General features: G+C 57.7%; 62 protein-coding genes (1 of these 62 only partly in view). 43 read left to right on the forward strand and 19 right to left on the reverse strand.

The window, feature by feature from the left end; translation table 11 throughout:
- The 5 genes from GNX18_RS00005 (at window position 1) to GNX18_RS00030 (ending at window position 5,241) form a co-directional block, all read left to right on the forward strand.
- A complete protein-coding gene (locus tag GNX18_RS00005) occupies window positions 1-639 on the forward strand; it encodes an RpiB/LacA/LacB family sugar-phosphate isomerase (protein WP_138236015.1) in 639 nt (212 codons plus the stop codon).
- Between the two features lie 185 nt (window positions 640-824).
- Window positions 825-1,832: an LLM class flavin-dependent oxidoreductase gene (locus tag GNX18_RS00010; protein ID WP_166214659.1), complete on the forward strand. Its 1,008-nt coding sequence runs from the start codon at window positions 825-827 to the stop codon at window positions 1,830-1,832.
- A gap of 308 nt (window positions 1,833-2,140) precedes the next feature.
- The gene (locus GNX18_RS00020) at window positions 2,141-3,103 is read left to right on the forward strand and encodes a hypothetical protein (RefSeq protein WP_166214661.1); all 963 of its coding nucleotides are present in this window, start codon (window positions 2,141-2,143) and stop codon (window positions 3,101-3,103) included.
- Between the two features lie 506 nt (window positions 3,104-3,609).
- Window positions 3,610-3,819, forward strand: a complete 210-nt coding sequence (locus GNX18_RS00025; protein ID WP_166214663.1) for a hypothetical protein — start codon at window positions 3,610-3,612, stop codon at window positions 3,817-3,819.
- A gap of 474 nt (window positions 3,820-4,293) precedes the next feature.
- Window positions 4,294-5,241, forward strand: a complete 948-nt coding sequence (locus tag GNX18_RS00030) for a HEPN domain-containing protein (RefSeq protein WP_166214665.1) — start codon at window positions 4,294-4,296, stop codon at window positions 5,239-5,241.
- 240 nt (window positions 5,242-5,481) lie between these two features.
- On the opposite strand, the gene GNX18_RS00035 is transcribed toward GNX18_RS00030, so the two are convergent.
- Window positions 5,482-6,528: a transposase gene (locus GNX18_RS00035; protein WP_166214667.1), complete on the reverse strand. Its 1,047-nt coding sequence runs from the start codon at window positions 6,526-6,528 to the stop codon at window positions 5,482-5,484.
- Between the two features lies 1 nt (window position 6,529).
- Window positions 6,530-7,429 carry a site-specific integrase gene (locus GNX18_RS00040; RefSeq protein WP_166214670.1) on the reverse strand — a complete coding sequence of 300 codons (900 nt, stop codon included), beginning with the start codon at window positions 7,427-7,429 and terminating at the stop codon, window positions 6,530-6,532.
- A gap of 838 nt (window positions 7,430-8,267) precedes the next feature.
- Between GNX18_RS00040 and ltrA the strand changes: the two genes are divergently transcribed.
- The 10 genes from ltrA (at window position 8,268) to GNX18_RS00090 (ending at window position 14,971) form a co-directional block, all read left to right on the forward strand.
- The gene (gene ltrA / locus GNX18_RS00045) at window positions 8,268-9,812 is read left to right on the forward strand and encodes a group II intron reverse transcriptase/maturase (protein WP_205828015.1); all 1,545 of its coding nucleotides are present in this window, start codon (window positions 8,268-8,270) and stop codon (window positions 9,810-9,812) included.
- A gap of 162 nt (window positions 9,813-9,974) precedes the next feature.
- Window positions 9,975-10,442: a GNAT family N-acetyltransferase gene (locus tag GNX18_RS00050; RefSeq protein WP_166214674.1), complete on the forward strand. Its 468-nt coding sequence runs from the start codon at window positions 9,975-9,977 to the stop codon at window positions 10,440-10,442.
- Window positions 10,443-10,557: 115 nt separating this feature from the next.
- Window positions 10,558-10,881 carry a hypothetical protein gene (locus GNX18_RS00055; protein WP_166214676.1) on the forward strand — a complete coding sequence of 108 codons (324 nt, stop codon included), beginning with the start codon at window positions 10,558-10,560 and terminating at the stop codon, window positions 10,879-10,881.
- 58 nt (window positions 10,882-10,939) lie between these two features.
- Window positions 10,940-11,308: a hypothetical protein gene (locus tag GNX18_RS00060; RefSeq protein WP_166214678.1), complete on the forward strand. Its 369-nt coding sequence runs from the start codon at window positions 10,940-10,942 to the stop codon at window positions 11,306-11,308.
- Window positions 11,309-11,464: 156 nt separating this feature from the next.
- Entirely contained in the window at window positions 11,465-11,935 is a 471-nt protein-coding gene (locus tag GNX18_RS00065; RefSeq protein WP_166214680.1) for a hypothetical protein, read from the forward strand.
- Between the two features lie 180 nt (window positions 11,936-12,115).
- A complete protein-coding gene (locus GNX18_RS00070) occupies window positions 12,116-12,382 on the forward strand; it encodes a CopG family ribbon-helix-helix protein (protein WP_166214682.1) in 267 nt (88 codons plus the stop codon).
- Window positions 12,379-12,552 carry a type II toxin-antitoxin system RelE/ParE family toxin gene (locus GNX18_RS00075; protein ID WP_166214684.1) on the forward strand — a complete coding sequence of 58 codons (174 nt, stop codon included), beginning with the start codon at window positions 12,379-12,381 and terminating at the stop codon, window positions 12,550-12,552. Before GNX18_RS00070 ends, GNX18_RS00075 begins: the two co-directional genes overlap by 4 nt.
- Window positions 12,553-12,583: 31 nt before the next feature.
- Entirely contained in the window at window positions 12,584-12,886 is a 303-nt protein-coding gene (locus GNX18_RS00080; RefSeq protein WP_136783862.1) for an IS66 family insertion sequence element accessory protein TnpB, read from the forward strand.
- Window positions 12,886-13,254, forward strand: a complete 369-nt coding sequence (gene tnpB, locus GNX18_RS00085) for an IS66 family insertion sequence element accessory protein TnpB (protein ID WP_136783863.1) — start codon at window positions 12,886-12,888, stop codon at window positions 13,252-13,254. Before GNX18_RS00080 ends, tnpB begins: the two co-directional genes overlap by 1 nt.
- Before the next feature lie 46 nt (window positions 13,255-13,300).
- Window positions 13,301-14,971 (forward strand): IS66 family transposase, encoded by a 1,671-nt coding sequence (locus GNX18_RS00090; protein ID WP_166214686.1) that lies wholly within the window; start codon window positions 13,301-13,303, stop codon window positions 14,969-14,971.
- Between the two features lie 15 nt (window positions 14,972-14,986).
- Here GNX18_RS00090 and GNX18_RS00095 read toward each other — a convergent pair whose 3' ends face one another.
- Window positions 14,987-15,283 (reverse strand): hypothetical protein, encoded by a 297-nt coding sequence (locus tag GNX18_RS00095; RefSeq protein WP_166214687.1) that lies wholly within the window; start codon window positions 15,281-15,283, stop codon window positions 14,987-14,989.
- 77 nt (window positions 15,284-15,360) lie between these two features.
- On the opposite strand from GNX18_RS00095, the gene GNX18_RS19480 reads away from it, so the two are divergent.
- The 9 genes from GNX18_RS19480 (at window position 15,361) to GNX18_RS00140 (ending at window position 23,667) form a co-directional block, all read left to right on the forward strand.
- The gene (locus tag GNX18_RS19480; RefSeq protein ID WP_166214689.1) at window positions 15,361-16,017 is read left to right on the forward strand and encodes a phosphoribosyltransferase; all 657 of its coding nucleotides are present in this window, start codon (window positions 15,361-15,363) and stop codon (window positions 16,015-16,017) included.
- 31 nt (window positions 16,018-16,048) lie between these two features.
- On the forward strand, window positions 16,049-16,711 hold the full coding sequence (locus GNX18_RS19485) for a dienelactone hydrolase family protein (protein WP_240914115.1): 663 nt from the start codon (window positions 16,049-16,051) through the stop codon (window positions 16,709-16,711).
- Between the two features lie 3 nt (window positions 16,712-16,714).
- On the forward strand, window positions 16,715-17,680 hold the full coding sequence (locus tag GNX18_RS00110; RefSeq protein ID WP_166214691.1) for a ribose-phosphate pyrophosphokinase: 966 nt from the start codon (window positions 16,715-16,717) through the stop codon (window positions 17,678-17,680).
- Window position 17,681: 1 nt separating this feature from the next.
- Window positions 17,682-19,496 (forward strand): adenosylcobalamin-dependent ribonucleoside-diphosphate reductase, encoded by a 1,815-nt coding sequence (locus GNX18_RS00115; protein ID WP_166220210.1) that lies wholly within the window; start codon window positions 17,682-17,684, stop codon window positions 19,494-19,496.
- Between the two features lie 123 nt (window positions 19,497-19,619).
- The gene (locus tag GNX18_RS00120) at window positions 19,620-20,300 is read left to right on the forward strand and encodes an HAD family phosphatase (protein ID WP_166214693.1); all 681 of its coding nucleotides are present in this window, start codon (window positions 19,620-19,622) and stop codon (window positions 20,298-20,300) included.
- 153 nt (window positions 20,301-20,453) lie between these two features.
- Window positions 20,454-20,825: a GFA family protein gene (locus GNX18_RS00125; protein ID WP_256367395.1), complete on the forward strand. Its 372-nt coding sequence runs from the start codon at window positions 20,454-20,456 to the stop codon at window positions 20,823-20,825.
- Window positions 20,826-20,916: 91 nt separating this feature from the next.
- On the forward strand, window positions 20,917-21,288 hold the full coding sequence (locus tag GNX18_RS00130) for a VOC family protein (protein ID WP_166214697.1): 372 nt from the start codon (window positions 20,917-20,919) through the stop codon (window positions 21,286-21,288).
- A gap of 478 nt (window positions 21,289-21,766) precedes the next feature.
- Window positions 21,767-22,090, forward strand: a complete 324-nt coding sequence (locus tag GNX18_RS00135) for a hypothetical protein (RefSeq protein ID WP_138235786.1) — start codon at window positions 21,767-21,769, stop codon at window positions 22,088-22,090.
- Between the two features lie 188 nt (window positions 22,091-22,278).
- On the forward strand, window positions 22,279-23,667 hold the full coding sequence (locus GNX18_RS00140) for a glutamine synthetase family protein (protein WP_138235787.1): 1,389 nt from the start codon (window positions 22,279-22,281) through the stop codon (window positions 23,665-23,667).
- Between the two features lie 85 nt (window positions 23,668-23,752).
- Here the strand turns inward: GNX18_RS00140 and GNX18_RS00145 are convergent, their stop codons facing one another.
- Window positions 23,753-25,021 carry a 6-phosphofructokinase gene (locus tag GNX18_RS00145; RefSeq protein ID WP_166214699.1) on the reverse strand — a complete coding sequence of 423 codons (1,269 nt, stop codon included), beginning with the start codon at window positions 25,019-25,021 and terminating at the stop codon, window positions 23,753-23,755.
- Window positions 25,022-25,385: 364 nt separating this feature from the next.
- Here GNX18_RS00145 and mpl point away from each other — a divergent pair, with 364 nt between their 5' ends.
- From mpl to GNX18_RS00170, 5 genes are all read left to right on the forward strand, one after another.
- Window positions 25,386-26,783 (forward strand): UDP-N-acetylmuramate:L-alanyl-gamma-D-glutamyl-meso-diaminopimelate ligase, encoded by a 1,398-nt coding sequence (gene mpl / locus GNX18_RS00150; protein WP_166214701.1) that lies wholly within the window; start codon window positions 25,386-25,388, stop codon window positions 26,781-26,783.
- A gap of 31 nt (window positions 26,784-26,814) precedes the next feature.
- Window positions 26,815-27,441 (forward strand): flavin prenyltransferase UbiX, encoded by a 627-nt coding sequence (locus tag GNX18_RS00155; protein ID WP_166214703.1) that lies wholly within the window; start codon window positions 26,815-26,817, stop codon window positions 27,439-27,441.
- Window positions 27,442-27,457: 16 nt separating this feature from the next.
- On the forward strand, window positions 27,458-27,730 hold the full coding sequence (locus tag GNX18_RS00160; protein WP_138235791.1) for a SelT/SelW/SelH family protein: 273 nt from the start codon (window positions 27,458-27,460) through the stop codon (window positions 27,728-27,730).
- Between the two features lie 66 nt (window positions 27,731-27,796).
- Window positions 27,797-30,445 carry an RND family transporter gene (locus tag GNX18_RS00165; RefSeq protein ID WP_166214705.1) on the forward strand — a complete coding sequence of 883 codons (2,649 nt, stop codon included), beginning with the start codon at window positions 27,797-27,799 and terminating at the stop codon, window positions 30,443-30,445.
- Between the two features lie 60 nt (window positions 30,446-30,505).
- On the forward strand, window positions 30,506-31,153 hold the full coding sequence (locus GNX18_RS00170; protein WP_166214706.1) for a lipase: 648 nt from the start codon (window positions 30,506-30,508) through the stop codon (window positions 31,151-31,153).
- Here GNX18_RS00170 and yjgA read toward each other — a convergent pair.
- From yjgA to GNX18_RS00230, 12 genes are all read right to left on the reverse strand, one after another.
- Complete coding sequence (yjgA, locus tag GNX18_RS00175; RefSeq protein ID WP_138235793.1) at window positions 31,120-31,650, reverse strand: ribosome biogenesis factor YjgA; 531 nt, start codon at window positions 31,648-31,650, stop codon at window positions 31,120-31,122. The genes GNX18_RS00170 and yjgA overlap by 34 nt on opposite strands.
- Window positions 31,651-31,687: 37 nt before the next feature.
- Window positions 31,688-33,055, reverse strand: coding sequence for a magnesium transporter (gene mgtE, locus GNX18_RS00180; protein ID WP_138235794.1), 1,368 nt, complete (start codon window positions 33,053-33,055; stop codon window positions 31,688-31,690).
- Between the two features lie 73 nt (window positions 33,056-33,128).
- Window positions 33,129-33,398 carry an HPr family phosphocarrier protein gene (locus tag GNX18_RS00185; RefSeq protein ID WP_138235795.1) on the reverse strand — a complete coding sequence of 90 codons (270 nt, stop codon included), beginning with the start codon at window positions 33,396-33,398 and terminating at the stop codon, window positions 33,129-33,131.
- Between the two features lie 68 nt (window positions 33,399-33,466).
- Window positions 33,467-34,327, reverse strand: coding sequence for an RNase adapter RapZ (gene rapZ / locus GNX18_RS00190; RefSeq protein ID WP_138235796.1), 861 nt, complete (start codon window positions 34,325-34,327; stop codon window positions 33,467-33,469).
- 117 nt (window positions 34,328-34,444) lie between these two features.
- Window positions 34,445-34,906 (reverse strand): PTS IIA-like nitrogen regulatory protein PtsN, encoded by a 462-nt coding sequence (gene ptsN, locus GNX18_RS00195; protein WP_166214707.1) that lies wholly within the window; start codon window positions 34,904-34,906, stop codon window positions 34,445-34,447.
- Between the two features lie 51 nt (window positions 34,907-34,957).
- The gene (hpf, locus tag GNX18_RS00200; protein WP_105101695.1) at window positions 34,958-35,251 is read right to left on the reverse strand and encodes a ribosome hibernation-promoting factor, HPF/YfiA family; all 294 of its coding nucleotides are present in this window, start codon (window positions 35,249-35,251) and stop codon (window positions 34,958-34,960) included.
- 181 nt (window positions 35,252-35,432) lie between these two features.
- Entirely contained in the window at window positions 35,433-36,911 is a 1,479-nt protein-coding gene (locus GNX18_RS00205) for an RNA polymerase factor sigma-54 (protein WP_166214708.1), read from the reverse strand.
- Between the two features lie 241 nt (window positions 36,912-37,152).
- Complete coding sequence (lptB, locus tag GNX18_RS00210; RefSeq protein ID WP_138235799.1) at window positions 37,153-37,878, reverse strand: LPS export ABC transporter ATP-binding protein; 726 nt, start codon at window positions 37,876-37,878, stop codon at window positions 37,153-37,155.
- Between the two features lie 69 nt (window positions 37,879-37,947).
- Window positions 37,948-38,511, reverse strand: a complete 564-nt coding sequence (gene lptA / locus GNX18_RS00215) for a lipopolysaccharide transport periplasmic protein LptA (RefSeq protein ID WP_138235800.1) — start codon at window positions 38,509-38,511, stop codon at window positions 37,948-37,950.
- Entirely contained in the window at window positions 38,498-39,061 is a 564-nt protein-coding gene (lptC, locus tag GNX18_RS00220) for an LPS export ABC transporter periplasmic protein LptC (protein ID WP_138235801.1), read from the reverse strand. The genes lptA and lptC overlap by 14 nt, the downstream gene beginning before the upstream one ends.
- Window positions 39,062-39,139: 78 nt before the next feature.
- Window positions 39,140-39,670, reverse strand: coding sequence for an HAD family hydrolase (locus GNX18_RS00225; protein WP_171018971.1), 531 nt, complete (start codon window positions 39,668-39,670; stop codon window positions 39,140-39,142).
- Between the two features lie 81 nt (window positions 39,671-39,751).
- Entirely contained in the window at window positions 39,752-40,723 is a 972-nt protein-coding gene (locus GNX18_RS00230; protein WP_166214710.1) for a KpsF/GutQ family sugar-phosphate isomerase, read from the reverse strand.
- 459 nt (window positions 40,724-41,182) lie between these two features.
- On the opposite strand from GNX18_RS00230, the gene GNX18_RS00235 reads away from it, so the two are divergent.
- The 5 genes from GNX18_RS00235 to hisD all read left to right on the forward strand — a co-directional run bounded on the left by GNX18_RS00235 (window position 41,183) and on the right by hisD (window position 45,697).
- On the forward strand, window positions 41,183-41,854 hold the full coding sequence (locus tag GNX18_RS00235; RefSeq protein ID WP_240914119.1) for a phospholipid-binding protein MlaC: 672 nt from the start codon (window positions 41,183-41,185) through the stop codon (window positions 41,852-41,854).
- A 116-nt stretch (window positions 41,855-41,970) separates the two neighbouring features.
- Window positions 41,971-42,207: a BolA family protein gene (locus GNX18_RS00240; RefSeq protein ID WP_138235804.1), complete on the forward strand. Its 237-nt coding sequence runs from the start codon at window positions 41,971-41,973 to the stop codon at window positions 42,205-42,207.
- Window positions 42,208-42,273: 66 nt separating this feature from the next.
- Window positions 42,274-43,536, forward strand: coding sequence for a UDP-N-acetylglucosamine 1-carboxyvinyltransferase (gene murA, locus GNX18_RS00245; RefSeq protein WP_166214712.1), 1,263 nt, complete (start codon window positions 42,274-42,276; stop codon window positions 43,534-43,536).
- A gap of 133 nt (window positions 43,537-43,669) precedes the next feature.
- Window positions 43,670-44,308 (forward strand): ATP phosphoribosyltransferase, encoded by a 639-nt coding sequence (gene hisG / locus GNX18_RS00250; protein ID WP_166214714.1) that lies wholly within the window; start codon window positions 43,670-43,672, stop codon window positions 44,306-44,308.
- A gap of 72 nt (window positions 44,309-44,380) precedes the next feature.
- Window positions 44,381-45,697 (forward strand): histidinol dehydrogenase, encoded by a 1,317-nt coding sequence (gene hisD, locus GNX18_RS00255; RefSeq protein WP_166214716.1) that lies wholly within the window; start codon window positions 44,381-44,383, stop codon window positions 45,695-45,697.
- Between the two features lie 110 nt (window positions 45,698-45,807).
- Here the strand turns inward: hisD and GNX18_RS00260 are convergent, their stop codons facing one another.
- Window positions 45,808-46,950 carry a S1C family serine protease gene (locus GNX18_RS00260; protein WP_205828018.1) on the reverse strand — a complete coding sequence of 381 codons (1,143 nt, stop codon included), beginning with the start codon at window positions 46,948-46,950 and terminating at the stop codon, window positions 45,808-45,810.
- A 170-nt stretch (window positions 46,951-47,120) separates the two neighbouring features.
- Here GNX18_RS00260 and sat point away from each other — a divergent pair, with 170 nt between their 5' ends.
- On the forward strand, window positions 47,121-48,311 hold the full coding sequence (gene sat, locus GNX18_RS00265; protein WP_205828019.1) for a sulfate adenylyltransferase: 1,191 nt from the start codon (window positions 47,121-47,123) through the stop codon (window positions 48,309-48,311).
- Window positions 48,312-48,417: 106 nt separating this feature from the next.
- Here sat and GNX18_RS00270 read toward each other — a convergent pair whose 3' ends face one another.
- Entirely contained in the window at window positions 48,418-48,870 is a 453-nt protein-coding gene (locus tag GNX18_RS00270; RefSeq protein WP_166214718.1) for a YhcB family protein, read from the reverse strand.
- Window positions 48,871-49,125: 255 nt separating this feature from the next.
- Between GNX18_RS00270 and zapE the strand changes: the two genes are divergently transcribed.
- The 3 genes from zapE (at window position 49,126) to rpsI (ending at window position 51,236) form a co-directional block, all read left to right on the forward strand.
- Window positions 49,126-50,265 carry a cell division protein ZapE gene (zapE, locus tag GNX18_RS00275; protein ID WP_166220215.1) on the forward strand — a complete coding sequence of 380 codons (1,140 nt, stop codon included), beginning with the start codon at window positions 49,126-49,128 and terminating at the stop codon, window positions 50,263-50,265.
- A 134-nt stretch (window positions 50,266-50,399) separates the two neighbouring features.
- Complete coding sequence (rplM, locus tag GNX18_RS00280; RefSeq protein WP_138235811.1) at window positions 50,400-50,828, forward strand: 50S ribosomal protein L13; 429 nt, start codon at window positions 50,400-50,402, stop codon at window positions 50,826-50,828.
- Between the two features lie 15 nt (window positions 50,829-50,843).
- A complete protein-coding gene (gene rpsI, locus GNX18_RS00285; RefSeq protein WP_138235812.1) occupies window positions 50,844-51,236 on the forward strand; it encodes a 30S ribosomal protein S9 in 393 nt (130 codons plus the stop codon).
- Here the strand turns inward: rpsI and GNX18_RS00290 are convergent.
- Window positions 51,233-51,451, reverse strand: coding sequence for a hypothetical protein (locus GNX18_RS00290; protein ID WP_166214720.1), 219 nt, complete (start codon window positions 51,449-51,451; stop codon window positions 51,233-51,235). The genes rpsI and GNX18_RS00290 overlap by 4 nt on opposite strands.
- A gap of 299 nt (window positions 51,452-51,750) precedes the next feature.
- Here GNX18_RS00290 and petA point away from each other — a divergent pair, with 299 nt between their 5' ends.
- The 5 genes from petA to GNX18_RS00315 all read left to right on the forward strand — a co-directional run.
- Window positions 51,751-52,350: a ubiquinol-cytochrome c reductase iron-sulfur subunit gene (gene petA / locus GNX18_RS00295; protein ID WP_138235813.1), complete on the forward strand. Its 600-nt coding sequence runs from the start codon at window positions 51,751-51,753 to the stop codon at window positions 52,348-52,350.
- A complete protein-coding gene (locus GNX18_RS00300; protein ID WP_166214722.1) occupies window positions 52,347-54,548 on the forward strand; it encodes a ubiquinol-cytochrome c reductase in 2,202 nt (733 codons plus the stop codon). Before petA ends, GNX18_RS00300 begins: the two co-directional genes overlap by 4 nt.
- A 122-nt stretch (window positions 54,549-54,670) precedes the next feature.
- A complete protein-coding gene (locus GNX18_RS00305) occupies window positions 54,671-55,300 on the forward strand; it encodes a glutathione S-transferase N-terminal domain-containing protein (RefSeq protein WP_138235815.1) in 630 nt (209 codons plus the stop codon).
- A 23-nt stretch (window positions 55,301-55,323) separates the two neighbouring features.
- Window positions 55,324-55,716 (forward strand): ClpXP protease specificity-enhancing factor, encoded by a 393-nt coding sequence (locus GNX18_RS00310; protein ID WP_138235985.1) that lies wholly within the window; start codon window positions 55,324-55,326, stop codon window positions 55,714-55,716.
- 198 nt (window positions 55,717-55,914) lie between these two features.
- Window positions 55,915-55,971, forward strand: the 5' portion of a protein-coding gene (locus tag GNX18_RS00315) for a Yip1 family protein (protein ID WP_138235816.1). Its footprint extends 558 nt past the window's final position; 57 of the gene's 615 nt are visible here — the first part of the coding sequence; its start codon is at window positions 55,915-55,917; its stop codon lies off the right edge, out of view.

Here is a 55,971-nt window from a genome sequence, read left to right on the forward strand (position 1 = left end):
ATGAAGATCGCACTGATGAACGAATTCAGCCAGGCGTCCAAGAACGCTGTGGTGCTGAAAGAGCTGCAGGACGTGGCCGGCGCACTGGGCCACACCGTGTACAACACCGGCATGAGTGACGACAACGACCACCGTCTCACCTACATCCACTTGGGCATCATGGGCAGCCTGCTGCTTAACGCAAAGGCGGTGGATTTTGTGGTGAGCGGCTGCGGCACCGGCCAGGGCGCTCTGATGTCTTTGAACGCCTACCCGGGCGTCAACTGCGGCTACTGCATCGACCCCGCGGACGCCTACCTGTTCGCCCAGATCAATAACGGCAACGCGCTATCCATCCCCTTCGCCAAGGGTTTCGGGTGGGGTGCGGAACTGAACATCCGCTACATGTTTGAAAAAGCCTTCACCGGGGTGAAAGGCCAGGGGTACCCGCCGGAGCGCAAAGAGTCCCAAGTGGCCAATGCCGGTATCCTGAACCACATCAAGGAAGCGACCTCCAAGTCTTACCTGGATGGCCTCCAAGCCATCGACCCGGAACTGGTGAAAACCGCCGTGGGTGGCGAGCGCTTCCAGGCCTGTTTCTTCGAGAACAGTCAGGACCAGGCGCTGACCGATTTCGTGCGCGCGGCACTGGATTCCTGATCCGCCCCTGACCGCTCCAATCGCTCCGGGGTGCCCGGGGCGATTCTTTTTTTCAGTTCTTCTCCAGTCCCTCGCGCTTGTGTTTCCGCTGCCTTCCCTCCAAAGGCCCCAATCCGTAGGTATTCCATTCCGGCTGCGCTAGGATTGGCACAGTTTTACCGCCTGAAATTCGTCAAGGAGTCACCGTGCGCGCATTTTCCCTGCTGGATCTCTCGTTAATCACCGATGTTGGCGATGCGCGCCAGGCGCTGATGCAATCGCTGGAGGTCGCACAGCAAGCGGAAAATCTTGGCTACAAGCGTTTCTGGATGGCAGAGCACCACAACATGACCGGCGTGGCCAGCGCCGCGACCGCCGTGGCGCTGGGATATATTGCCGCCGGTACGCGCAGGATCCGCGTTGCCGCCGGGGGCGTGATGCTGCCCAATCATGCGCCGCTGGTGGTGGCTGAACAGTTCGGTACCTTGGCCGCGCTGTACCCGGACCGTGTAGACCTGGGCCTTGGGCGCGCACCGGGTACCGACGGCGCCACTATGACCGCACTGCGCCGCGATCCACTGCACGCGGCGGATCACTTCGCCGAAGACGTACAGGAGCTGCTGCACTATTTCGCGCCAGAGAAACCGGGGCAGCGGGTGCGCGCCGTACCCGGGGTCGGTTTGCAGGTACCGGTGTGGCTGCTCGGCTCCAGCCTGTATTCCGCACAACTGGCCGCGGCGCTGGGGTTGCCATTTGCCTTTGCCTCACACTTCGCGCCGGCCATGCTGGACCAGGCGCTGCACCTGTACCGCAGCAAGTTCCAGCCTTCGCAGTATCTCGATGCGCCATATGCCGCGGCGGCGATCAACGTATTCGCAGCGGATTCCGATGAGGAGGGGCGCAAGCTGATGACCTCCATCGAACAGCAGTTCGTCGCCCTGCGACGCGGCACGCCCGGCCGCCTCAAACCGCCGGTGGACGATCCCACTTCCATCGCCTCTGCCTCCGAGCGAATGCAGGTGGCGCAGGCATTGGCGGAATCCGCCGTGGGGAACCGGGATTCCGTCACCAGCTGGATCGACCGTTTCCTCGCGCGTACACGGGTCGATGAACTGATTGTCACCGGCCCCATTTACGACCACGCCGCGCGTCTCAAATCCTTTGAGATCACCGCCGAGGTGCTGAATGGGCGCGTGGAAGCGTGCTGTGAATGATATGCGGGAAGAACTGCATATTCGCGAAGCCGAGGCCGCAGATTTCGCCTCAGCTGGCCAAGGCGCTGGGCTACCGGGCCATGCAGTTCAGCGTTGTGGCCTCCTCCAACGCCGGCGCGGTGCGGTTGTAGCAGCGACAAGGATTCGATATCGTCGGGCGACTGCCGCGCGCATTCATTCATCCATCCATCCATTTCTGGGGGATGTGGATGCGCTGGTGATGTACAAATGGCTCGCTGACTAAAACTATAGCTATACCGATACAAGCCCCCGTATATGCAGAGAGACCGTAAAAGGGAGATTTACGGATGTCACATCCCCAAGCACCGTACAGCGCGAAGCTGCACTGTTGTGTTTGCAGTGAACCCATTTCCGCCTTGTGGCAACGGCAGCAGGCGGCGACTGAGTTCCCTCATTGTCAATCGTTTGATTGCTCCCGTTTTATCGAGCAGCGCCGCAACCTGCCGGAAAACCTGTTTCGTGCTCAGCTGGAATCCGTAAGCGCGCAGTATCGCGAACGGAAAGCCGCACAGCTGGAGCGGGAAGAAAAAATCCGCGCGCGCGTGGAAGCCGAAGAACAGGAAAATCAGCAACTGCTCGATGCACTGCTGAAAACATGCCCCGAGCTCGCCGAGCAAGACATCCACCGGACAGTCATTCCCTCAGGGCGCAAGCGTATCGCACCGGTGACTCCGCAGAGAATGGAGAGCTATCGCGCGCACCTGCAGAAAACCGTGGCGGCAGCGGAGAATTTCGTCTCCGCTGCCGAGATTGTCGAAGATCAGAACCTCCACTACGTGGCGGACTCCCATCGCAATAACAACTGCTTTCATCGCACCCCCGCGTTACAGTCCGTGAGCGACCGGTTGTGCACCATGTGCCGCGGCGCCTGCTGCTCGTCCGGCGGCGATCACGCCTACCTGTCACCACTGATCCTGCGCAGAATCCTCGATAGCAACCCGAAACTGAGCGGCGACGACATCGTCGTCAGGTATACCTCCAGCGTCGCCGCGGAAACCATCGAAGGTTCCTGCATCAACCAGACCGCCAGCGGCTGCAGCCTCCCGCGCGAACTGCGTTCGGACACCTGCAACGCCTACTACTGTGACGCCATCCTGAACTACCACCGCGACTGCAATGATGCCGGAGAAGCCCGCAACGTATTCGCCATCCAGCGGGAGGCGACCTTCGCAGGCACTATTGACCCCGATACCCCCAATGGCGTGCTTGCCACAGCGCTAGTGACAGAAGATGGGGTGGAAAAACTTTGAGGGAAAGTGGTTGAGGCGCACTGGTAAGTGGTGAATACAGCTGGCCGGATCGTAAGATGGAGCGGCTGATGGTGACGTGTTCAGTGAGCTTTCTGTGCTTGTAATTGCGTGTAATGGAAGCCGCAAATATTTGCGTGACCGCGGCAAAGTTCTGTGGCTATATATGGACATCGGTGTGCATATATAGTCACTCGCGTGCATATATGTAGCCACCCGTGTGTATATGTGGACACTTATGTGTGTATCTGCGCGAGTGTCTATATATGACCACGCCATTGAATAAAATGTTAACGTAGGGAATCAAAAAAATGAAAGTGGTTAACCTGCAAGAAAAATGAAGGAATCCTGTAGCGGGTCTTTTTTGGCTCCGGAAGTCAGAACCAGGTAGCGAAGTTTCCGGTAGCTGATTTTGTGCAGTCTGAAAGTCTGCTTAAGGTAAAGATCGTGCTGCATCGAGCACGGATTCATGAATCAAAGCCATTTTTGTTGCTGGGGTTAAGAAAAGAATGAGATTTTCAAAATGCGTAGAAGAACTCAATCGTTTTAAGAGCAGCCAATTAGGCCAAAGTTGGTTCTTGGTTTTGCGCGCTTCGGTGGTAGAAACCGAGGTTCACGTTAACAAGGCGCTGCAGGCGACGGCCAACTTTGTGCACTTTATGCGCGGTCGCTGCGCTCCCATTATCGCGCATAAAGCGCCCAAAATTGTCCGCGCCTGAGCGCGGCGTTAGCGTTTTTTTCGTGTGTCGCCGCCTTTCAAAATATTGCGGCGGTCAAATTTTAGAGGCGGGCATTGAGGCCTCTAAAAAGTGGTAGCAGGGTGCTCGGGCTTAAAGTGGTCTTTCTCAATTGCAGTGGCATCCATTCTATGGGCTGTTGCAAGAGGCGGCTCTGAAGGTCGGTGCCAAGTTCAGAAATCGGTAAAGTGGTGGCGGAAAGATTTTAGTTATCGGGAAGTCCGCCGCTTCTTTGTATTGGGTTCAGTGGTAGCGGTAAGCTCGCGCGTAGTAGTGTTTTTTGGAGTTTCTTCACAGCGCTAACAATGCCAGGCAGTTCGCTCCGGGCCTTCGGCCCTCCGCGGGACGTCCAACGCTGTGCACATATTGTGCGGGTCGCTGCGCTCCCATTTTCGCACAATATGTGCACAGCATTGGCCGCCCCTGCTGGCGGCGTTATAGCTCAGAGAGTTACAAATGGAGTTCTTAGGGTTACTCGGAAATGTTGATCATTCCATTCTTGAGGTCGATTTTGGCCGAGGGTTTATTGTAGAGGCCATGAATATGAGTGAGTTTGCTCATATTTGTGAAGAAGATTTTGGCATCGCGGACGTATGGATTAAATTAGATTATGATTGGGGTTGCTGCTCTCAAGATGCATTTAAAAGACCAGAGCATGTTTATTTAATTCGAAAAACTTTACATGATTATCCAGAGTATAGCGGTGAAAGCGATGATGCTAAATCAAGAGTGGTCTATTGGGATTTAGAGCACGCATATCAAAATAAGATAATTGAGTATCTTCAAGATAAAATTCGTAAGCTAAGATTGCTAAAGGAAGGATCAATTCGATTAAGTATAGAGATATTTTTTAGGATTGAAGATGATATCTGGGAAATGGACAGTTCAAGAGAGTCTACATTGGCGTGCGAAAATAGACTGTTTCACCTTACAAAGAGTGAGCTTCGCGAAGCGAATGATTATTTGTCGGATGGTCTAATTGATTCTAAGCATAAATACCTCCAGTTTGCTGTCGAAAACTTTGAACTATCCTATTCGATTTCCCAGTACCAACTGGAGTTTCTGTCACTCATGATATCGCTTGAAGCCCTTCTAAATGATGCAAATTCCGAGCTTAGATTTCGCGTCTCTCGTGGTTGTGCAGTTCTACTAGGTAAAACTAAATCTGAATCAAATGCAGTGCTTAAGATAGTTAAGGATCTGTATGACAAAAGATCAGTTCTAGTCCATACGGGAAATCAAAATAAAATTACTAAAGCCGATGTTTTGCAGCTAAAGGATATAGTCAGAAGAGCTTTAAGGGCCTCGTTAGCACTGAACCTCCCTAAAGCGGAGTTGTCGACGTTATTAATGGAAAAAGGGTTTGGTGTTGCAAGCAAAATCCGCAAGAGCTATAACAAATAAGGATATGTTGCGCTTGCCGCAACATATCTGGTTGTTGAACGAGCCCGGCCAGCTCTATTCATGTAAATAAGTCGAAGGAGGATGGGCGGGGAAGGCCAACGTTAACCGCTAGCCTTTTCTACGGGCGAGCAAGACCCTCGCCCGGAAGGCGATAAAAAATTCGTTGTTACATCGTGTATTCGCTCCTTTAAGTTAGGCCCGTTAATCCTCGTGTTGGTAGCATCCGTGCTCTATCCGTTTTTATCCGGGCTGGGCTTTGCGAGGATAGATACCGGTCACCCGCATAGGGCTTCGGCAGTGAGGGCAAGGCAAACTCGCGGTTTTCTTCGTCGGTGGTGCAGGCCTCTGCACCTTCAGTACCCACTGTAGAATGTGCATAACCGCCTTCGCGTTGCCGTGTAAGTACCCATAATCTCGGGCACGGCGAAAGCCCTTTGGCAGGCAGTGTTGCAGGATTAGTACGATGAACTGCTCACCGGTAACGGTACGGGTTTTCCATTGGTGGGTATTGGCGTCACGGTAGCGAAAGGTCACGTTGCAACCGTCATCGGACAAGATGTTGGTATTGCTAATGACACCGCGATACAGATAGCGCGCAAGATAGCGCAGCGCTTCCGTGCCTTTGCCGACACGTTTACATTGCGCCACCCATTTCTTTGGCGTTCTGCCGGGGGTTATCCCGGCCTGAAAGAGCGCCTTAAGAAACGCACCTCGAAAGGCTTTTGCCAAGGCGCGTCCATTAAACAGGTATTGGCCACGGACTTTGCACCACTGTCGGCGCGCTTTATTAACCGCTCCACCGGGTACCACAATATGAACGTGCGGATGGTAGTCCAGACGGCGAGTGTGGGTATGTAGGACAGCGCAGAAGCCCAGCTCTCCGCCCAAGGTACTATCGTTTTTGGCAAAGGTTTTGAGTGTCTGCGCGGCACAGCGCATCAGCAAGTCATAGCAAGTGCTGCGGTACTGTCGAACGACACCCCGCAGCTCCTTGGGAAGCGTAAAGGTGACCATGTAATAGTTCACCGGCAAGCGTTTTTGCTCCTGGCGTTGCAGCCAGGCTTGCGTACTCTGGTCCTGGCAGAGGTTACAGGCGCGATGTCCGCAGGAGCGTGGCGTGTGGGTGTTATGAGAGCAACGTTGGCAGGTCCATGCCATCTCACCGTAGGGACCTTGGCGGCAGCCCTCGATAGCGTTGAGGGCGGACCACTGGTCGCGACTGAGCGCGTGACCGAACTGCTCGATAAAACGGTGGCGGTAGCGTTGAACAATCGTTTGCAATGTCATGCTACGCCCCCCATACCACGCGCAGCTTGGCCAGCAGGCCGTTGATGCGCCGATCGGTATCGTTTTGCGTATAAGTGGATAGCTGGGTGTACAGTGCGGTGGTCTTGGGGCACTCGTGCCCCATCTGCTCTTGGATCGCCCGCAAACCCACGCCCGCGTCGGTCAGGAGCGTGCCATAGCAATGGCGCAAGGTGTGGATGGTAATCTCTTTGCGAATACCGACGTCGCTGACGATGGCTTTGAAGGACTTCTGTGTGCCGCCACGGTCCATAGGCTCACGAGCCTGGTGCTGCTCCTCGGGTGTGCGTCCGCGAGGAAAGAGCAGCGTGGGATTGCGATGTGTGACCCAGTACGCGCGCAGTGCTTCCAGCGTCATCTTGGGCAAGAAGACGAAGCGGTCCTTCTTCCCCTTTGCTTGACGTACGTGCAGAAGGCCGCGCTCGCTGTCGATGTCGGCCACGCGAATGCCAAGAGCTTCGCCCAAGCGCAGGCCCATGCTAAAGCAGGTGAGAATGAAGGTCTGGTATCGCCGCTCGCGGGTACCATTGATCAATCGCTCCAGCTCTTTGAGTGTAAGCACGTCGGGGAGGTGCTTCTCTTGAGGTGGTTTGACAATATCGACCCACTGCCAGTCGCGCTTAAGTACATGCTTGTAAAAGAACTGCAGGCCATTGCGATCCACCTTCACCGTTGACCAGGAGTGGGTGCTGATGAGGGACTCGAAATAGCCCTCAAGCTGCTCTTGCGTGAGGGTGTCGGGTGGGCTGTCAAAATACTCGCAGACGCGCCGTATGGCACGGCTGTAAAGATCAATGGTTGAGTCGGCTTTGCCCTGTCGTTTGAGTGCGCTAAGATGTTTTCGGTACAGTGAATCGAATCGTTTTTGCTGTGCTTTGTTCATAAAGATATTCCCCTAGTTGTCGTGCTCGGGGGTGAGCACGTAGGGGAATTATCTTTATTTACTGGGGGTTGAGCTTTGCCGCGTAGCGGCTTCGTTCAACAAAGCGCTGCAGGCCGACGTCTAACTTTGTGCACTTTACGCGCGGTCGCTTCGCTCCCATTATTGCGCATAAAGCGCCCAAAGTTAGCCGCGGCTGAGCGCGGCGTTATTTGCGACGTGAAGTCGTATAAATTTCTGTTACACACTCTGATAAATCACAGGAGGTTATTTCTCAGAACGATGTAACCCGATGTTCTACCATCGGTTTCCTACCGGCACATGCGTGGAGAGTAATTTCCGGGTGTGAAGCTGCCGGGACAATGTAACCTGCGGGCTCTGCCCGGAAGAGAATAACCGCGAGGCATTCTCAACTCTGCCAGCATCGAGGCGGTAAGGGGCTAGGAATGGATAGTATGGTCAACTCAGGTGAACTGCTGCACTCCCGTTATGCGCAAGAAGCCAAAGGTGCTGGCAGGCTTTAACCAAAAGGTGCGTGGACAAGTTGGTGGGCTTTTAACGTCTCACCACGCAGATGTTGCTCCGCCGGGGGACAGGCAGGATCTAACCTATCCCGAGATTTATACGGAACACGATAACCCCGTATCGTACCGGGCAACCGGAAAGCGAGCCGTGAGGCAAGCTGACTATGATGCGGGTGTAGGAGGCTGGAAGAAGCGAATGCCGCGCTGTAATGACGCGGATACGGGTTCCAACTTTGCCCGGCGCGAAAGCGAGCAGACGTCCAGTTGGTGCCTCATCGCGAGAGAGGCTGGAGAACCGATTTTGTGGGGGAAAGCAAATGACGGCGTACGTGGAGCACCCGGAAACGGACAGGCCGCGTTCCAGTGCCGGTGCGCCCCCAGCGGGAACGGCGAGCCAGACCGATAGACCACCGATGTCTATCGAGACAGCCCGTTACCATGTCTATCGGCTGCAGCGGCGTATCGCGAAGGCGGTTGAAGACAAACGTTACAACAGAGCCCGCGCACTGCAACGGCTTCTCACCGGCTCCCATGCTGGCAAACTGCTGGCCGCACACCGTGTCATGCACAATCGCGGCCGCAAGACTCCCGGTATCGACGGCGCCACCTGGCAGTGGCCGCAAGATCGACCCGAAGCACTCCGCTTCCTGCAGCGACGCGGCTATCGCGCCCAGCCGCTGCGCCGCATTTCCATCCCCAAAGCTAATGGCAAGGTACGCCCACTGGGCATTCCCACCATGGCCGACCGCGCGGCCCAGGCACTGCAGCGCCTTGCGCTGGAACCCTGGGCAGAGACGACAGCCGATAGACACTCCTATGGCTTCCGTCCCAAGCGCTCGACCGCAGATGCCCTGCAGCAGTGCTATATCGCCCTGTCGCGCAGGACCTGTGCCGAATGGGTATTGGATGCGGATATCAAGGGCTGCTTTGATCACCTCAGCCACGACTGGTTGCTGGCGCATATCCCCATGGATAAACATCCGCTCCGGCAGTGGCTGAAGTGCGGCTATATCGATCGCCACGTCTACCACCAGACCGACGACGGTACACCGCAAGGCGGCATCATCAGTCCGCTGCTGGCCAACATGGCCCTGGATGGACTGGAAGCCGCCATCGAGGCCGTCGTGCCCAAGAGCGGCAGCTGTGTCAACGTGATCCGCTACGCGGACGATATCGTCATCACCGGAGCAAGCCGGGAATTGCTGGAGCAGCAGGTACGCCCCGCCCTTGAAGCCTTCTTAGCCGAGCGCGGGCTCATCCTGTCCCCAGAGAAGACTCGCATTGCACATATCAACGAAGGGTTCGACTTCCTCGGCTGCAATCTGCGCAAGTACAACGGCAAGTTGCTGACCCGGCCCGCCATGGACAAGGTCCGGGCCTTCGCAGGAAAGATCCGCACCCTGATCAAGCGCGGCGTCGCGCTACCCACTTTCCAGCTCGTCACACGTCTCAACCGCATGCTGCGAGGCTGGTTCAACTACTACCGTCCCTGGGTATCCAAGGCAACTTTCGCCCTGATCGATACCGTGGTCTACCGGGCGCTGTGGTGGTGGATGCGACGGCGACACAAGAACCGTCAGAAACACTGGCTCTACGGCCACTATACCCGTCCACAACGCACGCCCAACGGCAGCTATAGACGGGTGTTCACTGGTCAGGCCCGAACCGCCCTGGGGATTATCCGAAGGGTAACCCTGTTTAAATTGAGCGACCTGCCAATCCGGCGTCATAGTAAAATCGTGGCAAAGGTCACCCCTTACACACCAGGCTGCGGCAACTACTTCCGCAAGCGCTGGCAACAGGGGCGGAGCAATCGCAAGGCAGACCGGGCCCATCTTGCCAGATACCAGCTGGCGGCGTAATGTGGAAAGCAAAATTGTTTATAACGAGTCAAACCGCCGGGTTCACAGAGCCTTTGAGGGGCTTGAGCCGTATGCGAGGAAACCCGCACGTACGGTTCTTAGAGGGCCGGGAGTCGGTGACGGCTCCTGGCTACTCGGCGCGGTAGAAGGATTCGAAAACGCGTGAAATACAAGATTATTGATAAATCTAAATCGGAAGAAATTGCCAAACTGGCAGTATGTCTAACGAATGAAATTATTGAACGTACAGGAATTAAACATTTTGATGTTGATGTTCCTCTAGCGATTGACCTATGTGAAAACTATGTATCAAATGGCCTTTATCATGTTATGGCTGCATTTGATGGAGATAAAATCATTGGGTTTGGTGCTATCTGCGAAAGTCATTCATTATACGCAGAAGGCAGTTTTGGTATTATTCAAGAGTTTTACGTAATGCCAGAGTATCGCTCCAAAGAAGTGGGAAAATCACTTATTCAAGAAATAGTGGGATTTTCCAAACAACAAAAATGGAAGCGTCTTGAGCTATGTACGCCTCCAGTCCCAGAGTTTGATCGTACAGTTGAGTTTTACCAAGCTAACGGCTTTGAAATTACTGGTGGTTACAAAATGAAATATGCAATCGCATAACAAGTGGCTGCAACCGACCGCAAAAATTGTCACTTGTTTTGCCAAAAAACCGGCAAAACAACCGCCATTTTTTGCGGCGGCTGAGCCAGGCGTTATGCGCTAAGGAAAATTCGTAGTGTTTAATTTTAAACCTGGCTCTGGCTGGTCTTTTGAAACTGAGTTTCGGTGTTTCATAATCTATAAAAGGTTGAAAGAAGAGAACTTTCCAAGTGGAATGCAAAGTGATCTCTGTCGGGTTCTCGCGAAGAGTTTCGGATTAAGTGAATCATCCGTAAAAGCAAAGGTAGGCAACTACAAGTCAGAGTTTGGAGATATAGGCGCTTCAAATTCTTCTGAGGCAACAAAGTTTATCTCTGAGAATTTTGGAAACCTAAGTGTGGCCGAAGCTGAGGCCCTCCTAACTGGGTACTTAATGGGCACTAGTGGGGAGTACGCATAACAAGGCCGGGCAATTTGCTCCGGGCCTTCGGCCCTCCGCGGGACAGCGTTATGCATAGATGAAGATTGTAAGAGATTTTACCAGTGAGAAGGATGCAGTTTCTTTTGCTCATAAATTAAGAGAGCGAGGGATTCCAGCGCATGTTGGAGTATTTAAAGGCAGCAACTTTCACATCTACTCAAGTGATGGCCCAAAAACATATGGTGTGTGGGTTCTTGAAGACAGCCAGTACAATGATGCGGTTCGCCTCATTAAGGGAGCCAAGCATAAGGTGAAAAATCCATTGTCAGAGGAGCAGATTGCGCATTTGGAGGCTGAGCTTTCGAGAAAAAATATACATGTAATTTTAAGAGATATGGCTATATTTTCTGTGGGGCTCGGCATACTTATCTTCTTCCTGATAGATCTATGGAAGTCCAATGCATAACAAGGCCGGGCAATTTACTCCGGGCCTACGGCCCTCCGTGGGACAGCTTACCTTATGCACGTTTCGCGCAGGTCGCTGCGCTCCCATTTTTGCGCAAAACACGCACAAGGTAAGCTGCCCCTGCCGGCGGCGTTATGGCAACTAAGAGCCAAGAGTATGAATTATTTAGCCACACTTTTATTGCTCGTTTTTTCAGCATCAACTCATGCGCAATCGATTGAACAGACGGAAGAAAGACTACTTGAGTTATATGAGGCTCAAGGCAGAAAGGTTCTGCTAGAGAATCTAAGTGATCTGAAAAATGAAGATTTAGTATTAGTATCTTCAACTTTTCAGTATCAAAATTCTGATACGAAACCGTTTACTAACAAATTTCTCACGTTTGTAGATAAATCAACCGAAGAAGTGCAGGTAGCAAAGCTACCAAAAACAGATGAAGAGAGTTCTATTCGAGAAAGATTAAAAAAGTTGCGAGCGATGTCAGAGGCTAGAAAATCCGGTAAAGAGTTTGATGGAACGTACAATGAGTATGTATATAAATCTTATATCGTATTTCTAAATGTGTCTGAGGGTCTGAAGCCAGTTGGGGAAAGCACCCATAGCCAACAACACCCTGTCAAGCCATAACAATCAGCGGCAGAGCGACAGCCAACGCTACGCGCCTTTTGTGTTACTCGCTGTCGCTCAAACATTAACACAAAAGGCGCTCCGCGCTGGCTGCGTCTGCGCTGGGCGTTATGAGCTTCCATGATCTGATGGTTCGCAGTACTATTATGTAATACATGTGAATACATCGGAGGGTGTGTCATGAGCTTGACCAGTATCCGCCTCAATAATGAGGTCGAAATCCCGCTTGAAAACCTCTCAAAGAAGCTTGATAGAAGTAAAAATTACCTTATTAATCAAGCAATTAGGGAATTTATTGCACGCCAAGAAATGGAAGAGACTCTTTGGTCAGATACCTTGGAGGCTCTTGATTCAATCAAGTCCGGTAAGGCGGTTAGCGCCCAAGAGGTAGAATCCTGGCTGCAGAGCTGGGGCGGCCCAAATGAAAAGGCGCCACCTAAACCATGATTTTGCAGTATTCTCCAGAGTCTATTGCTGATCTGACCCGCCTTAGAGAGTTTATTGCTGAGAAAAATCCAATTGCGGCGCAGCGTATAGCTGGCGAGCTTTTGGAGGGCATCAAGGTAAGCGCCAAAGAATCAGCACCTGTTTTTCCTGATTCGACTTCAACACACTGATTCCAACCGTACTTACACAAAGGAATCAGCCATGACCCCCGAAGAGCGCACTCAGTTCTGGCAACAACAAATCTCCACCTGGCAGGTATCCAGCCTATCCGGACAGGCTTTCTGTCGGGAGAATAACCTCTCTTACCACCAGTTTGTATACTGGCGACGCAAACAAAATAAAGCCCGTTCAAGCCAGCCGGATTCCCCTATCGGATTTGCCAGAGTAACTCAGACTGCCTCCTCAAAGTGCGAGCTGACACTCACGCTGCCCAACGGCCTGTCGATTACCGGCATACATACCGGGAATATCGAACTCGTGGGTGCGATTCTGAGGCAGCTGTAATGGCGTTGCGTTACCTGCGCCCGGCACTGGACATACCGCAGATCTATCTCTACCGGGCACCAGTGGACTTCCGCAAACAGGCCAATGGCCTGGCGGCATTGATCGAGCAGGAACTTGGGCACAGTCCCTTCACCGGTGCCCTCTACGCCTTCACCAATCGCCATCGCAACAAAATCAAGTGTCTGATGTGGGAAGGTAATGGCTTTGTGCTCTATTACAAATCACTGGCCGAGGAAAAGTTCAAATGGCCGACCCTGTCGGAGGATCTACTGCCCCTGACCGGTGAGCAGATTAACTGGTTGCTCGACGGCTACGATATCAGCTTACTCAAAGGGCATAAAACGCTGCACTACGAGTCGATCAATTAACGCCTTGAGCGGTGCCTTTGAGACCTTGTTTTGCTAACATATCGCCATGAAAAAGGCGCCCAGCACTCCCATCAATACAAGCGATTACAGTGGTTTATCCACTGCGGAGTTGCTGGCGGTGATTGGCGACTTCCAGCAACAGCTGGCGCAAAAAGAACAGGCCCTGCAATCCAGGGATGAAGCCATTCAATCCCTGGATCATTCACTTCAATCCCAACACAAAGCCATCCAGCAGCGCGATCACTACATTGCCCTGCTGGAAGAGCAGCTGCGCCTGAAGAAGGCCCAGCAGTTCGCTGCCAGTAGCGAAAAGCATACCCACCAGATCCACCTGTTCGATGAAGCCGAGATGGAAGCGGAGATCGAGGCGCTGCTGGAGCAGCTCCCCGAGGATATCGCACCGGTGGAACCCAAAGCGGCGAAGAAACGCCAGCGTGGCTTCAGCGGGAAACTGGTGCGCGAGCGTATCGAACTGACACTGTCGGAAGAGGAAAAGGCCGGCGCGAGTAAAACCTTCTTCACCAAAGTGAAAGAGGAGCTGCAGTTTATCCCCGCCCAGCTCAAAGTACTGGAAATCTGGCAGGAAAAGGCAGTGTTCGAACGTGACGGCAGCGAAACCATCATTGCAGCCAAGCGCCCCGTACATCCGCTGGGAAAATGCATTGCCACCACCTCACTGCTGGCCTATATCATCACCTCAAAATACGCCGACGGCTTGCCGCTGTATCGCCTGGAGCAGATGCTGAAGCGGCTGGGGCACGAGGTTGGGCGAACCAGTATGGCGCACTGGATTATCCGCCTGGAGGATGTCTTCCGGCCGCTCATCAACCTGCTACGCGAAGTCCAGAATAGCAGCCACTACCTGCAGGCGGATGAAACCCGGATCCAGGTCCTGAAGGAAGACGGAAAAAGTACTCAATCCGACAAGTGGATGTGGATCACCCGCGGTGGCCCACCGGGTCAACCGTCCGTGCTGTTCGAATACGACCCGTCCCGTGCAGGTAGCGTCCCCGTGCGCCTGCTGGATGACTTTGCCGGTATCCTGCAGGCGGATGGTTACTCCGGCTATGGTCGGGTGTGCCGTGAAAATAACATCACCCGGATCGGCTGCTGGGATCATGCGCGCCGTAAATTCATCGAAGCCAGCAAAGCGGCTCCGGGTGGTGCAAAAAAAGCTAAAAAAAGCAAAATCTCCAAGGCAGACATCGCCCTGGGGTATATCCGCAAGCTTTATGCCATTGAGCGCGAAGCCCGGGACCGCAGCGATACCGAAAAATACAAGGTTCGTCAGGCGCTGAGTTTACCGTTGCTCGAAACCTTCAAAACCTGGTTGGAAAAACAGGTCGGCAAGGTGATGAAGGGTTCACTGACGCGTATTGCGATGGAATACACCCTGAATCAGTGGCCTTACCTGACAGGCTATTGTGAGCATGGATACCTGCACATCAGCAACGTGCTGGCGGAAAATGCGATACGCCCCTTTGCTGTCGGCCGTCGGGCCTGGCTGTTCGCCGATACCACACGGGGGGCGAGAGCCAGTGCCACCTGCTACTCCCTGATCGAAACCGCCAAGGCCAATCAGTTGGAGCCCTCAGCCTACATCCACTATGTACTGGACCGAATCGGTGAGGCCGACACGCTGGAGAAGCTCGAAGCCCTTCTGCCGTGGAATGTGCCCTTGAAGCCTGTTTCAAAAAATTTGGCTCAGTATGGTTAGGGGAAGTGTGTCGATTTAACGGCGCTTACGCCGCAGCGGCACCAGATCCAGGTAAACCCCATCCGTAAGCCGCCGGTTGAGGCGCAGTTCCTCGCTGCAGACCCCATAGCGTTTGTCCAAGCTGCTGAAATCCAGGTAGTGGAAGCACACCGGCTTTTTCATTTTGTAAACGAACTTGTCGGTCAGGAACAGCCGCGCCATATGGGTTTCTTCCAGACGTACCGAGCTGGTCCCCTCCGGATAGCTGTCTGGAGAGAGAAGGAAACGGGTCTTCTGTTCCAGGCCCGGAAGTTCGGCGTTGGCTGTGTGCATGGTTTGAATCGGCAGTTCGGTCCTGTTTGCTAGTCTAGTTGTATTACTCCTTCGCCAATTTCTACCGGCAGGTTGTTATGGAGCCGTTTGAAAATCGCATTGAGGCGGGGCGCCGGCTGGCGGAACTCCTCGGTGACTACCGCGACCGCGACGATGTCATCGTGCTGGCACTGCCGCGAGGCGGGGTGCCGATTGGGCTTGAGGTGGCGCGCCGGCTACACGCGCCGCTGGACCTGATGCTGGTGCGAAAACTGGGAGTGCCTGGTCACGAGGAGCTGGCCATGGGGGCGATTGCCAGTGGCGCGCGGGTGCTCAACGAGGAGGTCATCATCAACTGCGGTATCAGCGAGGCTGCGCTGGAGCGCGAGACCCACGCAGAGGAGGCGGAGCTTGCGCGTCGTGCGCGGCGCTACCGGGGCGACCGGCCCTGGCCGCAGCTCGAAAACCGTTGCGTCATCCTGGTGGACGATGGCATTGCCACTGGCGCCACCATGGCTGTGGCCGCGCGCGCCGTGAGGGCGCAGCGGCCGGCGGAGCTGGTAATCGCGGTACCGGTGGCGCCGCCGGCGACCATCGAGCGCTTTGCGCCCTTGGCAGATAGCTTTGTCTGTCCGTTGCAGCCGATATCATTCTGGGCTATTGGCGCCTGGTACCGGGATTTCTCCCAGCTCAGCGACGAGCAGGTCATCGACATGATGCAGGAGGCGGACGACTTGGAGAGCGGGCAGCCTTGAGCGAGGAAACAGCCTTGAGCGGAGAGCAGCCGTGAGCGGAAGCGTCACGCGCAGCGAGGTGCAGATTGATACCGGCGCCGGGCCGTTGGAAGGCTTTCTGGCGCTGCCAGCGGGTGGCCAGTCACTGGTCCTTTTTGCCCACGGCAGTGGCAGCAGTCGTTTCAGTCCTCGCAATACGATGGTCGCAGGGGCGCTCAATGCGGCTGGTATCGGTACGCTGTTGTTTGATCTGCTCACCGCGGATGAACACCGGATTGACGAATTCACCCGGGAGTATCGCTTCGATATCGACCTGCTGACCCGACGCTTGGTGGATGCGCTGGATTGGGTGAAAGCCGGGCCGGAAACAAAGGACCTGCACCTGGGGCTGTTTGGCTCCAGTACCGGTGCCGCTGCGGCGCTTATGGCAGCGGCCGAACGGCCGCATTGGGTGGAGGCGGTGGTATCGCGGGGCGGGCGCCCGGACCTGGCGGGTGACGCATTGCCCAGGGTGGCAGCGGCGACGCTGATGATCGTCGGCGGCGAGGATTATCAGGTAATAGAGCTCAACCGCGCCGCCGCTGCGCACATGCGCTGCGATCCTGTACTAAAGATTGTGCAAGGGGCCACCCACTTGTTCGAGGAGCCCGGCACCTTGGAGACGGTGGTGGCGCTCGCCATCGACTGGTTTCAGCAAACACTGCAGGACCGCTGACCTATGCGCCCGCTCAAGCTGTTCAGCCTCGACGCCGGTGCCGATTTTGCCCTGGACGTCGCCACCGCGCTCGGTGTGCCACTCGCCGCGCATGAGGAGCGTGAGTTCGTCGACGGCGAGCACAAGCTGCGCCCGCTGGATGACGTTGAAGGGGCGGACGTCTATCTGGTGCAGTCGCTGTACTCGGAGCGCGCTAGCAGTGTTGATGACAAACTGGTGCGAATGTTGTTTTTTGTCGGAGCCCTCAAGGACGCCGGCGCCGCCCGCGTTACTGCGGTGATTCCCTACCTGTGTTACGCGCGCAAGGACCGCCGCACCAAGCTGCACGACCCGCTTTCCAGCCGCTACCTGGCATCCCTGTTCGAAGCCCTGGGAACCGACTGTGTGGTGACCCTCGATGTACACAATCTTGCCGCCTTTGAGAATGCCTTTCGCATCCGCACTCTACATCTAGCGGCACAGCCGTTGTTCGTGGATTTCGTCGCTGAGCGGCTGCAGGGTGATGGAAACCCGCTGGTGGTGGCATCGCCGGATGTGGGCGGTGTCAAACGCGCGGAGGCCCTCCGCCAGGCTCTTGGCGAGCGTCTGGGTGGCGAAGTGGGACGGGCGTTTGTGGAGAAATACCGCAGCGGTGACGAACTGTCGGGTGGTGCGCTGGTGGGCGATGTTGACGGTGCCAGTGTGGTGATAGTGGACGACCTGATTGCCGGCGGTGGCACCGTGCGGCGGGCGACGGAGTCTCTGAAGCGCGGCGGTGCCGCACGGATACTGGTGCTGGCGAGCCACGGCCAGTTTTGTGGTAGCGCCCTTACGGATTTGGCGCAACTGCCCATCGATGTGCTGGCGGTCACCAACTCGCTGCCGCAACCGGTCGGCACACAGTTACAGATAGTGGACTGTGCGCCGCTGCTGGCGGAGGCGATCCGCCGGCTTCATCATGGTGGCCCGGCGACGCAATTGAGTGTCTGACATGGACTACTTTGAGTCCGAGATCTCACAATTTATCTGGGAAACCAAGTATCGCTACCGCAACGGTGAGCAGATCTTTGATACCACTCTGGAAGACAGCTGGCGGCGGCTGGCGCGGGCGCTCGCAAAAGTCGAGATTAAGCGCGGGCACTGGGCGCTGCGCTTTTTTCGCAATCTGGAGGATTTCCGCTTTTTACCCGGTGGGCGCATCCTCGCCGGTGCAGGTACGGATCACCGCGTTACCCTGTTCAATTGCTTTGTGATGGGCACGATTGAGGACTCGATGGAAGCGATCTTCGAGCGCCTCAAGGAATCGGCGCTGACCATGCAGCAGGGGGGCGGCATTGGTTGCGACTTTTCCACCCTGCGCCCGGCCGGAAGCCGTGCCCACCACACCGGCAACATTGCCTCGGGGCCGGTTTCCTTCATGCGCATCTGGGACGCCACCTGCGCGACGCTGCTTTCTACCGGCAGCCGGCGCGGTGCGATGATGGCCACCTTGCGCTGTGACCACCCGGATATCGAGCGCTTTGTCGATGCCAAGCGCGATCCACGCGAGTTGCGCCACTTCAATCTATCGGTGCTGGTTAGCGATGATTTTATGGCCGCGGTGGATGACGATTGCGAATGGGATCTGATATTTCCTGAGCGGTTGCTGGAAGGGCAGGGCAGGGAGCAAGTGTTGCGCGGATGGAGCGGCGAGTCCAAGCCCCTGCCATGCCGGGTGCTAAAGCGTGTTCGTGCGCGCGAACTGTGGCAAAAAATCATGCGTGCAAACTACGACAGTGCCGAGCCGGGGGTATTATTTGTCGACCGGATTAATACTCACAACAATCTTTACTACCGCGAGCAGATCAGCGCAACCAATCCATGTGGCGAAATTCCACTGCCACCCTACGGCGCCTGCAATCTGGGCTCGGTAAACCTGATGCGTTTTGTCCAGGCTCCGTTCTCCGCGCGAGCGGATCTGGACTGGTTCGGGATTGACGAGTGTGTGGCTGTGGGTGTGCGGATGCTGGACAACGTGATCGACCTGTCCCACTACCCATTGCCATCACAGAAAAAGCAGGCCCGTGGTAGCCGCCGCATTGGTATCGGCATCACCGGTCTTGCGGATGCACTGATTGCCCTGGGGCTGCATTACGACAGCGATCAAGGGCGTGCGCTTGCCGCGAGGGTGATGGAAACCGTGCGCGACAGCGCCTACCGGACCTCCATTGCGCTGGCGGCGGAGAAAGGGGCATTCCCTTTGTATGAGCGGACCAAATTTCTTGCCGGTGCGGATGTGTGTGCCCTGCCCGAAAAATTGCGTAAGGGGATCGCCGACAAGGGGATTCGCAACAGCCATCTGATTGCCATCGCGCCCACCGGTACCATCAGCCTGTTGGCCAATGGGATTTCCAGCGGTATCGAGCCGGTATTCGATTTTCACCACCGTCGCAGGGTGCTTACCTCGGAGAGCGATTACCGCAGGTTCGACATCGTCGATCCGGTATGGAAGCTTTGGTGTGAGCGCGGAGGTGACCCCGAACAGTTGCCTACGGCATTTGTTTCCGCACGCCAGCTGTCGCCGCTGGCGCATCTGCGCATGCAGGCGGCTCTACAAGCCTATGTGGACAACGCCATTTCCAAAACCGTGAATGTCCCAGAGGATTTTCCGTTTACCGAGTTTGAGTCCCTCTACCGAGAAGCGTTTGCGCTTGGCCTCAAAGGTTGTACCACCTTCCGCCCAAATCCGGTCCGCGAATCGATACTCAGTAGCGCCAGTGAAGTAGCGGCGAGTCATTGTTGCGATATAGAGCGCGAAGGCGACTGATCATCTTGATCTAAACCTCGGGCTCCTTCATTATCCCAAGGGCCGGATAGGAAGCGGTTTACCGTTCCGGTGGTTTAAAAGTACAGAGTCCATTTCTTTAGCTGCCAATAGAACGGAATTCAAATGCAACTACGAGCCATTTTACTTGACCATGATGGCACACTGGTCAATTCAGAACCTGTTCACTATAGAATCTGGGCGCAGGTTCTACAGCGCTACGGGTTTACATTAACAGAGCAGCAATATAAGACCTGCTATGCCGGTGTGCCCACCCCTGCCTCTGCGGTAGATTTGGTGCAGAACTTTGGCATTGATGTATCGCCTGAACAGCTCGCAGAAGAAAAGAGCGCCGCCACACAGGAATACCTTGAGCGGCAGGCATTTCCCTTGATGCCAGGAGTGGAAGAGGCTTTATCTTATTTTTACCGCGTGGGACTTAAACTTGCCATTGTAACTGGAGCGAGTGCGAGCGGCGCGCAAACAACTCTTAGAACTCACAATTTCAACGACTATTTTACTGTGGTCGTTTCCGGGGATGATGTCCGGGCAAGTAAGCCCGCGCCAGACTGTTATATTCTGGCGCTCCAACGGCTTGGTGTTTCAGCCGCAGAGTGTCTGGCCATCGAAGATACTCAGCACGGGCTCGAAGCGGCTTTCCGCGCTGGTATTGACTGCTTGGCACTACCTACAGATATGTCCCGGTCTCAAGACTTTAGTCTTGCAGAGACGGTTCTCACTGGTATGCCGGAAGCGGTTGAGTACGTACGTAAAGTTCTCTGTGGCATGGAAACTTCGCAGTCCTAGGTGCAGAATTTCTTCATCGCTGTTTTTTTGCGCGTAGATCAGTTACGGGAAACTGGGAGATAGATAATAGTGAGCAACGTACCTCGTATAACGAAAGGCAGTTGCCGTTGTGGACAGGTGGAGTTTGAAATTGCATTCCCGCCATTGATCACGATGGCGTGCCATTGCACCGGATGCCAGAAAATGACCTCCAGTGCGTTCAGCCTGAGTTCGCTGTTTCCGAGTGCGGCGTTCTCGGTGACAGCTGGTGAGCCGGTAATCGGTGGGTTGCATGGCAGTACCCGTCATTTTTTCTGCGGGCATTGCATGAGCTGGCTGTTCACGAGGCCTGACGGTATGGATGACTTTGTGAACGTGCGCTCTACGCTGCTGGATGGTTCACAGAGCTTCCAGCCATTCCTGGAAACATACACGGCGGAGAAGCTGGCCTGGGCTGTTACCGGTGCAAAACACAGTTTCAGTGAATTCCCTCCGCAAGAAGAGTTTCCGGAATTGCTGCAGGAGTATGCCAGCGAAAATTCATAGATGCCGAGTTGGAGGATGTATCGCTGCGCACGGCAGCGTCATCGCTGATGGTCTTGATTCTGTTGCCTTTTTCACCCCTAGGGGGATTTGAATGGATCTTGAGTTTCAGCCGGGGAAAAATATCGCCATGAAAATCCCGGCACATGAGTATCAGAATACGGTTCGTTTCTATCGGGATGTGCTGCGGCTTACGGAGTTGACGCCCGATGGTCCGGATGAGACCCCGAGGTTTGAGTTTGGCGGCAAGGTGCTGTGGCTCGATTGCATGCCCGGATTGAGCCAGTCTGAAATCTGGCTGGAAATCGTCACCAGTGATATCGACAAGGCTTCTGAGTATTTCAAAGAGCAGGGTTGCCATCGGCGGGACGAGATTGAACCGCTGCCGGAGGGGTTCAGAGCGTTTTGGATATCAAGCCCATCCAATATTATCCATCTGGTGTCATCGACAAGCGATGGTCTATAGGTGAGCTATAACCTGCGAACCTGATCTGCATAATCAAGGAAAGAAAATGCAATTATCACAAAAGGAAGCATTGGAACGGTACGATGTATTTCGAGCTCGGGCGGAAGGGATAGTAAGGGAAGCCTAGCGGAAAACTTGAGGCGTGTTCAAATTTTTGTATCGGTTACTTAACCTCATGCCCACGTAGGCGATGTATTTTTTCAAGCGATTTTGGGCTCGGATTTCTCCAGGATTATGAATAGATTCTTGATTTCTGTAATTTTCCTGCTGTCTCAAAACTGCTTCGGAAGTAGCTTTGCGCAAGATGTTGTGGCAGCAGCTATTGACCGTACTAAGAGCGAATAGTTTCAAATGTCGCGACAGCAAATTTAGATGCTGCAAAGACATTTTGTGAGTTTACCCTTGGCCTTGAATTTGTTATGCATCCGGAATGGATTAAAGCTTATAGATCAGGTGAAAAAGTAATGGAGTATGAAACATGAAAAATCTTAAAATGGCACTGTTTGGTGTTCTCGTTGCCGTCGCCTTCACTGCGCATGCCAATGGATCATTCCGGCTTCCAAATGGCAAGCTTATCCAGGAAGGAAAAAGCAAACAGGAAATAATCTATATAGCCGGTGCTCCGATGTACCAAGAGGTGGAAACCATCGCGGTAGATGAAGGTGCTGGTGGGAACCCGATAAAACGGGAAATTTTAACATATCGCCTTCCCAGCTCTCTCGGTGGCATGTCATTGGTTGTGGTAACCATCGAAAACAACAGGGTGGTCGCTGTAGAGTCCAAGCAGGAAAGCAGGATCTAAACCGGGCTAAGGATGGCCGGGCCGCAAGTCAAGCGCGTAAGTGCTTGATTTGTTGTAGAGCTTTTGTAGGAATGGCTCCCTTGTTTTGCGGGCATCTTTTGTTCAGTCATGTTGCCATGGAAAGTCCAATTTCCACTTCGGCATTTTCCGCTACAATGCGCTGGACATTACTCATACCCGGAGTTCCCATGAGTCAGCCTGACGCACAATCCTGGCTGGATGACCTTCCCGCTGCATTTCACACCTATCTGAACGGACGCCGGCTGGATGAGGTGGAGTGCATTGTTCCCGACCTCAATGGCATGTCCCGTGGTAAGGCCATGCCGCTCAGCAAGTTCTCGCCAGACAGCCCGGTCTTCCTGCCAATATCCATTTTCTACCAGACCATAACCGGCCAGGATGTGGAGATGGATATCGAAAACCAGTGGGCCGAGAGCGATATGGCGCTGGTGCCGGATATGTCGACGGCAATGGCGGTGCCCTGGGCGAAGCAGCCGGCGCTGCAGATTATTCACGATCTGCAGGATCTACAGGGCAATCCCATCGCTTGTGCGCCGCGCAATGTGCTGAAGCGGGTGATCGCGTTATATGCAGAGAAGGGCTGGAAGCCGATTGTGGCGCCGGAGCTGGAATTCTATCTGACCAAGCCGAATATCGACCCGAACGAGCCCATTGAACCGCCGGTGGGGCGCAGTGGCCGTTCGGGCACTTCCCTGCAGTCGTACTCAATGACAGCCATCGACGAGTACGGCCCGGTGATCGACACTATTTACGAATACGCCGAGGCCGCCGGCCTGCATATTGACTCGGTGATTCAGGAAGATGGCGCCGGACAGGTGGAGTTTAATCTTACTCATGGCGATCCGTTGTGGCTTGCGGACCAGGTGTTTTATTTCAAGCGCATCATCAAGGAGGCGGCACTAAAAAACGGGATGTTTGCCACCTTTATGGCCAAGCCCATGCGCGACCAGCCCGGCAGCGCCATGCACGTACACCAGAGTGTGGTGGATATCGACAGCGGCAGGAATATTTTCTCCGACGATGACGGCAATGCGACGGACCTGTTTCGCTATTTTATCGGTGGCACCCAGAAGCATATGCGCGAAGTGATGCCATTTATCGCTCCGAATGTGAATTCCTATCGGCGTTTTGAGTCCGAGGCGAATTCCAGTGCGCCGACCAATATCGGCTGGGGCTACGACAACCGCGCCACCGGCCTGCGGGTGCCCAATTCCGGTGCCCAGGACCGACGCCTGGAAAACCGGGTGATCGGCGTGGACGCTAACCCCTATCTGGCTATCGCCGCGAGCCTGATCTGCGGTTATCTCGGGATGATAAACCGCGTTGAGCCGGATGCACCGGCGGAATCGGAATTGGATGAAGAGCAGGAGGCGCGCTCTTACATCCCGATGACGTTCGATGAGGCGCTGCGTATTTTCGAGGGCGCGGAGGAAATCCATCAGGCGCTGGGAGAGGGGTTCTGCCAGCTGTACGCGGCAGTAAAAAGCGAGGAGATGAGACTGTTCCACCGGGAAATTTCCCCGTGGGAGCGCCAGCATCTGTTACTCAACGTATAGCGTTCTGCGGTAATTGCCGTCGCAATTAAAAAGCCCCCGCCTTCAACAGGTCGGGGGCTTTTTTTGCGGGATAAAAAACCTGGTGTCAGACCTTGAATTCTACCGCCAGCTTTTTCTCCACCAGTACTTTCTTCAGGCGGGCATACTGGGGGATACCATTCTTGTAGGGTGGATAGTCTTCGCCCAGAATCAGTGGCTCAAGGTAGGCGCGGCCGGCGGGGCTGATGCCGAAACCGTCTTCGGAGATATATTCTTCCGGCATGAACTTTTCCACATTGGCCACTTCTGAAAGCGGGGCTTCGCCAATGCTCCAGCTATAGTCGGCTGTGCAGGTGCCGTTGCGCTCAATGGTAGGCATGATGGCGTTTTTGCCGGCCACGGCGGCTTCCACCGCGGCCTTGCCCACGGCGTAGGCCTGTTCCACATCGGTGGCGGAGGCAATGTGGCGGGCGGCGCGCTGCAGATAGTCGGCCAGCGCCCAATGGTATTTCAGGCCCAACTCGTCCTTGACCATTTTTGCCAGGGTCGGCGCGACGCCGCCCAGTTGCTTGTGGCCGAAGGCATCGACGCTGCCGGCGTCGGCGAGGAAGGTGCCGTCTTCGTACTGGGCGCCTTCGGAGGCGACGATTACGCAATAGCCCTTGTCGTCGACGGTCTGCCGGACTTTGTTCAGAAACTTCTCTTTGTCGAATGCCACTTCCGGCAGCAGGATGATATGTGGAGCATCGCCTTCCTGCTCCTGTGCCAGCGCGCCGGCGGCGGCGATCCAGCCCGCGTGGCGGCCCATCACCTCAAGGATGAACACCTTGGTGGAGGTGGCGCACATGGAGGCCACGTCCAGTGCCGCTTCCTTGGTGGAAACCGCCACATATTTGGCCACGGAACCGAAGCCGGGGCAGTTGTCGGTGAACGGCAGGTCGTTGTCCACGGTTTTGGGGATGTGGATGGCCTGGATGGGGTAGCCCATTTTTTCCGACAGCTGGGAAATCTTCAGGCAGGTGTCGGCGGAGTCGCCGCCGCCGTTATAGAAGAAATAGCCGATGTCGTGAGCCTTGAATACTTCGATCAGGCGCTCGTATTCGGCGCGGTTCTGCTCCAGGCTTTTCAGTTTGTAGCGGCAGGAGCCAAAGGCGCCGGAGGGGGTGTGGCGCAGCGCGGCGATGGTTTCGTCGCTCTCCTGGCTGACATCAATCAGCTCCTCGCGGAGCGCGCCGACAATGCCATTCAACCCGGCGTAGACAGTGCCGATCTTGTCGCTGTGCTGGCGGGCGGTCTCGATGACTCCACAGGCGGAGGCGTTGATGACGGCGGTTACTCCGCCTGATTGCGCGTAAAAGGCATTCTTCTTCGACATGACTATCCTATGGCTGCAGTCGCGGTTTCTCGTCTTAAGTCACGCTTGCGCGTGGTGCTGGCGGGCGGCTTCTTATGGCGGCCTCGCGCGGCGCGAAGTCTAATGTATTCATATGGCAATTGCATGGAATTGCAGAACTTCGACACGTACTGCCGGATTTGGCCGTGATAAGCTTGCGCGGCATCCATTTCCCGAAAATGGCTGGCAGTATCCGCTGCTGCCATATACACAAGCAAAATGCGCACCGGGCTTCATCTCGCGCGGGTCAAGCCTCCGGATTTGAGGGAATGATTGCGTGAACCGACAGTCTCAGCAGCTTCCCCACTACTGTTGCAACAGCATCGAACTGAGTGAATAAACTGGCATGCATATTCATATTTTAGGCATCTGCGGCACTTTTATGGGCAGCCTGGCCCAGCTCGCGGTAGCGGAAGGCCACAAGGTCACCGGCTCTGATGCCAATGTTTACCCGCCCATGAGCACCCAGCTGGAGCGCGCCGGTATCGAGCTGACGGAAGGCTACGACCCCGCGCAGCTGGAGCCGGCGCCCGATTTGGTGATCATTGGCAATGCGCTGTCGCGGGGAAACCCGGCGGTGGAAGCGGTGCTGGATAAGGGCTTGCCCTATACCTCCGGAGCCCAGTGGCTGTGTGACCACTTTCTTGGCGGGCGCTGGGTGCTGGCGGTATCCGGTACCCACGGTAAGACCACTACGGCGAGTATGCTGGCGTGGGTGTTGGACTTTGCGGGCATGGCCCCGGGCTTCCTGATCGGCGGTGTGCCGCGGAACTTCGAGGTGTCCGCGCGCCTCGGCGGCACGCCCTTTTTTGTGGTGGAGGCAGACGAGTACGACACGGCTTTCTTCGACAAACGCTCAAAATTCGTTCACTATCGCCCGCGCACGCTGATCATCAACAATCTGGAATTCGACCACGCGGACATTTTTGACGACCTGGAGGCAATCCAGAAGCAGTTCCACCACCTGGTGCGCACCGTGCCCGCCAGCGGCCTGGTGGTGGCAGCGCAGGATGATGCGGTGACCCAGGTACTGGACAAAGGGTGCTGGAGCCAGGTGCAGCGTTTCGATGTGGAGCGGGACGATGGCGTGCGCCTGGGCGACTGGTGTGCGGTGAATATCGCCGCCGATGGCAGCCGTTTCGATGTGCTGCTGGAAGGCAAGCCGGTGGCTGCGGTGAACTGGCAGCAGACGGGCCTGCACAGTGTGAAAAACGGACTCGCCGTCATTGCCGCTGCCCGCCATGTGGGCGTGGAGCCCGCCATCGCGGCGGAGGCTCTGGGCGCCTTTGAAGGGGTCAAGCGGCGGATGGAATGCCTGGGGGAAATTCAGGGTATTCGCGTCTACGACGACTTTGCCCACCATCCCACCGCCATCGAAACTACGTTGAACGGCCTGCGGGCCAAGGTGGGGGCGGAGCGGGTGATTGCGCTGATCGAGCCGCGCTCCAATACCATGCGCATGGGGCACCACCGCGAGCAGCTCGCACGGGCCTGCGCCGGCGCCGATCTGGTGCTCTGGTACCAGCCGGAGGGGATGAACTGGTCTCTGGATGAGGTGGTTCACCATTCCACCGTGCCGGCAAAGGTTCTCCACAGCATCGACGCTGCGGTAGAATCTGTTCTTGAACTGACCAGCCCCGGCAGTCACGTTATCGTGATGAGCAACGGCGGCTTTGGCGGTGTACACCAGCGGCTGCTCCGTGCCCTTGAGCACAAATACGGGCAGCAGACACACAGCGGATAGCCCCGCATTCCGGGGCGCAACGGATACTTCTTTGGCCGAGCCGACTTACTCCAAAACCGTCACCCTTGCGATTACCGGTGCGTCCGGTGCCCAGTACGGTCTGCGCTTGTTGCAGTGCCTGCTGGCGGCACAGGTGCGCGTTTGGCTGCTGCTGTCTGATGCCGCGCGGGTCGTGATCAACACCGAAACCGAGGTGATGCTGCCGGAAGACGAAGAGCGCACCGCTTCGTATCTGCGGGAACTCTACGGCGCGGAGGAGGACCAGTTGATCCTGTTTGGCAGGCGCGACTGGTTTTCGCCGGTGGCCTCCGGCACCGGTGCCGCCAGCAGCCTGGTGATCTGCCCGGCTAGCGGCGGCACTCTGTCGGCGGTGGCCTGTGGGGCCTCCAACAACCTGATCGAGCGGGCGGCAGACGTCGCGTTGAAAGAGCGCCGCCAACTGATTCTGGTGCCCCGCGAGGCACCTTATTCGGAAATCCACCTGGAAAACATGCTCAAGTTGACCCGCATGGGTGCGGTGATCCTGCCGGCGAGCCCGGGGTTTTACCAGAGGCCGCAGTCGGTGCAGGATCTGGTGGACTTTGTGGTGGCGCGGATACTGAGCCAGCTGGATATTGAACAAACGCTGCTGCCCCCTTGGGGCAACACGGAAAACTGACTTGGACGGGGGCGTGATGGATAAGACCGTCACCATTCACTACTGCGTGCAGTGCAACTGGATGCTGCGCGCCACCTGGATGGCGCAGGAGCTGCTGTACACCTTTGCCGAAGACCTGGAGCAGGTGGCTCTGAAGCCGGGTACTGGCGGTGTATTCGAGATTCGTATTGGCGACCAGCTGGTCTGGGAGCGAAAACGCGATGGCGGCTTTCCGGGGCCGAAAGAACTGAAACAGAAAGTGCGGGATATTCTTTTCCCCGAGCGCGATCTCGGCCACGTGGACAAGTAACCGCGGGTATTCCCAAAAACGCTGCACCTCCGGTGCCTCTTTTGTATTAGAAAAAGCGAACTGATTATGTTGTTGGGCTTGAAGACCTGGTACGAAAAACTGATTCTCGGCCATCCGAAAATCGTGTTGGCTCTCGTGGCGCTGCTGACCATTACCGCTGCCGCGGGCCTGCCGCGGCTGAAGCTGGATGCCTCGGCGGACTCCCTGACTCTGGAAACCGACGACTCGCTGGATTTCTTCCGCGAAATTTCCGAGCGCTACAACTCCGGCGATTTTCTGGTGGTCACCTACCGCTATAAAGATGGCGACCTGTTCAGCGAGGAATCCCTGGCGACCATGCGCCGGCTGCAGGACGAGCTGGCTATGGTGAATGGTGTTACCGGCGTGCAGTCGATCCTGAACGTACCGCTGTTGTACAGTCCCAAGCTGTCCATCACCGACGTGGCCGACGGTATCCGCACCCTGTCCTCTCCCGGAACCGAAAAGGATCTGGTGCGCCGCGAGTTTCTTGAAAGCCCGATCTACAAAGAGCTGATTCTGAGCCCTGATGGCGAGACTACCGCCATGATGCTCAACCTGGAGCTGGACAGGGAAGGGCTGGATCTGGTGCGCGAACGCGACGCCCTGCGCCGCCTGCGCAACAGCGACGGTTTGAGTGCGGAACAGACCCAGCGTCTGGAAACCGTTACCGCGGAATACCTGCAACACCGCACCGCCCAGGAAGCGGCGGCGCGCGAACGGGTGAAGGAAGTACGGAAAATCCTCGCGCACTACGACGGCAATGCCGAGCTGTTCCTCGGCGGCCTCACCATGATCACCTCGGACATGATCGCGTTTATTCAGAGCGACCTGGTGGTGTTCGGTGCGGGTATTCTGGCGTTTATTGTCATTACCCTGCTGCTGATTTTCCGTCAGCCCCGCTGGGTTCTGTTGCCGCTCATTACCTGTGTGACCACTGCCGTGATCATGTTGGGACTGCTGTCGTGGCTCGACTGGCGCATGACGGTGATCTCCGCCAACTTTGTGGCTCTGCTGCTGATTATTACCCTGGCCATCACCATTCACCTGGCGGTGCGCTATCGGGAGTACTTTGCCGAGCACCCGGAGTGGGATCGCTTCCAGCTGGCCTCTGCCACTGTGGCGTTCATGGCCAAGCCCTGCATGTACACCGGCCTCACCACGATGGTGGCCTTTATCTCCCTGGTGGTCAGCGGCATCCGCCCGGTGATCGACTTCGGCTGGATGATGACCATCGGTGTGACGCTGGCGCTGGTGCTTTCCTTCCTGATCCTGCCCGCCAGCCTGATGCTGCTGAAGAAACGCGATGGCGGCCTGGGCGAGGACAACTCCCACGCGTTTACCCAGGTATTCTCACGCTTTACTGAAAACCACAAGGGCATTGTGCTGGGCGTGGCCGCGCTGGCGGCGGTGATCAGCGTAGTGGGCATCACCCGCCTGAAAGTGGAAAACCGCTTTATCGACTACTTCGACGACTCCACCGAGATCTATCAGGGCATGCTGGTGATTGACCAGCGCCTCGGCGGTACCATCAGTCTCGACGTGGTGTTGAACAGGCCAGAGCAGGCGGTACCGGAACTGGACGCGGAAGACGATCCATTTGGTGCCGATTTTGACGGTGCTGAAGGGGCGTCTGACGAAGAGTTCTCCGCAGCGGCAAGTGGCGATGAGATGGCCGCGGGTGAAGACTTGGCCGAGGAAGACCCGTTTGCCGCCGACGATCCATTCTCTTCCGGCGCATCTGCCAGCGAAGGGCCGGACCCCTACTGGTTTACCGTGGCTGGCCTGAACCAGATTGAACAGCTGCACGATTTCCTCGAAGCACAGCCTGAGATCGGCAAGGTGCAGTCCCTCGCCACCCTGTACAAGGTGGCCAAGGACCTGAACGATGGCGGCCTCAATGATTTTGAGCTGGCGGTGGCCCGCCAGAGTCTGCCGGAGGAGATCAACCAGGTGCTGGTAAACCCTTACTGGTCACCACAAGACCAGCAGGCCCGCATCACCATGCGGGTGATGGAAACCGATCCAAACCTGCGCCGCGACGAACTGATCCAGCGAATCTACAGCTATGTGGAAAATGACATGGGTATCGCGTCGGAGAATGTTCGCCAGACCGGCATGCTTGTGCTGTACAACAACATGCTGCAGAGCCTGTTCAAGTCACAGATCCTGACCCTGGGAGCGGTATTCGCGGGCATTCTGCTGATGTTCCTGGTGCTGTTCCGCTCGCTGTGGCTGTCGGTCATCGCGCTGGTGCCGAATATGCTGGCTGCCTGTGTGGTGCTGGGCGGTATGGGGCTTGCGAATATCCCGCTGGATATGATGACCATCACTATTGCGGCGATCACCGTGGGCATCGGCGTGGACCACGCGATCCACTACCTGTACCGCTTTCGCGAGGAGTTTGCGAAAGACGGGGACTATGTGGCGACCATGCACCGCAGCCACGCGACCATCGGTCGCGCTATGTTCTACACCGCGATTACCATCATTGCCGGCTTCTCGATTCTTGCGCTGTCCAAGTTTGTGCCGTCGATCTATTTCGGCCTGCTGACCGCGCTCGCCATGTCCGCGGCGCTGCTGGGTTCCCTGACCCTGTTGCCGCTGCTGCTGGTGCTGATCAAGCCGCTGCCGAAGCCGGTGGAAAACGCACCGGCGGGAAAGCTTGTGACAGAGGCTGAGGCGTGCACCGGGTAATTGCGTTCTAGTCTTACGGGGTAGCGGAGAGCAAATCGCTCGCGTCTGGATGATACGAAAATGCCAAAAGGCCGGGTTGCCATACTGATTCCCGGGATTTTCGACCGGGGTAAGTCAATGCTCAGGATGCAGCGCGCCCTGGGGCAGGCGGGATTTACCGCACACACCATCAAGCTGAAGGCCAACAGCGGCTGGTATGGGATGGAGCCGATGGCCTTGCAGTTGCGGGATCTGGTGGCGGAAGTAACCCGCAATGGCGAGACCTGTGCGCTGGTGGGGTTCAGCATGGGCGGGATCGTGGCGCGCTACTATTTGCAGCGGCTGGGCGGCACCGCCAATGTGCACAAGTTCATTGCCCTCTCGAGCCCGCACTTTGGCAGCCTGTGGGCCCATCTCCTGCCCTATAAGGGCGGGCGTCAGCTGCGCATCGGCAGTGAGTTCCTGAGCAACCTGAACAGGGATGCGGCGGTGCTGGAAGACGCCGCTCCGGTTTCCATTTGGACGCCCTACGATGCCACCATCGTGCCGAACTCCAGCTCCCGCCTGCCTTTTGGTCGCGCATACCAGGTATCCGTCAGTCTCCATCGCTGGGTGCCCCAGAACCCGGAGGTCATCGACATTGTGGTTGCGGAGCTGGCGGAGGTCTTCGGGGGCGCGGCTGCCGATAGCCGCGGTCAGCTTTCCTGCACGAAAAAATCCCGCAGATAGCGAAACAGCTTGCGCTGGTTGGTTGGTGGCTTGTTGCTGGCTTTTTCCTTGCCGGCTTCGCGCAGCAGGTTGCGCAGCTGTTGGTGGTCGGCGCTCGGGTGCTCGTTGAAAAACGTGCTCAGCGCCTCATTGCCCTGATCCAGTAAGCGGTCTCTCCACTCCTCCGCCAGACGATCAAAGCGCAGGCGCTGTAAATCCTGCTCCTTGTGGCGGTTCAGCACGGCCTCGATCGCGTCCACATCCGCATCGCGCATCAGTTTGCCGATGAACTGCAGCTGCCGACGTTTGGCCTCGTGCGACTTGATGCGGTGGAAGGTGGCGATGGCGTCCTCTAATTCCGCATCCATCGGCACTTCCGCCAGTTTGGTAGCGTTGAGTTCGGTCAGCCGCTTGCCCAGGTCCTGCAGCTGCTGCATTTCCTGCTTGAGGCGCGTCTTGCTCTTGGGCTGGTCACCATCAAATTCTTCATGATTCTGAAAGTCGTCGGAGTTGTGCATGTACATTCTCTGAATGGCAAAAGTTCAGCGGCCCGCCTCAGGCGAAAAACCAGGTCGCAAGGCCGAGAAAGGAAAGGAAACCCACCACATCCGTCACCGTGGTAAGTACCACGCCGCCCGCCAGCGCGGGGTCTATGCGCAGGGCCCGCAGCGCAACCGGCAGCAGGGTGCCGGCGAAGGCGGCGGTGACCAGGTTGATCGCCATGGCCGCAATGATAATCCACGCGATACGCAGATCCCCAAACCACAGTGCGGCGATCCCGCCCATGACCGACGACCACAAAATCCCGTTCAAGGCGCCGGTGCCGATCTCGCGCGACAGCAGCCAGCGCAGGTTGCTGCGCCCAACCTGGCCCAGCGCCATGCCGCGGATGATCACCGTCAGCGTCTGGCTGCCGGCCACGCCGCCCATACTGGCCACAATAGGCATCAGTACCGCCAGTGCCACCACCTTGTCGATGGTTCCCTGGAACAGGTTGATGACCCAGGACGCCAGCAGCGCAGTGAGCAGGTTGATCCCGAGCCAGATGGAGCGCCGCGGCGCGGTGCGTTTTATCGGCGCGAAGGTGTCTTCCTCTTCGTCGAGACCGGCGAGACTCATCAGCGAGTGGTCCGCGTCTTCGCGGATCACGTCCACCACATCGTCGATGGTGATACGTCCGAGCAGGCGGTTGTTTTCATCCACCACTGGTGCGGTAATCCAGTCGTACTTGGCGAACAGTTGTGCCACCTCGTAGTCCGGCATGTCTGCGGGAATCGGTTCCACGTCTGTGGTCATGATCTCGCGCACGGTAACCGATGGGTCCGCGGTGAGCAGCCGTGTCAGCGGCAGCAGGCCGATGAACCTGTCCTGGCGGCTGACCACGAACAGGTTGTCGGTGGATTTTGGCAGTTTCTCGTGGCGGCGCAGGTAGCGCAGCACCACATCCAGGGTGAGGTTCGGGCGCACGGAGACGGTGTCCGTGTCCATCAGGCCGCCGGCGGTCTCTTCGTCGTAAGCCAGTACGCTCTGCACCCGCTGGCGGTCGCTCTCACTCATGGCGGAGAGTACTTCCGCCATTACCCGCTCCGGCAATTGCTGGAGTATGTCGGCGATGTCGTCTGCGTTCAGGCCCTCCATAATGGCCACCATTTCTTCGGTGTCCATGATGGAGAGGATCTGGGCTTTGACGTCGTCCGCCAGCTCCTGCAGAACCTCGCCCTCGACTTCCCGGTCGATCAGCTTCCACAGCACCTGGCGAATGCGCGGAGGGGAGCTTTCCAGCAGCTGGGCAATACTCTGGGGGGAGAGGGATTGCAGCATCCGCTGCACTTCGCGCCCGGTGCCACTGTCCAGCGCCGCATACAGCTCGCCGAGCTGATTCTGCGCGTGGAAATTAATGTCGGCGGTGACGGGGTTGGGCACGGGGATACCTGATCAGGGGGGAACGGCGGGTGGCGGCATTATACCGGCGCTCAGGCCGAAATCATGCAGAGTGTTATTCGCCCTCACCGAAGCGATCGTTGATCAGTGTGCAGATGGCTTCGTGCGCGGCGTCTTCATCGCGACCGCAGACTTCCAGCTCCAGCTCAACACCCTTACCGGCCGCCAGCAGCATCAGTGCCATCACGCTTTTGCCATCCACCGCCTTGCCCTGGCAGTGCACCTTCACGTCCGAGGAAAAACGTGCGCAGGTCTGGGCGAGCTTGCTGGCGGCGCGGGCGTGGAGCCCGAGTTTGTTGATGATGGTAATGCGGCTTTTCTGCATAGGGTTGTTCTGGCGCTGTGTGTGCTGATGTTGTTCTTTTATGGCAATTCCCGGCGTGTGAGACCGGTTTATTTCTGCTGCTCGCGGTGTCGGACCTGGATGTTCTTGAATTCGCTGGAAAAGTGCTTGGCCAGCTGTTCCACCATGTACACCGAGCGGTGGCGGCCTCCGGTACAGCCGACGGCGACGCAGGTATAGCTGCGATTGCTCTGCTGGTATGAGGGCAGCCAGCGCTCGAGAAATGTGGTGATGTCGCGCTGCATTTCCTCGGTCTCGTCGTGTGCGCGCAGAAACTCCGCCACTTCCGGATCGAGCCCGGTTTTGTTGCGAAGCTCTGCGACCCAATAGGGGTTAGGCAGGCAGCGCAGGTCGAACACCAAGTCCGCGTCCACCGGTACACCGTGTTTGAACCCGAAGGACTGGAACAGGATCGCCATGCCCGGGGAGTCTTTGCCCACTACGCGGGTTTTAACCTGGTCGCGCAACTGGTGCAGGCTGAGGCTGCTGGTGTCGATCACCAGGTCGGCCATGGCCGCCAGCGGGGCGAGTAGCTCCTTCTCGTGGTTGAGGGCTTCCAACAGGTGGGTGCGGCTGTCGCTGAGGGGATGCTTGCGGCGGGTTTCGCTGAAGCGCTGCACCAGCACCGGCGAGCGGGCGTCCAGATAGATGACGTCGCACTCGATGCCGCTTTCGCGCAATTCGTTGATAACCCGGGGAGCCTGGCGCACATCGTGCCAGAGATTGCGGGCATCGATACCCAGGGCCAGGTGGGTGGTTTCCTGGGGGGGGTGCTCGGTGACGCGGCGAATCAGCTCCGGCAACAGGCTGGCGGGGAGGTTGTCGATGCAGTTGAAGCCAACGTCTTCCAGCAGTTCCAGGGCAGAGCTTTTTCCTGAGCCAGAGCGGCCGCTGATGATCACCAGTCGCATAGAACAAGCGCTCCTTGCTGATTCAGTAGGGCGAGGGGCGCTGCCGCAGGCCGCTGCCCGGGATGGTTATCTGCAGCCGTCCGGTGGCGGCCGGGCGGCGGACAAGGTCGAGGGCTATTATGCCGCCGCCGCGCTGTTGATGGCCAGTGCGTAGAGCTCGTCACTGGTGGTGGCTTCGCGCAGCTTGTCGCGCACGCGGCTGTCGCTGAACAGGGCGGCGATTTCTGCCAGCGTATCCAGGTGCTCCTGGTCGGAATCCTCCGGAACCAGCAGGGCAAACAACAGATCCACCGGCTGGCGGTCGATGGCATCGAAATCTACCGCAGGTGAAGTGGTGCAGAGGACGCCGATGGGGCGCTCGCAGCCGGGCAGGCGGCAGTGGGGGATGGCGACCCCCTCGCCAATGCCGGTTGAACCCAGGCGCTCCCGGGCCACCAGCTGGTTGAAGACGGTATCGGAATCCAGGTCGGGGTATTGTTCTGAGATCGCCTGCGCGATGTTGAGCAATAGCTTTTTTTTGCTGCTCCCCGCCAGGTGGCACAGGCTCAGGCGGGGAGAGAGTAATGCTTCCAATGTCATAACTTACTGGTGATCTGACAGTGCAGGCCAGCCGTTTCCCGGGGGTAACGTCTAGCGGTGACTGCGTAATTTCTCTTTGTGTTTCAGCAGCTGCCGGTCGAGTTTGTCGGTGAGCGAGTCGATCGCCGCGTACATATCTTCCGATTCCGAGTCGGCAAAAATGTCCTTGTTGCCGTTCACATGAACCCGCGCTTCTGCTTTCTGGATAAGTTTGTCGACGGAAAGTATGACCTGGGCGTTGGTGATCAGGTCATTGTGGCGGGAGAGCTTGTCCAGCTTGGTCAGGCAGTAATCGCGAATGGCCGGGGTAAGGTCTACATGGTGGCCACTGATGTTGATCTGCATGGATTTCTCCTCATCGGGTACAACACAAACCGGTCGCACCCCCGCACAGGGCGGCAACCCTACTAGGAAGTGCGCCAGAATGGAAGGATACACTCAATGTACGGGTATTGGTCGGGCAGAAATTGAACGAAGAGTAGTCCTGCGACAGCAAATTGTGACTTGCGCGTCGCGGATGGTCGACCTACACCAGCCGTTTGCGCTCGCTGGATGAGGGTATGCCCATGGACTCGCGATACTTGGCCACGGTGCGGCGCGCCACCTGGATGCCCTGCTTGTCCAGTTCCTGAGTGATCTTGTTGTCTGACAGCGGCTTGCGCGGCTGTTCGGCGTCCACCAGTTTGCGGATCAGGGCGCGGATGGCGGTGGAAGACGCGTCCTCACCGGAGTCGGTGCTCACGTGGCTGGAGAAGAAATACTTGAGTTCGAACACACCGCGGGGCGTGAGCATGTACTTCTGTGTGGTTACCCGCGAGATGGTGGACTCGTGCATACCGATGGTCTCGGCAATGTTGGCCAGCACCATGGGCTTCATGGCCTCAGGCCCCAGCTCGAAAAAGCCCTGTTGTTTCTCGACGATGCAGCTTGCCACCTTCAGCAGGGTTTCGTGGCGACTCTGGAGGCTTTTCAGGAACCAGCGCGCCTCCTGAAGATTGTCGCGCAGGTAGTTGTTCTCGGCAGAGTTGTCGGCGCGACGAATGAGCGCGGCGTAGGCGTCGTTGATGCGCAATTTGGGTGTGGTTTCGGGATTCAGCTCCACCAGCCAACGCTGGTCGCGGCGGCTGACGATCACATCCGGCACCACGTACTGCGGTTCCTCGCCACCGAAGGCCTCGCCGGGATAGGGGGTGAGGGTCTGAATCAGGCGCATCACCTCGCCGAGCTGGGTCTCGCTGAGGCGAGTGCGACGGCTCAGCTGGCGGAAGTCGCGCTTGCCCAATAAATCCAGGTACTGGCCTACCACGACCAGCGCCTGCGCCAGCCAGGGGGTGTTTTCCGGCAACTGGCGCAATTGCAGCAGCAGGCTCTCGCGCAGGTCGCGGGAGCCGCAGCCCACCGGTTCGAACTGCTGGATGGTTTTCAGTACCGCGAGCACCTCTTCCACGTCCACATCCAAAGATGCTGCGAGGTCTTCGATGTTGATGTCGAGAAAACCATTGGGTGCAATGGCGTCGATCAGGGTCTCGCCGATCAGCTTGTCGATCGGGGTCAGTGGAGTGAGGTTCAGCTGCCACAGCAGGTGGTCCTGCAGGCTCTCCACCGCCGCGTTGCGCTGCTCCAGCGCGTATTCCTCGCCCTCGCCTCCAGCGTGACTGCTGTTGGTGTAAATGTCGTCCCAGCGGGTGTCTACCGGCAGGTCATCGGGGATATCGCTGTTCCAGTCGCCGTCGGCGCTGGACTCGGATTCACCGTTGAGGCTTTCGCGGTTGCTTTCGGCGCCATCGTGGGCCTGGTGCTCAATGGTAGCGGGGGTGTTCTGCTCCTGCAGTTGCTCGCCGGCGTGCTCGTCGAAGTCCGATTCCAGCAGCGGGTTGCTGTCGAGGGCGGATTGGATTTCCTGTTGCAGCTCCAGCGTCGACAGCTGCAGCAGGCGGATCGCCTGTTGCAGTTGCGGCGTCATTGTCAGCGAAGTGCCGAGTTTTAACTGGAGTGACTGCTTCATAGGGGGTGTGCCGATATAAAATGCTGGCGTTGCGCCGCTGCGACACATTTGATGCTTGTGCGGCGGCAGATTGCTCATCGCCTGCAGACTACCCCGGGGTAGTGCGGAACACAAGTGGCAAGGGGTGCGAAAACAAGCAATAAGCGTGCCGAAAGAGTTATCTGTTTCGGTCGCTTCGGTCAGAATTGTGATGGGAATCGGTATTCCGGGGTGAAATGCTGATGATTTCACCCGGATGGCGTCAGATGGTGAACTCGTGTCCCAGGTAGACGTCTTTCACCTGTTTGTTCTCGGCCACATCTTTGGGGTCGCCGGATGCGATGATGTGACCCTCGCTGACGATGTAGGCGGTCTCGCAGATATCGAGGGTCTCGCGCACATTGTGGTCGGTGATCAGCACGCCGATACCGCGGTCCCTGAGGTGGCGGATGATCTGCTTGATGTCGTTCACGGAGATGGGGTCCACACCGGCGAAGGGTTCATCCAGCAATACGAAAGCGGGGTTGGTGGCCAGTGCGCGGGCGATTTCCACCCGGCGCCGCTCACCGCCGGACAGCGCCATACCGAGACTTTCGCGGATATGGGTGATGTGGAATTCCTCCAGCAGTGATTCCAGCTGTTGGCGGCGCTGGCTGCGATCCAGATCCCGGCGGGTCTCGAGAATGGCGAGAATATTGTCTTCTACCGACAGGCGGCGAAACACCGAGGCTTCCTGCGGAAGGTAGCCGATGCCCTTGCGCGCGCGGCCGTGCATGGAGAGGCCGGTGATGTCTTCCTGGTCGATCATTACCTGGCCGGCGTCGGCCTGCACCAGACCGGCAATCATGTAGAAGCAGGTGGTTTTGCCGGCGCCGTTGGGGCCGAGCAGGCCGACCACCTGGCCGCTGGACACACTCACCGAGACATCCTTAACGACCTTGCGCTTCTTGTACTGCTTGGCGAGGTGGAGCGCTTTGAGCGTCGGCATAGTGAGTTCCGCTAACTGCGCGGCGGGTTCGCCGCTTTTTCTGACTGTTCGGGTTGTGTGGGTGGGCGGTTACTGGCCGTTTTCAGCCGGCTTGGACTCTGATTTGGCTTCGGGCTTCCAGATCATTTCCACGCGTTCCTTTTCCGACTGGCCCTGGGCCTGCATCTGCTCGCTTTTCAGGTCGTAGTCAATGCGCTCGGCGGACAGGGTGTTGCCATCGCGATCTACAAAGGCTTCTCCACTGAGTTGCAGGGCGTCGCTGCTCACCAGGAATTCGATACGCTTGGCGCGGGCCTTGACCGGGCTGGTGCTCTCTTCCACCTGTTGCTGAAAGTGGGCGGGGGCGCCGGTGGCAACCACCTTGTTGATCTCCCCTTTGGCGTTGCCGTGAACTTCCACACGGTCGGCGCGAATCTGCAGCGAGCCCTGGCTGATGACCACGTTGCCGCTGTACACAGACAGGTTTTTGTTGCGGTTGGCCTCCAGTTTGTCGGCGGACACCTTCACCGGTTGCTCGCGGTCGTTGGGGAGCGCGTGAACCTGAGGCGCCAGCAGTAGTGCGGCGGCAACGGCAGCACACAGGACACTGGCGGTCGCCGGCAGGCGGACACGGCGCAAATCAACGGGGTTCATAGCTGCTTTCCACATTTGACAGAATTTCTACCTTGTCCTGTTTGAGATCGGCCCGCAGTCCCTTGCCGGTGGTGCGGTTGGCACCGTCGGTAATGGTAACAACTTTGTCCGTTTCGGCGAATTCTTCGCGGGGTTTGATCGTGATTTTTTCCGTGCGCAGGGTGATGCCCGGTTGCGGTAGTTCCATGATGGAAACATCGCCCTCCAGCTCGACTTTCTGCCCGTTGTCATAGGCAACGCCAGTGTGTGACTCGGTGCGCCATTTGGTGTCTTCGCCTTGGTAGAACACCATGCGGGGTTCCGTGAGGTCCGCGCGGTCCCGGCGCGCAAACTGGAAAAAGGTAACGCGCTCGGCATCCACCTCGTAGGCGAGCGTGCCTTCGAGGCTGAAATGGCGCGTGCGGGCGTCGCGGATAATCAGGTCCGCCGCCTTGCTGTGTTCCTGCTGGGTCGGGCGCTTGCCAAGCAGTTGCTCAGACGGGCTTTCGGTAAACCACAGTCCCAGGGATATGAGTGCGACCACGATGACAAGTGGTAACCAGGTGCGCATGCTGTGTCCGTTTCCTTGTGTGGCAGCCGGGGTGGCGGCCGCCGGATCAACCCTTTATATGGGCTGAAGGTTCAGTTTTCAGGTGTCGCTGGCGAGATAGGGGGCCAGTGCGGCGTCAAACGTTCCCTGTGCCCGCATGATGCGGTCGCAGACCTCCCGTACGGCGCCGAGGCCGCCTTCGCGCTCGGTGACGAACAGGGCGCGCTCTTTGACTGGGGCGGCGGCGTTGGGGACGGCGACAGGGCAGCCTACCCGGGTCATCAACTGCAAATCAGGATAGTCGTCTCCGACATAGGCGATCTGGGCGAGATCGTAGGGCTCGTTGGCAAAGAGTTCCAAAAAGGCGCTGTACTTGTCTTCGCGGCCCTGAATCAGGCGGGTGATGCCCAGGTCGTGCGCGCGCTTTTCCACCACTGCACTGCGGCGGCCGGTGATGATGGCTACGCCCACTCCGGATTTCTGCAGCATTTTGATGCCGTGTCCATCCAGGGTGTGGAAGGTTTTTAGCTCATTGCCGTGATTGTCAAAATACAGCCTGCCGTCGGTGAGAACGCCATCCACGTCAAGTATCAGGTGGCGCACCTTGCTCAGTTTGAGTTCGATGCTCAGGTCGCGGTCGCTGCCCTGGTGCGAGGGGGAGTGCTGGCTCAAACGGGTGTCCTTCTATCTATTCGCTATTTCGCTGTTGTGTCAGATGACGCCGGCGCGCAGTATGTCGTGCATGTGCAGCAGGCCCACCGGATGGTGTTCCGGATCTTCCACCACCAATGCGGTGATCTTGTTGTCCTCCATAATGCGCAGGGCTTCTGCGGCGAGGATGTGGGCGCTCACGGTTTTCGGTCTGCGGCTCATCACCTTGCTCATGGTGGCGGTGTCCAGCTCGATCTTCTGGTCGATGACCCGGCGCAGGTCACCGTCGGTGAAGACGCCCTGAAGCTGGCCGTCGCGGTCTACTACGGTCGTCATACCGAAGCCTTTGCTGGTCATCTCCAAGAGTGCCTGGGAGAGCGGTGTTTCCGGGGAAACCTGCGGCAGTTCCTGCCCTGCGTGCATCACGTCCTCCACCTTCAGCAGCAGTTGGCGTCCGAGTGCGCCGCCCGGGTGGGAAAAGGCAAAATCCTCCGCGGTAAAGCCGCGCGCCTCCAGTAGTGCCACCGCAAGTGCGTCGCCCATCACCAGCGTTACAGTGGTGGAGGAGGTGGGGGCCAGATTCAGTGGGCAGGCCTCGGTTTCCACCGAGATGTCCAGGTTTACATCGGCGGATTGAGCCAGGGGGGAGTCTGGCTTGCCGGTCATACTGATCATGGGAATGCCCAGTCGCTTCAGCAGCGGCAGCAGGGTGAGTACCTCGGCGGACGACCCGGAATTGGAAATGGCAATGACCAGATCCTGGCGGGTGATCATGCCGAGATCGCCGTGGCTCGCTTCGCCGGGGTGCACGAAAAAACTCGGTGTGCCGGTGCTGGCAAGGGTGGCGGCAATCTTGCGGCCGATATGTCCGGACTTGCCCATGCCGGACACAATGACACGCCCTGGGCAGCCCAGGATCAGTTCGCAGGCGCGGTTGAAGTCATCACCAATACGCCCTTCGAGCGCGGCTACGGCGGCGGTTTCCATGGATATGGTGCGGCGTCCGGCCTGGATGATCAGATCTTTTCCCATGACATCTCTCGTGTGGAATTCCCGGGGCAGGCAAGGGCGCTATCGGCCGGTATCTGCGTCCATATACTGGAGGACGCGGGGCGTGCGGCCCTGTCTGTTGCGACCAGCGGCAGCCCGTATTCGTTCCGCTGGCCCGCGGGCTGACGTGCTAACCTTTGTAGTATCCGCGGAGGCAACGTAGAGGTTCGCGACACATATCGGTTGCGGGCGCGGCTGAGGGCCACTTGCGCTGACGCCGCCGAGATAGACGTTGCCGTCAGGCGGGGGTGAAAGTGACCCAGTGCCGCTTGTTCGCGGCGGCGCCATGGTATAGTTTGCCGCCGCTATTGTCAGCTGCTGCGTCGGACGAGGCCCGGATTTGACCTTGTCGGTACTTGCCAGTGAGATAATTCCGCATCGCTGCGACACTTTTTGGTGTTGTGTGCATCCAAGGGACGAATTGCCAATGGGAGATTTTCTGTGAGCGCACTTTTCATGACCAACCAGACCGGAGTTTTTCAATCCGCGATTGCGCGCGGGGCCAGGGCGCTGCTTGCCACTGTTCTGCTGTGCAGTCTGGCACCCTTTGCCAGCGCCGCTGAAAACCCCTATGCCACGATCGAAAATGTGTCCAATCAGCTGCTGGGGGTGATTCGCTCCGAGGGCCAGCAGGTCAGCTCGAATCCGCAGGGCTATTACGCCTCCGTGGATCGGGTGCTGGCACCGGTGGTGGATTTCGATTTCATCGCCCGCGGCGTTATGGGCAGCTATGCGAAGCAGGCCACGCCCGCGCAGCGCGCAAAATTTTCCAGCACTTTCCGCCGTGACCTGGTCGCGACCTTTGCCCGCGGCGTCGCCACGTTCGGCAATATGGATGTGAAGGTGGTGAATCCCGGTTCTACCCCCAGTGGCAACCGGGTCAATGTGCTGCAGGAGGTGCGCAGTCCCGAAGGTTTGACCAAGGTTTCCTACACGCTGGTGCGCAACAAGAGCGGCCAGTGGAAACTGATCAATGTCATCCTGAACGGCGTCAATCTCGGCAAGACATTCCGCGGTCAGTTTTCCCAGGCCATGCAGGCGAATGGCGGTGACATCGACCGGGTGATTGCCAGCTGGTCTGCGGCCGACAACGTTGCGGATGGCGCGCGCTGAGCACACATCAATATCAGGGCGCAGCCCGCGGAATCGCGGCTGCGCCGGCGGGCGCTTTCCAGTACACTTCGCGCCGGCTCTAATTCCGACTGAAATTCCCACCTGTATTTACTTTTATGCAACCAGATCAGATCAAGGCCCTCATTGAAGGGCAGATTCCCGGCAGCCAGGTTACCGACGTGTCTTTCGAAGGCAGTCACCTGCATTTGACCATCGTCAGTGAGGCCTTCAACGGCCTTTCCCGGCTTAAGAAGCAGCAGCTGGTTTATGGCGCTCTGTCCGACAGAATTGCCGACGGCACCCTGCACGCGGTGCAGATGAAGACCCTCACTCCGGAAGAGGCCGGTCAGTAACCTCTTTCCCCTGCCGGGCTCCGGGCTTGCCAGGGATTATTGTTTCGCTACGGGAAACCAGTTCGAATGGACAAACTGATTATCGAAGGGGGCAGCCCCATCTCCGGAACCCTGAAAATTTCCGGAGCCAAGAATTCCGCACTGCCGATTCTGGCCGCGACCTTGCTGGCCGATGGTCCGGTGCAGATTCACAATCTCCCGCACCTCAACGATATCACCACCATGATTACCCTGCTGCGCTGCATGGGGACCGAGATTACCGTCGACGAGCGGCTCGGGGTAGAGATTGATCCGCGCTCTGTCAACGATCTGACGGCGCCTTACGATCTTGTGAAAACCATGCGCGCGTCCATTCTGGTGCTGGGTCCGCTGCTGGCGCGTCACGGCGTGGCCAATGTGTCTTTCCCCGGTGGTTGTGCCATCGGCAGCCGCCCGGTGGATATCCACCTCAAGGGGCTAGAGGCGATGGGGGCGGAAATCACGATCGACGAAGGTTTTATTCGCGCGCGCAGCAATGGTCGCCTCAAGGGGGCCAACATCGTGATGGAAAAAGTCACCGTCGGCGGTACCGAAAACCTGTTGATGGCGGCGGCGTTGGCGGAAGGCACCACGGTGCTGCACAACTCGGCACGGGAGCCGGAAATTGTCGATCTGGCGGATTTCCTGACCGCTATGGGGGCGCAGATCGAGGGGGCGGGTACCGACACCATCCGCGTGCACGGCGTGCCGCGGCTGAACCCCTGCTCCTTCACGGTAATGCCCGACCGCATCGAAACCGGCACTTTCCTGGCCGCCGCCGCTGCGGCTCGCGGTCGTGTGCGCCTGACTCACACCCGCGCGGATATCCTCGATGCGGTGCTGGTGAAGTTTGAGGAGGCTGGTGCTCACATCGGTATCGGTAACGACTGGATCGAGCTGGATATGAAGGGCAACCGCCCAAAAGCGGTTAGTTTCCGCACGGCACCTTATCCCGCGTTCCCCACCGATATGCAGTCCCAGTTCACTGCGATGAATGCGGTGGCGGAAGGCAAGGCGACGGTGGTGGAAACCATTTTCGAAAACCGTCTGATTCAGGTGCACGAACTCAATCGTATGGGCGCGAACATCGTGCTTGAGGGCAACACCGCCATTGTGACTGGGGTTGAGAAGCTCAAAGGGGCGCCGGTCATGGCGTCGGATCTGCGCGCTTCCGCGAGCCTGGTGATTGCCGGTATGGTTGCCGAGGGCACCACGACGGTGGATCGTATTTACCATATCGATCGCGGATACGAATGTATCGAGGAAAAACTGCAGCAGCTGGGTGCCAATATCCGTCGCGTGCCAGGCTGATTTGCCGCTGCGCTAGATGCTTGCTGTCTAGCGCTATTCTGGATTTGTATTGGCGCGGGAAACCAAGAGTGGAGTAAGCTCTTGCCATTCTTCTGCCCGGCACCGGCCGGGCAATTCAACAATCATAAACGTTATGCAGATCACGATTGCCCTGACCAAAGGGCGTATTCTCAAGGAAACATTGCCGCTGCTGGCCGCCGCCGGTCTTGAGCCGCTGGAAGATATTGCCCAGAGCCGCAAGCTGATATTCCCGACCAACCAGGACAATGTGCGCCTGCTGATCCTGCGTGGTTCCGATGTGCCCACTTATGTGCAGCACGGTGCCGCGGATCTCGGTGTCGCCGGCAAGGACAACCTGCTTGAGCATGACACCAGCAATATCTACGAGCCGCTGGACCTGAAGATCGCTCGCTGCCGGTTGATGACCGCGGGCATCAAGGGTGCCGCTCTGCCGAAGGGGCGTATCAAGGTAGCCACCAAGTTTGTGCAGTCCGCCAAGCGCTATTACGCTGCCCAGGGGCGCCAGGCCGACATCATCAAGCTGTATGGGGCGATGGAGCTGGCGCCGCTGATGGATCTCGCGGACGAGATTGTGGATATCGTCGATACCGGCAATACCCTGAAGGCCAACGGCCTGGAGGCGCGGGAGCATATCGCGCATATCAGCAGCCGCCTGATCGTGAACAAGGCGTCCATGAAAATGAAGTACGGCCCGATCAATACACTGATCGAGCGGTTGAGGCATGTGGTTTGTGCGCGGGAAACCGCTTGATTTGCGGCCGACGGCAATTCGACGCGATGTTTAATGTGGCCTGTGGCTGCGCTGTAATTTCGACTGAAAACCATGAGTGAATTTTCCATTTGTCGGCTGGACGCCGGCAGCCCCGACTTCTCGCTGGCCCTTGAGCAATTGCTGGCATGGGAGTCGGTCGCGGACCAGAACGTGACCTCCGCCGTGACAGAAATCCTGCGGGAGGTTAAGGCGCGCGGCGACGCCGCGGTAATTGAGTACACCAACCGGTTTGACCGTCGGGACCTCAAAAGTGCCGGCGACTTCTGTCTCGACCGCGCAGCGCTCACCGATGCGCTGGAGCGAATTTCCGCGGAAAAGCGAGCGGCGCTCGAAACTGCCGCCAAGAGAGTGCGCGATTACCACGAACACCAGCTGCAGTCATCCTGGCAGTATCGGGAAGCTGACGGCACCGTACTCGGCCAGCAAATCACGCCGATGGAGCGGGTGGGTATTTACGTGCCCGGTGGCAAGGCGAGCTATCCGTCCTCGGTACTGATGAACGCGATTCCCGCGCGGGTGGCGGGTGTAGACGAGATATTGATGGTGGTGCCGGCTCCGGACAACCAGCTCAGCGATCTGGTGCTCGCGGCCGCTGCAATTGCCGGCGTCGACAGGGTCTTCACCATTGGCGGCGCCCAGGCCGTGGCCGCGCTGGCTTACGGCACCGAGACGGTTGCGCGGGTGGACAAGATCGTTGGTCCCGGCAACATATTTGTCGCCTCCGCCAAGCGCGCGGTATTCGGTCAGGTGGCCATCGATATGATCGCCGGCCCCTCCGAGATTCTGGTGATCTGCGACGGCAAGACGGATCCCGACTGGATTGCCATGGACCTGTTGTCCCAGGCGGAGCACGACGAGCAGGCGCAGTCCATTTTGCTCAGTCCCGACGCAGCGTTTCTGGACGCGGTGGCGAATTCGCTGGAAAAACTGCTGAAAACACTTCCCCGTGAGGCGATTGCCCGTCGCTCCATTGCCGGCCGCGGTGCGCTGATTCTGGTGCGCGATATCGAGCAGGCGATTGAGGTATCCAACCGCATCGCGCCGGAACACCTTGAGGTTTCCGTCGACGATCCGGAGCAGTATCTGCCGCGTATCCGCCACGCCGGTGCCATTTTTCTGGGGCGCTATACCGCGGAAGCGCTGGGTGACTATTGTGCGGGGCCCAACCACGTGTTGCCCACCAGTGGTACTGCGCGCTTTTCCTCACCGCTGGGGGTTTACGATTTCCAGAAGCGCAGTTCCATCATTTACTGTTCGCCGCAGGGCGCCGATACGCTTGGCCGAGTGGCCGCGACCCTGGCAAAGGGGGAGGGGCTGGACGCGCACGCGCGCTCGGCGACCTATCGCGTGACCGAAGGCGTTGTGTGAGAAGTGAGCCGGAGGGGCGGTGCTGAGTCTCCGCCTGCTATTGAACCCCGGGATCTGCGCCGGCAGTCTTAACCCCGTCTATCCTGAGACTTCGCCATGTTTGTTGCGGGTTAACTCTTGCTCGGGGACTGGGGTTTTTCCGAAATCGTAGCCTGGGTGTTTTGGATCTCCCCCTTTCGGATGTAAGTGATAGTGACCACTTCCCCGGGCCTCAATATAGCCATGGCGGCGACGCCGTGCAGGCCGTCATTGATCGGATCGTTGTTGATGTGGGTGATCACGTCACCGGGTTTGAGCCCTGCCTGGTGCGCCGGACCCTGATTGTAAATGGCGGTGACGATGACGCCGTTGGTCGATGCCAGGTTGAATGACCGCGCCAGTTGAGGTGACAGTGTCTGCGCCTCGATCCCCAGCCAGCCCGGCACCACGCGCCCGAATTCGATGATGTCTTGCATGATCTTGAGGGCAATGTTGGCGGGGATGGCAAAGCTGATTCCACCGGAGGAGCCGCTCTGGTTCAGGATGGACGTGTTGATGCCCAGTAGCTTTCCTCTGGCATCCACCAGTGCGCCACCGGAGTTGCCCGGATTCACCGCCGCGTCAGTTTGGATAAAGTTCTGCAGGTAGCTGCCGGTGCCGGTCTTGCTAAGGTCGCGGCCGGTGGCACTGACGATCCCCTGAGTGACAGTCTGGCCGACGCCGAAGGGGTTGCCGATGGCCAGCACCACGTCCCCCACCTGAGCCTTGTCCGGATCGCCCACCTCGATGGTGGTGAGATTGGGCAGGTTGATTTTCAGCACTGCCAGGTCGAAATCGGAATCCGACCCCACCAGGGCCGCCTGGGCTTCACGCCCGTCCGATAGCACCACCGCAATTTCCTCTGCGCCGGAAATGACATGGTAATTGGTGAGAATGTAGCCGTCGCGGTCAACGATTACCCCGGAACCCAGGTTGGACTGCATGCGCTCCCGCTGCGGGATGTTCATGTTATCCAGCAAACGCCGGTATAACGGGTGGTTGTACAGCGGGTGGCTGCGCTCGGACACGGTTTTGCGGGTGAAAATGTTGACCACCGCCGGGCCCGCCAGGTTGACCGCGCTGGCATAGGACACCGGCCCCTGAAATTCTGCAATGGCCGGAACCTGCTCCGGTTTCCCGCGAAGATGGGGGAACAGCAGCAAGAGTGCCGCGGCAACGCCGAGGCCGATGGCTGTGGGAATGGCCCAGTCTTGCAGAAAACGTTGTAGTGACACCGGCAGCTCCTTGGTTTGTGGCCATTATACGTGCTTTATGTCCCTTTGCCTTCGGCTGCCTTATCAAGAGTTCTAAGGCTCATGGCGGTCGGTGCTTGGTGCGGGTGGTGGAATCCGTATAATGTGGCGCTCGAAATTTTGGTCTGAATCCCTATATCTCAGGAGTTACTATGTCACTGGTTCGCCCACATGGCAGTGTCGAGCTGCAGCCCCGTTTCGTTTACGATAGCGAGCGCCACCATCAGCTGATTCACGAGGCGGAGTCTCTGCCATCCATCGTCATCAGCTCTGCGGCCGCGGCGAATGCAGTGATGCTGGGCGCCGGCTATTTCAACCCGCTGCACGGTTATATGAACCTGGCGGATACCCTGAGTGTGGCGGAAACCCTGCGCACTGTTGACGGCCTGTTCTGGCCGGTGCCGGTGGTGAATATGGTGGAAGATGCCTCCGCGGTTGCCGGCGCCAAGCGTATCGCTCTGCGCGACCCCAATGTCGAGGGCAATCCGGTGATTGCGGTGATGGATGTGGAAGCCATCGAAACCGTGAGCGATGAACAGGTGAACACTATTGCCGAACACGTGTTCGGTACCCTGGACGACGCCCATCCGGGCGTGGCGACCTTCAAGGCTGCTGGTCGTCAGCTGATCTCCGGTCCCATTGAGGTGCTGAACTTCAGCTACTTCCAGTCGGATTTCCCCGACACCTTCCGCACCGCCGTGGAAATCCGCAACGAGTTCGTCGAACACGGCTGGAGCAAGGTGGTGGCTTTCCAGACCCGCAACCCCATGCACCGCGCCCACGAGGAGCTGTGCAAAATGGCACTGGACGCGGTCGGCGCCGACGGTGTGCTGATTCACATGCTGCTGGGCAAGCTGAAAGCCGGCGACATCCCCGCGCACGTGCGCGATGCGGCCATTCGCAAAATGGTGGAAGAGTACTTCCCGAAAAATACCGTGATGGTGACCGGTTACGGTTTCGACATGCTGTACGCGGGACCGCGCGAAGCCGTGCTGCACGCCGTGTTCCGTCAGAACTGTGGCTGTAGTCACCTCATCGTTGGTCGCGACCACGCCGGGGTGGGTGACTACTACGGTGCCTTCGACGCGCAGACTATCTTCGATGAGAAGGTGCCGGAAGGTGCGCTGGAAATCGAAATTTTCCGCGCGGACCACACCGCCTACTCCAAGAAACTCAACCGTGTTGTGATGATGCGCGATGTCCCGGATCACACTAAGGATGACTTCATCCTGCTGTCCGGCACCAAGGTACGCGAGCTGCTGGGCAACGGTATCGCACCGCCCCCTGAGTTCTCGCGCCCGGAAGTGGCCCAGATCCTGATGGACTACTATCAGAGTCTGTAAATGGTCGGAGCCGGCAAACGGCAAGCACAAAAAAGGCGGGATTCCCCGCCTTTTTTGTGCTTCGAATTTGCCGCTGGCCACTCTTCAAGTATGGCGCGGTCCCGGGTCAGCGGTTGATCGCATTTACCGGTGCGGGTGACGGTGCCTGCGCCTCCTTTTCGATGCCGTAATCTTCGGAGAGAGCGCCTTTGGTTGGGGCCCAGTCGCGCGGAGGGAATACGCTGAGGTGCTCGTCGTTGTCGCTGAGGTTACCGCTGCCGGCTTCCAGCATCTGGCGCCCGATGTCCTGATTGGACAGGCGCATGGCGCTGGTGGCGAGGTGCTCGTGCACTTCCTTATAGCTCTGGGTCAGGTTGTTGACCAGTTGGGCGGTCTGGTCAAAGTGTTCATTCACCTGCTGCTGGAAGTCCTCCAGTCTGGTGTTGGCTTCCTTCAGGCGCAGTTCCAGCTCCTGGGTGCGGTCGATGTTCTGACGGCCGCGGGTGGCGAAAAACGCGAGCAGGGCGCCCAGGGCCAGGCCGAGTACGCCGACCAGAATTAATACCGAAGTTGAGTGCACGTTACTATCTCCTCAAATTGAAAGTGGCACCGGCCGTCCATGACAGTGCCCCTATTATACGCAATTCCCGCCGCCGCGCCGCGATCCGGTTTGTGCCAAGTCGCGACGGATTTGGTAAAGTGCGCGCCGGCCGGTGTTGTGCCGGCGAATCCGGAATCACCCACCTGAATTCCCGAGATGCAGCCCGCGGCAGCGGATTGTATCCATCCCCTGGCAATGTCGCCCCCGATTGTTTTTTTGAATGGTTTCGAATTGATGGTCACGGAACAGAACCTGTCCGCCCCCGCACGACTTACGCCGCTGGAGCGCTATCAGCGCGATTTGCAGCGCCCCGACTTTGTGGCGGACCCGGCGCAGAAGGCCGCTGTGGTCGAGCTGCAGGATCTTTATGTGCGGTTGATGGCGGCCGAACGGCGAGCTGGCAGTTTGCTCGGCAGTCTGCGCCGGGTGTGGCGGCGCGGGCGCCGCCCGGAGCAGGGGCTTTACTTCTGGGGTGGAGTCGGGCGCGGCAAAACTTATCTGATGGACGCTTTTTTTGAGTCCCTGCCCTTTGAGCAGAAACAGAGAACCCACTTTCACCGGTTTATGCGCGATGTGCACCGGCAGTTGAAAACCCTGGCCGGAGAGAAAAACCCGCTGGAAAAGGTGGCAGACCGGATAGCGGATCGCGCGCGGGTGCTGTGTTTTGACGAATTTTTCGTGTCGGACATCACCGATGCCATGATCCTGGCCAATTTGCTGCAGGCGTTGTTCGAGCGCGGTGTCACCCTGGTGGCCACCTCGAACATTGTGCCGCAGGGCCTATATAAGGATGGATTGCAGAGGGCGCGCTTCCTGCCGGCGATCGATTTGCTGCTGGAGCACACCAAGGTGGTCAATGTCGACAGCGGTGTGGATTACCGGCTACGCGCGCTGGAAATGGCGGAGCTCTACCATTACCCGCTGGGGGAGGAGGCCGATGCGAGTCTTGCGTGCTCCTTCCAAAGCCTGATTGTTGAAGGATGTGAGGTGCGTGAAAAGGTAAAGCTCGATGTTGAGGGGCGCCCCATTGTGGCGGTGCGGGTGGCCGACGATGTGGCCTGGTTCGGATTCAGCGAGCTCTGCGATGGGCCGCGCTCGCAGAATGACTATATCGAGCTGGCGCGGGAATTCCATACGGTGCTGCTGGCCGATGTGCCGCGTTTTGACGAGCGCATGGAGAGTCAGGCGCGCCGCTTCATCAATCTGGTCGACGAATTTTACGACCGCTGCGTCAAGCTGGTGATTTCCGCCGAGGTGCCGGTGGAATCCCTGTATGGGGGGCGACACCTGCGGTTCGAATTCGAACGCACCGTGAGCCGTCTGCAGGAGATGCAGTCGCGGGAGTTTCTGGCGCGCGCGCACCGCCCGGAATAGGGCGTTGGGCTGGGGCCGGGTTGGTCACAAGTTGCGCAACTTTGTGCTTGAAAAGCCCCGGGCCCTTATGTAGTATTCGCGCTCTTTTCGTGGGACGGGCCCCATTCGGGGACCATATACAGGTGTTTTATAACATGAAGACTTACAGTGCCAAGCCGGAAGCGGTCACTCGCGACTGGTACATTGTTGACGCTGCGGACAAGACTCTCGGCCGTATTTCCGCCGAGATCGCTCACCGCCTGCGCGGCAAGCACAAGCCTGAATACACGCCCCACGTGGACACCGGCGACTACATCGTAGTCATCAATGCCGAGAAGGTCCGCGTGACCGGCAGCAAGGCCAAAGACAAGATTTATCATCACCACTCCGGTTACCCGGGTGGTCTGAAATCCATCAGCTTTGAGAAGCTGATCGACAAGGCGCCTGAGCGCACTATTCAGAGTGCGGTAAAAGGCATGCTCCCGAAAGGCCCTCTGGGTCGCGCCATGTTCAAGAAATTGAAGGTGTACAAGGGTAGCGAACATCCTCATGCGGCCCAGCAGCCGATTGAACTGTCGATCTAAACGGAAAGCATTCTCATGGCAACTACTCAATACTACGGTACCGGCCGCCGCAAGACCTCCACTGCTCGTGTATTCATTCAGCAGGGGCAAGGTAACATCAGCGTTAACGGTCGCACTCTGGACGAATATTTCGGCCGCGAAGTGGCGCGCATGATCGTGCGTCAGCCGCTGGAGATGGTCGACATGGTCGAAAAATTTGACATCAATGTCACAGTGAAGGGCGGTGGTTCCTTTGGTCAGGCGGGTGCTATCCGTCACGGCCTGACCCGCGCTCTGATGCAGTACGACGAGTCCCTGCGTCAGCCGCTGCGCGCAGCTGGCTTCGTAACTCGCGATGCTCGTGCCGTTGAGCGGAAGAAGGTCGGCCTGCGCAAAGCGCGTAAGAAGCCGCAGTTCTCCAAGCGTTAATCAGATATTTTTGTGTTTTTTTGGCCCGGCAACTGCCGGGCTTTTTTTTGTATGCGACTCTTTCGGCGCTCAAGCGCCAGCGCACGTTCTGTATAAAATGCCGCCAGTTCGCTGCGGGGTCGCGGGTGTTCGCCCCGGGTTTCGCCTTGTATCGGTTTGGCATTTTCTTTAACATTGCGCGAATTTATATCCGCTTGCACTTGGGGTTTGGCCACTTTGTTCTAAGGCCAAGCAGGCGGGCCAGTTGTAGGGGAGTTTCTGTTTTAAGTCTCTGATTTTGCAGTGGTGAGCCAATTGCCGCTGTACGGGTGCTCTGTTCTCTCTGGTCTCGGATCGTTTTCTCGAACCATTGGGCTGCACCGTCGCTGTCAAATGCGGATTACCCTGAAGCACCGTAACTGGCCGTGTGGATTTATTGCAGAAATTTTCCGGGTTTTTTTTGGGTTTGGGCCAGTCAGCTTCGGGCTTACGTTCGTGTAGGTCAGGCGGGGCGCTGTGATGGGAGAACTACGTCATGAGTGATGACGGTGTAAATGTGGGGCGTCGTCGATTTCTGACCGCTGCTACCTCTGTTGTGGGTGCTGCAGGTGCGGTCGGGGTCGCAGTACCTTTTGTCGCCTCCTGGAATCCGAGTGCCAAGGCCAAGGCCGCTGGCGCGCCAGTCAAATACAATATCAGCAAGCTGGAGCCGGGCCAGATGGTCACGGTCGAGTGGCGCGGCAAGCCGGTGTATGTGGTGCGCCGCACCCAGGAGACACTGGATAACCTCGCCAAAGTCGCTCCGCTGCTGCGCGACCCGGAATCCACCGAGTCCAACCAGCCTCCTTACGTGAATCCTGAAAACCGTGCCATCAAGCCCCAGACGCTGGTACTGGTGGGCCTGTGTACCCACCTTGGCTGTGCGCCGATGTTCCGTCCGGAAGTGGGCGCCGCCGACTTGGGTGGCAGTGAGTGGCTGGGCGGTTTTTTCTGTCCTTGCCACGGCTCCAAATACGATATGGCCGGGCGCGTGTTCAAGGGTGTGCCTGCGCCCACCAATCTGGATGTGCCGCCGTATTCCTATGAAAGTGACGAAGTCATCGTAATTGGTGTGGATCAGGAGGGCGCAGCATGAACTGGTTAACCGCTTTGGGGGATTGGGTTGATCAGCGCCTGCCGATCTACCGCGCGTGGGATACCCACATGGGCAAGTACTACGCGCCCAAAAACTTCAACCTCTGGTATTTCTTCGGTGTGCTCTCGATGCTGGTCCTGGTGAACCAGCTGCTGACCGGTATCTGGCTGGTCATGAGCTACAACCCTTCTGCCGAGGGTGCCTTTGCCTCTGTTGAATACATCATGCGCGATGTGGAAATGGGGTGGATCATCCGCTACCTGCACTCCACCGGTGCCTCCGCCTTCTTTGTGGTGGTGTACCTGCATATGTTCCGCGGTCTGATGTACGGCTCCTACAAGCCGCCGCGCGAGCTGGTGTGGATTTTCGGCATGTGTATCTATCTGGTGCTGATGGCGGAAGCCTTCATGGGCTACGTGCTGCCCTGGGGCCAGATGTCGTACTGGGGTGCTCAGGTGATCGTTTCCCTGTTCGGTGCCATCCCGGCCATCGGCGAGGATCTGGTGCAGTGGATTCGTGGTGACTACCTGATCTCCGGTATTACCCTGACGCGCTTCTTCTCGCTGCATGTGATCGCGCTGCCGCTGGTTCTGGTACTGCTGGTTGTGCTCCACATTCTGGCACTGCACGAAGTGGGCTCCAACAACCCCGACGGTATCGAGATCAAGAAGAACAAGGATGCCAATGGCGTCCCGCTGGACGGCGTTCCCTTCCATCCTTATTACACCGTACACGACCTGGTCGGTGTGGCGGTCTTCCTGTTCGCCTTCTGTGTGGTGGTGTTCTTCTTCCCGGAAATGGGCGGTTTCTTCCTCGAATACGCCAACTTTGAAGAGGCCAACCCGCTGAAGACTCCGGAACATATTGCTCCGGTGTGGTACTTCACACCGTTCTATGCGGTGCTGCGCGCAGTGACCATGGATATCGGCCCGCTGACCGCAAAATTCCTCGGCCTGGTGGCCATGGGAGCGGCGATTGCGATCCTGTTTGTGCTGCCCTGGCTCGACAAGAGCCCGGTGAAGTCGATCCGCTACAAGGGTGTTCTGCCGAAACTGCTGTTGCTGGTGTTCGCCGCGGTGTTCATCATCCTGGGTTACCTGGGTGTGAAGTCACCAACTCCGGGACGTAACTTCCTGGCGCAGGTCGCAACCCTGTTCTACTTCGCCTTCTTCGTTACCATGCCGATCTGGACTAACCCCACTACCCGCAAGGGAATGGCTTCCTGGATCGTCAGCGGTGCGTTCGGTTTCATGTTCCTGTGGATGGCGGTAGTAAACTGGAAAGCCAGCCTGTTCGTGTGTGTGCTGTCATTGGTGTTTGCGGCTTTCTTCGCAGCACTGCCATGGCTCACCAGCCGCGACGTGGTACATCCGGTGCCGGATCGTGTCACCAGCCCCTCTGGCAGCAAGTCCTTCATCCTGCTGTTTGGCGGTATCATTGCGGTAATGTTGCTGGCATTCGTGCCCATCAAAGCGGTGGGCGCGGAGAGTTCCGTTGAGCTGGACCACATCAATATTGATTTGAATGACAAGCCGTCGCTGCAGCGCGGGGCCAAATACTTCGTCAACTATTGTATGGGTTGCCACAGTGCCAACTTCTCCCGTTGGGAGCGCGTTGCCACCGATCTGGACATTCCCAGTGAGCTGATGATGCAGAACCTGGTGCTGGGCGACGACAAGATCGGCGACCTGATGCAGATCTCCATGCAGCCCGAAGATTCCAAGGTATGGTTCGGCGCCACTCCGCCGGATCTCACTCTGGTGGCCCGCGCGCGCTCTCCGGAATGGCTTTACACTTATCTGCGTAGCTTTTACAAGGATGACAATCGCCCTACCGGTGTGAACAACAAGGTATTCCCGAATGTGGGGATGCCCCATGTGCTGATGGAGCTGCAGGGACTGCCGGAATGTGCGCCTGGTCCGAAACGCGACCACGGCAGGGTTGTGCGTGACGAGATGGGCAACCCCATCATGGACGCCAACTGCGGCAGCCTGCAGGTCAACAAGGTCAAGGGTTCCATGAGTGGCGAAGAGTATGATCAGGCGGTCTACGATCTGGTCAACTTCATGGAGTACGTCGCGGAGCCTATGGCGGAAACCCGCAAACGCGTCGGTTTCTATGTCCTGGCGTTCATCCTTGTATTCTTTATCTTTGCCTGGCTGCTGAATCGCGAGTACTGGAAAGATATTCATCACTGAGCGATTGCCAGATTGATTTTTCCGGGTGGTGGGCCGCCGGTTTCCGGCATCAGGCCCGCCGCCCGTTTTCCGTTTAAGAATGATGGTCGGAATTTCGACCAGTAGACCGAGGTAGTTCCACAATGGGTGTGCCGACCAACAAGCGCTCCTCAATGACTTTCTTTTCCGATGGTCGTTGTCATTTCAGCCACCGGGTGCGTATCGTTCTCGCCGAGAAAGGTGTAACCGTAGACATCGTTGATGTCGACCCCGAAGACAAGCCGGCGGAATTGGCTGAGCTCAATCCCTACAATTCTCTGCCCACCCTGGTGGACCGCGAGCTGGTGCTGTTCGAAACCAAGGTGATGATGGAGTACTTGGACGAACGCTTCCCGCATCCGCCGCTGCTGCCTGTGTATCCAGTGGCTCGCGCCCAGAGCCGCCAGATCATGTACCGTATCGAGCGCGACTGGGTGCCGCTGGTAGACAAGATTCTGGCTGGCGGCAAGGATGTGGCGTCCGCGCGTAAAGAGCTGCGCGACAGTCTCGTGGGTATCGCGCCGATGTTTACCGACCTGCCGTACTTCTTCAATGAAGAGTTTTCTCTGGTGGATTGCTGCATGGCGCCGCTGTTGTGGCGTTTGGACCAGTTGGAAATCGCGCTGCCGAAAACCAAGCAGGCCAAGCCGTTGCTGGATTACATGGATCGCCTCTTCGCCCGCGATGCCTTCCAGCAGAGTCTGACCGAATTCGAGCGCGAAATGCGCTCCTGAGGTGCTGATTGAACAAGCTGCCGATGACATCCAACCGCCCCTATCTGCTGCGGGCGTTTTACGAGTGGATCACCGATAACAAATGCACCCCCTATCTTCTGGTGGACACCCACCTGAAGGGGGTGCTGGTTCCCCAGCAGCATGTCAATGAGGATGGACAGATTGTCCTGAATGTCTCTGAAAGTGCGGTGATGGGATTGACGATGGATAACTACGCCATCCGCTTCAATGCCCGCTTCGGTGGTGTACCGACGGATATCCAGGTGCCTGTGGGGGCAATTGTGGGTATCTACGCGCGGGAAAATGGCCAGGGTATGGTGTTTGAACCGGAGGAAACTCCGGAACCGCCGGAACCCACACCGCCGGCCACATTCAAGAAACCGGCGAAAAAGCCGTCTCTGCGGGTGGTCAAGTAACCCAAAGTATTAAAAAGGGTCCGTTGATACGGCCCCTTTTTTTTGTCTAAACGGCGCATATACCGGGTATTCTGCGGCAGTCTCGGGGGTTGCTGCCCCCACGTGGCGGAAAATTTGACGCCGTATTCCTGTTATTGATTGGTGAATTGGCTTCGGTCTTCCGATACTGCAAGCAAGCTGTACGCAGGAGGGACCCTTGTGAAATTACTCAGCCACACCATCGGTATATTCACCAATCCGGACAGGGAATGGCGC

Origin of the sequence: Microbulbifer sp. SH-1 (genome assembly GCF_011326135.1) — a bacterium.
GTDB lineage: Bacteria > Pseudomonadota > Gammaproteobacteria > Pseudomonadales > Cellvibrionaceae > Microbulbifer > Microbulbifer harenosus.

Coding starts and splice junctions, on each gene's coding strand:
- GNX18_RS00095 (WP_166214687.1), bottom strand. CDS start 15,283: ATGCACACAGCCAACGCCGAACTTCCGGGCCTGGAACAGAAGACCCGT.
- GNX18_RS00240 (WP_138235804.1), top strand. CDS start 41,971: ATGCAACCAGATCAGATCAAGGCCCTCATTGAAGGGCAGATTCCCGGC.
- hisG (WP_166214714.1), top strand. CDS start 43,670: ATGCAGATCACGATTGCCCTGACCAAAGGGCGTATTCTCAAGGAAACA.
- GNX18_RS00080 (WP_136783862.1), top strand. CDS start 12,584: ATGACCCCCGAAGAGCGCACTCAGTTCTGGCAACAACAAATCTCCACC.
- GNX18_RS00005 (WP_138236015.1), top strand. CDS start 1: ATGAAGATCGCACTGATGAACGAATTCAGCCAGGCGTCCAAGAACGCT.
- tnpB (WP_136783863.1), top strand. CDS start 12,886: ATGGCGTTGCGTTACCTGCGCCCGGCACTGGACATACCGCAGATCTAT.
- zapE (WP_166220215.1), top strand. CDS start 49,126: ATGGTCACGGAACAGAACCTGTCCGCCCCCGCACGACTTACGCCGCTG.
- GNX18_RS00185 (WP_138235795.1), bottom strand. CDS start 33,398: ATGCAGAAAAGCCGCATTACCATCATCAACAAACTCGGGCTCCACGCC.
- GNX18_RS00130 (WP_166214697.1), top strand. CDS start 20,917: ATGGATCTTGAGTTTCAGCCGGGGAAAAATATCGCCATGAAAATCCCG.
- rplM (WP_138235811.1), top strand. CDS start 50,400: ATGAAGACTTACAGTGCCAAGCCGGAAGCGGTCACTCGCGACTGGTAC.
- GNX18_RS00170 (WP_166214706.1), top strand. CDS start 30,506: ATGCCAAAAGGCCGGGTTGCCATACTGATTCCCGGGATTTTCGACCGG.
- GNX18_RS00230 (WP_166214710.1), bottom strand. CDS start 40,723: ATGGGAAAAGATCTGATCATCCAGGCCGGACGCCGCACCATATCCATG.
- yjgA (WP_138235793.1), bottom strand. CDS start 31,650: ATGCACAACTCCGACGACTTTCAGAATCATGAAGAATTTGATGGTGAC.
- GNX18_RS00300 (WP_166214722.1), top strand. CDS start 52,347: ATGAACTGGTTAACCGCTTTGGGGGATTGGGTTGATCAGCGCCTGCCG.
- GNX18_RS00075 (WP_166214684.1), top strand. CDS start 12,379: ATGATTTTGCAGTATTCTCCAGAGTCTATTGCTGATCTGACCCGCCTT.
- GNX18_RS00115 (WP_166220210.1), top strand. CDS start 17,682: ATGGACTACTTTGAGTCCGAGATCTCACAATTTATCTGGGAAACCAAG.
- GNX18_RS00310 (WP_138235985.1), top strand. CDS start 55,324: ATGACATCCAACCGCCCCTATCTGCTGCGGGCGTTTTACGAGTGGATC.
- GNX18_RS00165 (WP_166214705.1), top strand. CDS start 27,797: ATGTTGTTGGGCTTGAAGACCTGGTACGAAAAACTGATTCTCGGCCAT.
- lptB (WP_138235799.1), bottom strand. CDS start 37,878: ATGCCGACGCTCAAAGCGCTCCACCTCGCCAAGCAGTACAAGAAGCGC.
- GNX18_RS00125 (WP_256367395.1), top strand. CDS start 20,454: ATGGCGTGCCATTGCACCGGATGCCAGAAAATGACCTCCAGTGCGTTC.
- ltrA (WP_205828015.1), top strand. CDS start 8,268: ATGACGGCGTACGTGGAGCACCCGGAAACGGACAGGCCGCGTTCCAGT.
- GNX18_RS19480 (WP_166214689.1), top strand. CDS start 15,361: ATGGAGCCGTTTGAAAATCGCATTGAGGCGGGGCGCCGGCTGGCGGAA.
- GNX18_RS00090 (WP_166214686.1), top strand. CDS start 13,301: ATGAAAAAGGCGCCCAGCACTCCCATCAATACAAGCGATTACAGTGGT.
- GNX18_RS00145 (WP_166214699.1), bottom strand. CDS start 25,021: ATGTCGAAGAAGAATGCCTTTTACGCGCAATCAGGCGGAGTAACCGCC.
- GNX18_RS00060 (WP_166214678.1), top strand. CDS start 10,940: ATGAAGATTGTAAGAGATTTTACCAGTGAGAAGGATGCAGTTTCTTTT.
- GNX18_RS00110 (WP_166214691.1), top strand. CDS start 16,715: ATGCGCCCGCTCAAGCTGTTCAGCCTCGACGCCGGTGCCGATTTTGCC.
- GNX18_RS00120 (WP_166214693.1), top strand. CDS start 19,620: ATGCAACTACGAGCCATTTTACTTGACCATGATGGCACACTGGTCAAT.
- GNX18_RS00205 (WP_166214708.1), bottom strand. CDS start 36,911: ATGAAGCAGTCACTCCAGTTAAAACTCGGCACTTCGCTGACAATGACG.
- rpsI (WP_138235812.1), top strand. CDS start 50,844: ATGGCAACTACTCAATACTACGGTACCGGCCGCCGCAAGACCTCCACT.
- GNX18_RS00030 (WP_166214665.1), top strand. CDS start 4,294: ATGGAGTTCTTAGGGTTACTCGGAAATGTTGATCATTCCATTCTTGAG.
- rapZ (WP_138235796.1), bottom strand. CDS start 34,327: ATGCGACTGGTGATCATCAGCGGCCGCTCTGGCTCAGGAAAAAGCTCT.
- murA (WP_166214712.1), top strand. CDS start 42,274: ATGGACAAACTGATTATCGAAGGGGGCAGCCCCATCTCCGGAACCCTG.
- GNX18_RS00135 (WP_138235786.1), top strand. CDS start 21,767: ATGAAAAATCTTAAAATGGCACTGTTTGGTGTTCTCGTTGCCGTCGCC.
- GNX18_RS00160 (WP_138235791.1), top strand. CDS start 27,458: ATGGATAAGACCGTCACCATTCACTACTGCGTGCAGTGCAACTGGATG.
- GNX18_RS00070 (WP_166214682.1), top strand. CDS start 12,116: ATGAGCTTGACCAGTATCCGCCTCAATAATGAGGTCGAAATCCCGCTT.
- hpf (WP_105101695.1), bottom strand. CDS start 35,251: ATGCAGATCAACATCAGTGGCCACCATGTAGACCTTACCCCGGCCATT.
- hisD (WP_166214716.1), top strand. CDS start 44,381: ATGAGTGAATTTTCCATTTGTCGGCTGGACGCCGGCAGCCCCGACTTC.
- mpl (WP_166214701.1), top strand. CDS start 25,386: ATGCATATTCATATTTTAGGCATCTGCGGCACTTTTATGGGCAGCCTG.
- GNX18_RS00025 (WP_166214663.1), top strand. CDS start 3,610: ATGAGATTTTCAAAATGCGTAGAAGAACTCAATCGTTTTAAGAGCAGC.
- GNX18_RS00140 (WP_138235787.1), top strand. CDS start 22,279: ATGAGTCAGCCTGACGCACAATCCTGGCTGGATGACCTTCCCGCTGCA.
- petA (WP_138235813.1), top strand. CDS start 51,751: ATGAGTGATGACGGTGTAAATGTGGGGCGTCGTCGATTTCTGACCGCT.
- ptsN (WP_166214707.1), bottom strand. CDS start 34,906: ATGACATTGGAAGCATTACTCTCTCCCCGCCTGAGCCTGTGCCACCTG.
- GNX18_RS00065 (WP_166214680.1), top strand. CDS start 11,465: ATGAATTATTTAGCCACACTTTTATTGCTCGTTTTTTCAGCATCAACT.
- lptC (WP_138235801.1), bottom strand. CDS start 39,061: ATGCGCACCTGGTTACCACTTGTCATCGTGGTCGCACTCATATCCCTG.
- GNX18_RS00035 (WP_166214667.1), bottom strand. CDS start 6,528: ATGACATTGCAAACGATTGTTCAACGCTACCGCCACCGTTTTATCGAG.
- GNX18_RS00305 (WP_138235815.1), top strand. CDS start 54,671: ATGGGTGTGCCGACCAACAAGCGCTCCTCAATGACTTTCTTTTCCGAT.
- GNX18_RS00020 (WP_166214661.1), top strand. CDS start 2,141: ATGTCACATCCCCAAGCACCGTACAGCGCGAAGCTGCACTGTTGTGTT.
- sat (WP_205828019.1), top strand. CDS start 47,121: ATGTCACTGGTTCGCCCACATGGCAGTGTCGAGCTGCAGCCCCGTTTC.
- GNX18_RS00040 (WP_166214670.1), bottom strand. CDS start 7,429: ATGAACAAAGCACAGCAAAAACGATTCGATTCACTGTACCGAAAACAT.
- lptA (WP_138235800.1), bottom strand. CDS start 38,511: ATGAACCCCGTTGATTTGCGCCGTGTCCGCCTGCCGGCGACCGCCAGT.